The sequence below is a fragment of the Thermincola ferriacetica genome (assembly GCF_001263415.1).
In the GTDB taxonomy this organism is placed as follows: domain Bacteria; phylum Bacillota; class Thermincolia; order Thermincolales; family Thermincolaceae; genus Thermincola; species Thermincola ferriacetica.
This window is the reverse complement of sequence record NZ_LGTE01000022.1, coordinates 1-54,145: the sequence shown is the minus strand read 5'-3', so window position 1 is coordinate 54,145 and position 54,145 is coordinate 1. Positions and strand designations below refer to the sequence as shown.

Here is a 54,145-nt window from a genome sequence, read left to right as displayed (position 1 = left end):
ATTTCTTCTCCCGCACCGGCTCTCAACCAGCCGCGGAATTCCATACTACCATAACTGGCTGCTTTTCGTCAACCGGTAGTTTTTGCATCAACAGCAACCTTTGTATTTGCTGTGATTTCTGATTTGTTGGCCGCGGCTATTGCCGCGACCGACATTGTCTAATATAGCATACGGATTATCCTTTGTCAACGCTTCTTTAATAACTTTTTATTTTTTATTATATTATTTTTTTCCTGCAATTTTATTTATTCCTTTGGACAGAAATTGCACAATCAGGGCATACATTTTGACAGGTACCGCAAGCTATGCATATTTCCATATCAGGTTCAACGGAAGGAGTTCCATAAATACCTAAGTGATTAGACCATTTAAGGCATTCCTTTGGGCATTTTTGAATACAAAGCCCGCATCCTTTGCATAAACTTGTATAGACAGTAACTGTACCTTTTTCTCCCTGATAAGTATTTAATTTATATGCCACACTCACCGGAGACCCTCCTTATTGGGCTTGTTCCACTAACTCCATGCCACGTTCCATTGCTTTGTAGTTTAATTCCCTGAGCTTGGGGTTCTGTTCGAACTTATAGCCAAGTTTTTGTTCTATAGCCTTTTTAGCTTCTTCCAGGCTTACCACCCCGGTAGCCTTAATAACCGCACCCATGATAATAATGTTGAATACCCTTGGGTGCAATTCATTTTTGGAAATCTCAATTGCCGGGATAGCAAGAATTCGGCCGGCATTTTTCGGCAAATGTTCTTTCACTCCCTCAATGGAACTATCATATACAAAAATAGTATTAGGCCCGACATATCTCTGCGTTCTTAAAACAGCGCGGTCACTGAGAGCCACTACTATGTCTGCAATCTGAAATTTCGGTGAACCAATTGGCTCGGTCCCAATTTGTAAATAGGCAACAGAAACGCCCCCTCTTTGCTCAACCCCAAAATTGGGTATATATAACGCTTCTTTGCCTTCTTCGTTTGCAGCTTCGGCGATAATTTCCGCTACTGACTGGACGCCCTGGCCCCCTTCACCGGCAAGAGCTATTTTAACCGTTTTAGCCATCTTGACCTGCCTCCTTCTGACCGGGCACTTTTATTTCCCCCACCTTAAAGTATTTGGGCATTTCGTTTTCGAGAAAAGCCCATGTTTCCTTAGCATTAGTGCGCCAATTGGTTGGGCAGGTGGACAAAGCTTCCACAAAAGAAAAACCGTTTCCGGCCATCTGGTTTTCCAGAGCCTTTTTCAGGTATTTTTTAAGTTGCCTCAAATTTGCCACAGTTCCTCTTGCCACATAAGCTCCTTCTCTGGTGATAGCGGCGACCATTTCCGGTCCCTGAGTCGGATAACCCATTAACTGGACATCCCGACCATAAGGAGACGTTTCCGTCTTCTGTCCGGGAAGGGTCGTAGGAGCCATCTGACCGCCGGTCATAGCATAATTTGTATTGTTTACAAGAATTGCAGTGATACGTTCGTTTCTCGCGGCAGCATTGACTAAATGCTGAGAGCCGATAGCATATCCACCGCCGTCACCCATATATGCTATACAAATAACATCAGGGTTCGCTCTCTTAATCCCTGTAACAACGGGCGTAGTCCTTCCGTGGTGAGTCTGTACAGTGTCTACATTGAAAAAGTCCCATGCCAACAATGAGCAACCTATATCACAACCAAAAACCACTTTATCCTGAATGCCAAGTTCATCTATTGCTTCGCCAAGCGCTTTTAAAACCAATCCATGCCCGCAACCTGGGCAAAACTTATGCGGTTTGGTCTCTCTGTTCCAGGATTTTGGCATTTGCGGTTCAACTGACATCTACATGTACCCCCTTCCCTATTTCAACAGTTCTTTACATTTGGCCACTATTTCTTCTGCCGTTATCCCAACGCCCGGTTTAAATAAATACTCTAGATTAATAGTTGTTCCGTAAATAGCATCCTTCACTAACTTCGCCAATTGCCCATATGCAGATTCAACAATCAACATAGTTTTGGCATTAACCACAGCTTTCTTTAACTGCTCTCCGGGGAACGGACGTAAAGTAATTGGCCTAAAATAACCGACTTTCAAGCCCGCGTTTCTTAATTCCTGTACCGCCCCTCTCGCTGCCCTGGTAACTACCCCATGGCTGACAACTATAATGTCGGCATCATCTACGTTACCTTCTTCATACTCCATAATTTCAGGGGCGACTTTTAAATACTCATCCATGTATTTGGTTATAACTTCATACAATTCTTCTTCCGTATTGTATGTATTTCTTAAATGAGTAGGCTTCTTTTCTCCATTGACAGGCTCCTTGCCCAGCAGAGGTTCGGGATCAATCAATTTAATGCCTCTGTCTTCAGGATTGTATAGGGTCAGTGACTCACGCATCTTAGCCTGATAACCATCGGCTAGTATAAATGTTGGAAACCTGTACTTCCAGGCGGTATTGAAAGCTTTAATAGTATAATCAAAAAGTTCCTGATGAGTAGAAGTTGAATATACTATCCTTAACCCTTCGCCATTTCCGCCATAGGTGGTCATTGTTACTTCCTGCTGGGAATAGATTACCGTAGCAGTAGAAGGCCCTCCCCGTTGCTGAACAACAAGAACAGTGGGGATGCGCATCATTTCAGCCATTGACATTGGTTCCTGCATCAAGGTATTTCCCGGACCGGCAGTAGCAGTAAATGCTTTTCTCCCGGCTAAAACGCCTCCAACAGTCGTAAAGCCTGCGGAGAGTTCATCCTCAGTTTGCAGAAATCTCTTCCCATACTTGGGCGCCATGCGAGTCCAATAATGCATAATTTCATTCTGCGGTGTAATCGGGTATCCATACATTATGTCAGCCTTTGCGGCCAATGCTGCCCAGGCAACCACTTCATTCCCGGTCATAAATACCCTTTTTTCTCCCTGAATAGGAGTATCACCCATCGTATCAAGACACCTCCTGTAAATTACAGATGAAATTTTATAATATTAAAAAGGGTGTTTTTTGAACACCTCTTGTTACCAAAAAGAAGTCTTCATATGCCTTTTTATCCCTTTTACCGGCGTCCCGGTAATATCTTTTGTCCCCAGAGCATCCAGAATCCTCTCTTCGGCATAAGTGGCAACCAGGGGAATGTTCAGGATATCTGCTGCATTTTTAACAACAACCGCACCATTTTGTACAAAATCTGCTGTAGTTTCGTCTCCCAGGTGAGAATTATTAATCAAACCATCAACTTTCCCCATATCACTTACATATGCAACAATATCTTCAACGGAAGATGTCATAGGCCTTCCGACATTAACCACAACATAAACCTTCAAATCCTTACGGTTTTGTGTTTCCTCTAATAAATTAAGGGTGCGTAATCCATCAACCCCATAGCCCACATCCAGTATCACATCTCCGTTTCTTCTGAGAACCCACCGCATTTCCGGTTTTATTACGTTACCGGCTTCCCCAAGACCTATGGTTTGAGAAGTTTCCCATGCCACTACACGGAGACCTTTTTCTTCCAGGGCCCTTTTTAATGGTCTTAATGTGTAAAATGGTTCTACCAAATCCAGGTCTACTAAGGTAACTTCTCTGTCCAGGGCTAAGAGTTCCAAAGCCCTGTTAATGGCTACTTCACTTTTTCCGCTGGCATATTCCCCAACATAAGCTTCGGCTAAACCTTTGATAGAAATTTCACCCCCCGAACAGAGTCTCACCCAAAGTATGTCAAATACACAGCTATATTATTTGTAAAAAACAGTTAATTATTTACTGGGTTAAAAAAATAGCCGACAAAACATTCCTAAAAAATAGGGTGTCTTGTCGAAAGCTTTTATACCTAGTATACTAAAACGATTTTTGCTAGTCAAGGAAAAATCCAGTTAATTTTCTGACTATTTAGGCTAAAATTAATCTTAAACCTATAAGCATTATTACCCCGGGAATACCCAGAAACCCCGCTATCAGAGCCGTAACAATGTTTATCGGAACGTGCAGAGAAAATCCTGCTCCCACTAAATTAACTAACCATAAAAGTATGCCGCCCAAAACACCGTTAGCAACAAACTTTACTACATATTTCAGCGGCACCACCAAAACATTACCGACCACAATCAGTATAAGCAGGCCAATGGTAAATGCTAAAACAGCGCCATCCATTCCGACCCCTCCTAAAAAGTAAAAAATGTTAAAGTATGTGAGAAGTAAATCTGACGACACATTCATTCAATTAAATCTTTTAGGGAGGAAACGCATATGTTTTGCTCTTTGGCCTGCTTCAAAAGAAACATGTATTTCTTCACAGAAGTTTCTATATTATATACAAAATAATCAATAAGATCAGGTTCACTTATAAAATTAAAATTGTTCAGAGCGTTCTGCCATTCTTGATGAGCTTGCCAAACCTCTTGAAAGGTTTTATCTTCCGGTGACAATTCGGTTTCTTGTTTGGGAATGATCCCTATTTTAGCAAGCAAAGTTGAACAAAAATGAATAACTGCTTCTTTCTTTATTTGCCTGTTTCCCATTTGTACCCCTCCTTTTTTGTTTGTAAATTATATTTAGGAGGTGTACAAGGTATTACCAATTTAAAGTAATTTTATGGTAATTGTTTTGTAGAAACCTGGCGATAGGCCTTTCCTCTTTGTCGCCGGATTTTTTGCAGCCCGACAAAATGGGTAAACAACAAATTATAAAGTTCTTTTATTAATTTAGGGCTAACGCCTTTTTTCCTCGCTTCAGCAGTCAAACGCTCCAGTATTTGTTCCTCCCGTTTCCTGTCGCGTATTTTTTGATGCGCGCCCTTAAGATCAGCGATAATCTTCACCAATTGCGTTCTCATAGCAAGCAGCTCAACAATCTGCCTGTCTATTATATCAATGTCTTCCCTGACTTGCTCCAAATTTAAAACGGACTTTTCCACGCTATAAGAGTAGGCTGTTTCTGCCCCTTTATAAATACCAAGTATACGAAATTCGGCGGTCATTTCTCTTACCCGGTTTAAACATTTTTCTACTAAACCGTCTGCCGGATTGCCCATAAAATCAATAAAGAAAATGTAATTTCCCAGTTTGTTTTTGGCCGGTCTCGATTCAATTTTTGTTAAGTTAATATTGACTAAGGCAAACTCTTTCAAAACCTGGTATAGCCCGCCAGGTCTATCGGTAATTGAAATCAAAATAGAAGTTTTATTAGCATTGGTAATGGGTTGGCCGGACTGTCCCAAAATAACGAAACGGGTCCTGTTGGCGGTGCAGTTTTGAATGTCGTATTCTAAAATGTTTAGGCTATATATTTCTCCAATATCGGGATTTCCAATAACCGCCCAGGGTTGGTCGGAATTGACAATTTGTACTGCAGCTTCCGCAGTGCTTACCGCTTCAACCAGGGCAGCATCAGGCAGGAATGTTTCCAAAAACCGGCTGCACTGGGCCAGTGCCTGGCCATGGCTGATTACCTTTGTAATTTCATTCACCTTAACCCCCGGCTTGGCCATCAATGCGTGTTTAATTGTAAGAATTATTTCCCCTTGTATGGCGACTCCCTTTTCCTGGGCCAATAAATCCAGAGTCTGATTTACAGAGCCCTCAACAGAATTTTCAATGGGTGCTACTGCTTTATCAATTTCTCCGCTTTTCACGGCGCTAAACAACTCCGGCAGCGTCCTATAAGCCCTCATTTCTTTATCGATACCGGTAAAATACTTTTCGGCAGCCTTTTCAGTATATGTTCCCTTGGGACCTAAATACCCTATTTTTATCATACAGCTAAAGACCTCCCCGTAGCTTTTGCTATAGGCTCTAACTCCAGGACCAGGTTTTTAAAATTCTCCGGTGTCAGGGATTGTGGTCCATCACATAACGCTTTACTCGGATCCGGATGCACTTCAATCAATAATCCGTCTGCACCGACTGCCACAGCCCCTTTCGCCATAGGCGCCACCAATTTCCAGTCCCCTGTGGCGTGGCTGGGGTCAACAACTACCGGTAAATGGCTAAGCCGTTTTATAACAGGTACGGCTGTTAAATCAAGAGTGTTCCTAGTATAAGTTTCAAAAGTGCGGATACCTCTTTCACATAATATTACTTCGTAATTCCCTTCGGCCATGATATACTCTGCCGCCATCAGCCACTCTTCAATAGTTGCCGAAAGCCCCCTTTTTAATAAAACAGGTTTTTTGAGCTGCCCCACTTTTTTCAACAGCTGAAAATTTTGCATGTTCCGGGTGCCTATCTGCAGAATGTCAATATATTGGGCTGCTAATTCGGCGCTTTGCTGATCGATTACCTCTGTAATCGTAATCAAATTTTCCTGCTGGGCCGCTTCCGCCATTAGTTCCAGTCCTTTTTCCTCGAACCCCTGGAAAGAATAAGGGGATGTGCGGGGTTTATAGGCGCCGCCCCGAAAAATCCGGGCCCCTGCCTCTTTAACGGCCCTGGCAGCAGCCATCATTTGTTCCCTGCTCTCTACAGCGCACGGCCCGGCCATTATTACCACCTGGTTGCCACCTATTTCCACATTTTTAATTTTTATAATAGTATCGTCGCTTTTGGCTTCGCGGCTGACCAGCTTAAAGGGCTGCATTATATGGACAACCTTTTCTACCCCCGGCATCATTTCGAGAGTAGAAGTATCGATATTTTTTTTGTCACCGATGGCTCCGATAACTATACGCTCAACCCCCCTGATCAAATGAGTTTTAAACCCTAACCGGGTCAGCCTGTTTTTCACGTCCTGAATTTGTTTTTCTGATACGTTTAAATTCATTACAACTACCATTTTAATCTCCCCCTTTTATAATAAAAAATAAAGCCTACGACATCATCCCAATGGGACGAAAGTCGTAGACTTCCGCGGTACCACCCAAATTGGTTGCTAAATAAAAAAACTTTCGCCCTCCAGGGACGAAAGTTTTACTTCCGCGTTACCACCCTAAGTTGGTTGAAAAAAGCAACCCTCTCATTTCAAAGTACGGGTCAATTTAGCGTTCAGTTAATGCTGCTTACCGGTTACCGGTAACTGACCACTAAAAAAACCGATACTCGCTTTCTTTTAACGGGAAAGACCCGGCTCAGTCTACAAAAGCTGACGCTTCTTCAACCTGCAGCTCAAAAGGGAATTTCAGCCGAACTTTTGTTAAAGGGCTCTCAGTCGCCGACCCTTTTTCCCTGGAAACAAAATGATTCAGCTTACTTATCTTTGTCATCGCTTTTGCTACTATTAATTTTGTGAAATATTTTACCACACCAAATCAATAATGTAAATAATTTTTTCCTAATACCAAAATTTACATTTCCCGGCGCCCCTCAAAAGCCTTTGACAGGGTAACTTCATCGGCATATTCCAAATCACCGCCAACGGGTAAGCCGTGGGCTATGCGGGTAACCCTGACACCCATAGGCTTTAAGAGTCTGGCCAGGTACATAGCTGTGGCTTCACCTTCAATATTTGGGTTCGTGGCTAAGATAATTTCCTGTACAGAATTTTTTTGGAGCCGCTCCAACAGCTCTTTTATTTTAAGCTGTTCCGGACCAATACCGTCCATAGGAGAAATCGCCCCATGCAGGACGTGGTATAAGCCTTTATACTCCCTTGTCCGTTCTATCGCCACCACATCTCTGGCTTGTTCAACAACACAAATGGTATTTCTGTCCCTTGTGCTATCCTGACACAACTTACAAGGATCAGTATCGGTAAGGTTGGAACAAATGGAACAATACCTGATTTTTTGCTTTGCGTTTATCAAAGCTTTTGCCAAACCATGCGCACTTTCCGCATCACTGTTTAGTATATGGAAAGCCAGCCGTTGAGCCGTCTTGGGGCCAATGCCCGGCAATTTCGCAAATTCTTCAATTAAACGAGCCACCGGTTCGGCATAGTACAAGTTAAGTCACCACCTTAAAGGCGTCTGCTAAATTAAGAACACTTATTCTAAAATAACCCCGGTATTTTTATGCCGCCTGTTAATTTACCCATTTCGTTGGCTACCATCTCCTGGGACTGGCGTAAAGCCTCGTTAACAGCAGCTAATATCAAATCCTGCAACATTTCCACGTCTTCAGGGTCAACAGCTTCCGGTTTAATCTCTATAGATTTTATTTCTTGTTTTCCGTTAGCCACTACTTTAACAACCCCGCCGCCGGCAGTAGCTTCTACTGTTTTATTGGCCAGTTCCTCCTGCATCTTGGCCATATCCTGTTGCATTTTCTGTACCTGTTTTATCATCTTGTTCATATTCCCCATATTGCCAAACATTTTATTTCCCCCTTTTTATTAATCACTAGTCACTGAATTCAATGACGTTTTCGCCAAATAATTGAATAGCTGTTTCAACCAAAGAGTTTTCTTCCTCCTCATTTTCCTCACTCATTGTTTCGGATAAAAACTTACATTTTACTCTGATTTCCTCGCCTGTAATATCTTTAATAACCTTCTCTATAATTTCCCTGTTTTCCGGCTTTTCTATATTTTCTTTATGAAAAGCATAGTCTTCCGGAAAAGCGATAATTAGCCGCCGCCCTGATAGCCCTACTGGGTTGCCTTCAATCAAAAAGGCATGAGCCGTGCGTTTGGCTTTTTTTAATTTTTCCATAATTTCCGGCCAGCTATTCTTTAGAGCCTCCAGAGTTAAACTATTGCCAGGCACATCATTCTTTGGTGCAAGCTTAACGGAATTTTTTTGGTCAACCGGTTGTTTTTCCGGTTGTTTTTTGGAATTAACCGCAATGGCCGGTGTAACGTATCCCTGCCTGATTATAGCCTCCAGTTCTTCAACTTTGGCCGCCAGATCTTCAAAACTATATTTAGGTTCTGCCTTACAGGCCTCGATCACTGCCAGTTCCAGGTTTAACCTCGGTTGATTGCTCCACCTGATCTCCCGTTCGGTAAGAGAAAAAATATCGATTAACCTCAAAATCATATTGCGGGATACCTTTTGGGCCTGTTCTTCTAACATTTGCAAGGTGCTTTCCGTAACTGCAATCAATTCTCCGGCATGGTCCGATACCTGAATTAACAACAGGTTTCTTAAATGCTCTGTCATATCTTTGCTGAACTGTCGAAGGTCTTTTCCCTGGTTGACAATATCATCGATCAGGAACAAAGCCGATGTAGAATCCTTGTTAATAAAATAGTCTACCATTTTAAAAAGAAGTTCCTGGTCTACGGTTCCCAAAACTGTATTTACTTCCTCAACAGTAACTCGCTGACCCCCAAATGCTATACACTGGTCCAACACACTCAATGCGTCCCTCAGGCCGCCCTCTGCTGTTTTCGCCAAAAGAGTAAGTGTTTCTTCATCGGTTTGCACCTGCAAACTCTCGCAGACATCGCGTAATCTGTCCACTATCTCCCCGGTACCGATTCTCCTGAAATCAAACCGCTGGCACCGTGACAATATGGTAGTTGGGATTTTATGCGGTTCTGTGGTAGCTAATATAAAAATCACATGATGCGGCGGTTCTTCCAGGGTTTTCAACAGGGCGTTAAACGCTTCAGTAGTAAGCATGTGAACTTCATCTATTATATATATTCTATAGCGGCCCTCTGTGGGGGAAAACTTGACCTTTTCACGTAAATCCCTGATCTCATCGATCCCCCTGTTAGAAGCAGCATCTATTTCCAAGACGTCCATAGAAACTCCGTCTGTAATACGGATACAATTGTTGCATTGGTTGCAGGGTTCGGCATTCGGCCCTTCCTTACAATTGAGCGCCTTTGCAAAAACTTTAGCCGTAGTAGTTTTACCCGTACCCCGGGGTCCGCAAAAAAGGTAAGCATGGGCAATTCTATTGGCCTTAATAGCATTTTGCAGGGTTCTGGTGATATGTTGTTGCCCAACTATATCTTGAAAAATCTGGGGCCGCCATTCCCGGTACAAGGCCATGTAAGACATATAAGTTACTCCCTCTCCAATGCGGGTTATGATAATTAAACGAAACTGACATGTTAATATTATACCTTAATGTTAATCTAATTTCTATGCCGGACAACAATTCTCCTTCTGTTAATTCTATTGACAGATATAGATTTAACCTACTAAAAAAAGAGAGCCACCAATATAATTTGTAGCTCTCTTTTTATAAAAATTTGCCGTGCACCCGCCTTTGACTCTTTTCTCCCAAGCGTTACCAACGTAGTTAACTCGGAACAGGCTCCCCTGCGGCACACGAAAGGGCTTGCTTACCGCTGCTTCCTCCCGGACCTGACGGGGTTCACAAGTTTCCGTTGCGCAGGACCCGCTCTTCAACGCCACTTGCGCCGGTCAGACCTTATGAAAAAAGGCCGCAGGCAGGACTTCAACCCCGCTATAGCGGATTGCGGGTTACAGGGCACCGCTACCTCCCCGTCTAGCACGGCTAAACTTTATTAGCTTTTCTGAAGGTCAGTAACTATGGCCGGTAGTCATAACCGGTGGCCGATAGACCTTGACCAGTAACCAATGGCTGATAGCCGGAAAAATTCTAATGAATATTATTAAAGGCCAGAGACTAACCGCTCTGCCCAATTCCAGCCGCTAGCCGCTAGTCACTGACCATTGTATACATTATGGCGGAGAGAGAGGGATTCGAACCCTCGAGCCAGGTTTTCCCCGACTACACGATTTCCAGTCGTGCTCCTTCGACCAACTCGGACATCTCTCCGTGGTCTGATTAAGTTTGTTGCTTCCTCTTTGTCAGATAAAGGAGTCAACTGATTTCGCTTAATCATTATACAATTTATTTGTTTATGATGCAAGTACTTTTAATTGTTTTCCAGCGTTTTAAGGGACAAAATAATTGGTATGGATGCCATTAAAAGGTCTCCGACCCAAATCATCATCGGGTAAATTTATCCTTTTAAACTTTTGCTCTGGCATCCAGTTTATCGAATATATATCCCAATGCCAATCCCCATAGAGAAGCTCCTATAAAATTGGCGAAAGTAGTCCGTAGATTAAAAACGGATAACTCAGGCACCTTAAAAAGGATAATTATGGCATACACCGCGAACCATACAATTACACCGTAGAACCAGCCTTTAAATAAATAATTTTTACTTGTTATTCCCAAAATCAGATAAGCGAATATAGCGCCCAGCAAAGCCATGAACATATACATTCCAAACCAGGCAAACAGAGCTTCCAAAGCACTTGTTGGTTTCCTGCCATAAATCATCACGCCGGCAAAATCCAGGTAACGCAGTTTGGCAAAACCAACGTAGTAGGCTGTTAAATTAAAAACACTTGATACCAGGCCGGCCAGTATACCTGCTATACAACCTCGCGTAAACCTGTCGGTTATCGCTTCCATTGCACCCCATCCTTTTTCCGGTTTTTTAAATGGTTTCTTAAGGTTAGATTTTCATTTTCGGAAAATATTTATTGCCGGAAAATAATGGGGATAATAATATGGAATATTTAATCCATGCTCCTGATAACCAATAATTGACCGGAATCAATATTAATAGTCGCCCTGTCTTCTATTAATTCATTGCTTATTCCTATTGAAGTCCCCCTAGTTAGACTGGCCTTATGCAATGGATATTTGAAACCTTCAAGCGTAACCCCTTTTACCTCATAACTAAAAGGCAAAATGGAGATGTACCTGAAACGGTTTCCGCTTATTTCTATAAAAGAATCTATGAGGGTTATCTCGTTTTTTTCATCTATTAATCTCACCGGCACTTTTTCTTTTAACCCTTTGCTTAGCAGATGAATATTAGCAATATTATGGTCGAAGCGCGTCCCCGTTACCCCCAGCAAAAGGATCTCTTTCGGTCTTTTGGCCAGTGCCCAGTTAAAGGCCATTTCTGTATCGGTATAGTCCTTGTAAACAGGGTTACAGGAAAACAGGTTCTTACATTTATCCTTAATTTCTGCAAATTCTTTATCTGTAACGGAATCAAAATCACCTAAAGCATAGTCAGGCTGAATACCATGCTGCAGTAAAAATAATGCTCCCCTGTCCGCTCCGACAAGAAAATCACCCTGTTCAATCTCGTCTACCGCCCAATTGCCCAGATTGCCTCCGGAGAAGATCAAGATGCGCTTATCACTAAACATTTTTTATTGCTCACCTCACCAAAACTGCCTTCTTCAAGGGCTTTCAAAAGTCTAGCCTTGATCTCCGTGAATTCCTGGCTTAAGGCCATTTGGGCATGTCTGGGCCTCGGCAACGGAACCTCTACCTCGGCAATTACCCGGCCCGGCCTGGCCGATAGGACATAAATCCGATTAGATAACATAATAGCTTCGTCAACATCGTGGGTAACCAGTAAAACAGCGTGTTGAAAATTCTGCCATATATCTAAAAGCCATTGCTGCATCTGTCTTCTGGTTAGGGCATCAAGTTTTCCGAAGGGTTCGTCCAGAAGCAGTATTTCTCTACCACATAAATAAGTTCTCAAAAAAGCAGCTCTCTGCCGCATGCCGCCTGATAAGGCGGGAGGATACTTGTCAGAAAAATCCCCCAGCCCAAAAACCGGCAAAAGTGAAAGGGCTTTTTCCCTGGCTTCTTTCCGGTTAATTCCTTGTACTTCGAGGGGGACAATCACATTATCGAGCACAGTTCGCCAGGGAAAAAGCACATCCTTTTGGGGCATATAGCTTACTTTCCCTTTTAGCCCCACAATGGAAGCACCATCTAATAATACATCCCCTTCATCAGGCCGGGTTAACCCGGCCACTATATCGAGCAACGTGCTTTTCCCGCAGCCGCTCGGGCCAATCAGGCTGACAAATTCCCCTTCCCGCACAAAAAGCGAAACCTCCTGCAAGGCTACAATCGATAATTTTCCATGACCATCAAATGTTTTACTCAGCCCCTTAACTTCCAGCTTGTACCCCGGCACTTTTAGCCTCACCTACCGTAAAAATTTGCTTCTTTATCTCCCTGAAAAACTGTTACCTCCTTAAAACTTTAAGGGAGGAATTCATTCGTAAAGGCTTTTTGGGGTTCAATCATCCTGGGAATAAGTTGGCGGTCATACATCCAACGGGCATACCTGTTCCATACTTCTTCTTTTTGGATACCCCATTTTTCGGCGTCATCCTGATATTTCTTACTTAACCACTCCTGGCTGGCCTTAACCAATTCAGGGTTTAATTCCGGCGCGTTTTTCAAAAGTATTTTTGCAGCTTCTGCAGGGTTCATAATAGCAAATTCATACCCTTGGGCAGTAGCCTTCACAAATTTTTGCACCAGTTCTTTCTGTTCCGCAATATGTTTTTCGTTGGTAACTATAACCGGTGTGTAATAATCCAGCGCCGGGTCAAGGTCCTTAACCATAAGGAGGTTTAGCTCTATGCCGCGGCGTTTGGCCTCAATCCCGTCCCATCCATAGTAAATCCACTCGATATCCGCGTCTTTTCCAATAGAAGTAAAAAAGTCAGTTGCTCCGAGAGTTATATTTTTCAATTTAGCATAGTCTGCCCCCGCCTTTGTCATTATGGCTTTAAGCACTGCCTCTTCTACCGGCGAACCCCATCCGCCATAGCGTTTCCCCTCAAAATCTTTTACCGATGTAATATTATCTTTTTTTAGGGAGGCAAAAGCAGAAGTATTATGCTGAATAACTGCTGCAATGGAAACTAAAGGAATACCGGTGGCTCTGGCCTGGGTTACACTCTCCTGGTAACTGATGCCGAAATCTGCTTTGCCTGCAGCCACCAATTGGTCGGCGGTTGTTCCCTCCCCTGGTTGTATAATTTCTACATCCAGGCCCTGCGCTTTATAAAAGCCCTTGTCTTTGGCCACATAAAGGCCCGTATGATTTGTATTTGGCATCCAATCCAGCATTATGGTAACTTTTTTGAGGGCTGCTTTTTTGTCTTTTCCGGCCTTTTCGGACAGGTTGCTTTTTGTGCAGCCGGTAACCACCAGGGCCGGTAAAAGAGATATTATGAGAAACCTTTTCATTACATGGTAAATGCTTTTTGCCATTTCCTTATCTCCTCCTGTAGCTCTACATTTTTACTCTCCCCGCCTGTAATACCACGGCATAACCACCCGGGCCAAACCTTCAATCAGCGCTATAACCAACAGGCTGAGTAGAGAAATAACCATGATAGTAGCAAATACCCGGTCCGTTAAAAACGACTGGGAAGAACGGGTCATCAGTATCCCTAGGCCCTTGCTTGATCCAAGCCATTCCCCAATTACCGCTCCCATTACACTGTATGTCCCTGCGATGCGCAAACCCGAGAAAAAAAAGGGCATGGCAGCAGGTATTTTCACTATGCGAAAAACCTGGCTTCTGGTTGCCCCCCAAGCCGCCATAAGCCGCAGCATCTCGGGGTCAACCTGGCGGTAACCGTCTGCCAGGTTGACGGTTATCGGGAAGAAGCAGACCAGGGCAACCACAACAACTTTGGGGAGTAACCCGTAACCAAACCAGATAATAAAAAGAGGGGCAACGGCAATAATGGGTATGGTCTGCGAAATTACCAGCAACGGATAGACGGCTTTTCGTAAAAGGGTGGATAAATCAATGAGAGTAGCTGCAGTGATGCCGGCTGCTACAGCAACTATAAAACCCAACGCTGTTTCTGCAAGGGTTTGCAGGCTGTGCTGCAAAATTAGTTCTTTTGACTGCCAAAGGGATTGGACGATTTGTAAGGGGCTTGGCAATAGCCATTTTTCTATTGCCGCCTGCCGGACAAAGATTTCCCAAAACACAAGAAGCAAAAAGAGGGTCAGGCCCGGAAGCAAAACGGACAGCCATTGTTCTTTCCATCCTGCCCAAAAGCTAAATCTCCTATCTGTATTTGGCAAGTTTTTCATCCATGGAAACCCCTTCCGGACGATAATGAATTTTTATGTAGGTCATAACTTCGGAAGCCCCAGCTTCAACGCAGACCTCCTGGGCCTTTTTGACTATCTCAATCAAATGGTCCAGCTCCCCTTCCATAACTGTTTCCATAGCCCCGACTTCGTATTTGACGCCAGACTTTTGGACCACTTCGATAGCCTTATCAACGACAGCATAAACTTTATCATCTGCCACTTTAGGAAGCACCTGAAACCCTACATTGACCACTGGCATTACTTTCCCCCCTTTCAGGTATGATACAAGCCTCTCTTTCCATCGAAAAAATCTGTTTATATTAAATAAAAGTAAAAGCGCACTGCTGGGTTTATGCGTGCGCTTAATGCCATAATAGACGCCCCAAAAAACTCTCTGCCGGCGCAAAGCGCCGGCTTTAGCTTTCTTTATACGAATCACTGTACGAAATATAAACGCCGGTTTAATTTCAAGGCCAAAAAGGCTGCCGTAAGGCAGCCTTTTTATACTTAAAAAAACAAGCGTTGACCATGCAAAGCTATTCCCTACGCTGGCATTACCCAGATCAGGTTCAAGGGTCGGTACATTTTGGGTACCCTCTCAGCCGGGCTCTCCCGGCTCCCCTAATACAATATTATGTTTTGGATAAATAATTATTGAATTTATTATATCACCGGGAAAAACTTTTGTAAATTCTGCATCACATAGATATTAGATAAATTTTTGCCCGGCGTATTCTGGTTAATCGGGAAAATTCATCTGTTGCACATAATTATCCATAAATTCAGGCGCGTAAGAAAGCTCTACCGCATTTATTTTCTTCTGTACAGCCACTATTTCCTCCAAGGCCAGCTTGCTTGTCAGGCAAAGACGCGCCCCCTCTTTGGCCGTGTTCCCCACAAATGCAATGTGGCCCCCCAGGCCTGCCGGCAACAAGCCCAAAGTTTTCAATGACGCAGGTTTTAAATGATAACCAAAGGCGCCGGCAATATAAATCTTTTCCACTTCTCTAATATCGAATTCCAGGCGTTGAAAGAGGATTTCTATGGCCGCTGCGATGGCCGCTTTAGCCAGTTGAACCTGGCGGATATCTTTTTGTGTTAAAATTATTCCCGCTTCCGGGTCGACCAAAAATGCTTTCTGCCCCTGAAATTCGATTACCCGTTCCCCAAGAACCGGCGGTAAATCTGCTGTCCCGGCAAAACTTCCGCTGGATAAGATAACTTTCGACTTAACCAACTCAGCCACCAAATCCACCAGCCCGCTCCCACAAATGCCTTTTCTTGGCGCAGTACCGATTGACTTAACGATTACTTCTCCTTTTTCGTTAATCTTTACTTCAGATATGGCTCCATCCTCAGCTCTACAGCCGTGATGAATATTCATACCCTCCAAAGCCGGGCCGGCTGCCGAGGAAGTTGCTGCAAGTTTGCCTTTTACGTTCGCTACTATTTCACCGTTGGTACCGATATCGACAAACAACGAAGGGGCCGTTTCTTTATGGTAATCAATGGCTATCATGCCTGCCAAAATATCAGCGCCTACAAATGCTGACAAGGAAGGCAGCAGGCTGACTACCGCATCGGACGCTATTTTGATGCCGAGTTCGGCAGCTTTGTATTCCCTGTAGTCTATGAATACGGGATTATAAGGCGCCCGGGCCAAAGGTATGGGGTCAATGCCCACCAGTAAATGCAGCATAGTGGTATTTGCCGCTACAGTCATGTGTAGAATATCACTTGGATCCACCTTTGTCTTAGCAACCAGTTCCCCGATTAATCGGTTTATGCCATCAATAACGGCGCTCTGCAGCTTTTTTGTGTTTTCTTCTGACTGATGAGCAAAAGTGATACGTGTTATTACGTCTCCGCCATATTGAGTCTGCGGGTTCAGGCAGGAAGCAACACCTATTTCTTTTCCCCCGTTTTTTAGGTCGACCAGGGAAGCCACGATACTGGTTGTGCCAATATCTATTGCCACTCCATAGATAGTTTCTTTATAAGCCACTCGGGATAATATCGGCGGATCAAAGGGATAATTACTTGCCTGCCCAGCATCAACGGTATGAAACGCCTGTTTTTCTTCCAGCCAGATTTCTACATCGCCCATTACCCTGGCCTGGCAGGCAAGCCGCCATCCGGAACCAACTTTTGGCCCCAGAATCCTTGTTTCCGTTTCGGTGGGTGCGGAGAGCCTTCCTTTATACCGGACCCGGCACTTTCCACAGGTACCTTTACCGTTACATGGACCCTCCAAAGGTATGTTATTTTGTAGCGCCGCTTCCAGAACAGAAATACCGGCGGGGATTTTTACTGACAATTTTAAAGGATGAAAGGTTATCTCATAAAGGTTTTTATTCACAGCCATTTCTCCTGCCCCTTCTTCCGGTTAACCCGGTTGTATTTTTGTTATTCTTCCGATTGCTTGCTCTTCTCTGATAATAATTCCGCAAGTTCCTCCGGAGTCTCCACTAAATAATCAGGAAAAACTTCTTTGAGTTTTTGAGCTCCGTGCCATCCCCATGCAACTCCGACGGTACTGGCACCGCCCTCTCTACCTTCGATGATGTCTCCTCGGGTATCTCCCACGTAAAAAGCGGGTAATTCTGGATGTTTTTTAATAGTGGATTGTATCTTTTTTATTTTGCTTTTTTCCTTTTCGGCCCCGAGTACCTCCTTAAAACAACTGATACCGTGCTTACCCAGTACCTTTACGGGGACGCTGGATATGTTGGAGGTGATGATATAAATAGTATTTTGTTCGGCTATTCTCTCTAATGCCTGTCCCATGCCGGGGAAGAGCCGGATTTTGTCTAAATATCCTTTGGCCAGTTCTTCATAGCGAACCAGAATTTTATTTATAGTAACGGCATCTACACCAAAACGGGCTAACGTTTCATAAACATTGCCGTCAAAAAGAGCCAGCGCATCCTCCTGACTTTTCAACCCAAGAAAGCCGTTTTCCCGGCAAGCCCTAATAAAATTGTTGGTAAACTGTGCAAGGGAGTCTACAATGACCCCGTCATAATCAAACATCACCAAAGCCATCTCCAAAGCGCCTCCCGGTTTGTTTTATGAACATAAATAATTATACCATTTTTATGTCCTGGCTAAAAACTGAAAAAAGATCCCCTTACTCAGTAGAGGAAGGGGAATGACAAGAAGAAAAGGAGCTAAGTAGGGTTCTAGATAGCAAAAATTTGTTTTTTAGAATTCAAATTTACCTGCACGGAATGCGCCAAGGTAATTGCAACAGAAATCGTCTCTTCCGGCCAAAGCTTCAGCAGCAATAAGACCGGCCATCATTTGCTTGTCCAGCGGGTTGATAATCAGACCGTCAAGTCCCTTGGCAATAGCCATTATGGCAAAGGCCTGGTTCAGGAATTTACGGTTAGGCAAACCGTAGGAAATGTTTGACAACCCGCACATGGTATGAACTCCTTTAAACCTGGTCATAATAGCTTCTACGGCGTTGAGAAATTCAATGCCAAAATTGCTGTTGGTTCCTATCGGTTGAACCAATGGGTCTACATAAATGTTGTCTATAGGAATGTTGTTTTTAACCAGACCGTTAATCAGTTCGTCGGCAATTTTCAGCCTGTCTTCTGTAGTTTCAGGCATACCGCCATCACTCATACACAAAGCTACTACCTTGTAATCGGTACCGGCGATAATCGGCAATAATGCATCATAACGCTCTTTCTCCAGCGATATGGAATTTATCATCGGGGTTCCTTTGTGCACGGCAAGAGCCGCTTCAATAGCCTTCGGGTCAGGGCTGTCAATACAGCAAGGCCCGTCTACCACTTCCTGAACATTTTTAACCAGCCACTGCAGGTATTCAGGCTCTTTGCCCACAAAGATACCGGCATTAACATCTATATAGTTTGCGCCTGCTTCATGTTGTTCTTTGGCAATCTGCTTAATATAATCCGCATTTTGAGTCTCAATAGCTTCTTTAATAGGTTTGCGGCTGGCATTGATGAGTTCTCCCACTACTATCATTGACCGATTCCTCCTGTGTGTAAGTTTTTATAAATGTGCTGGTCGTGCCATTATTCCTTATGCCGATGCCAATTCACGGGCTTTTTCAACAGCTCCTGGCGCATCTTCAGCATAACCGTCGGCTCCAATTTTATTGGCAAACTCCTGGGTGACAGGCGCCCCTCCAACCATAGTCTTAATGTCCAGGCCCTGAGCCTTGACAGCCTTGATAACTTCTTCCATACCGGGCATCGTAGTAGTAAGAAGAGCCGACATACAAATAACGTTGGCGTTCTTTTCTTTGGCAGTCTTCACAAACTTCTCTGTGTCAACGTCAACACCCAAATCAATTACGTCAAATCCAGCACCTTCCATCATCATAGCCACCAGGTTCTTGCCGATATCGTGCAGGTCACCTTTAACTGTACCTATGACAATGGTCCCCGCGGATTTGGCCGCTGATTGAGCAAGGAGGGGTTTTAATTCGTCCAAACCGGCCTTCATAGCCTGCGCAGACCTCAGCATCTCCGGAACAAATAGCTCTCCTTCGCTGAAAAGGCGGCCCACTTCATCCATAGCTGCAATCAAGCCGTCATTTAAAATGGTTGACACATCAGTCCCGTTGGCCAGTTCATGCTTAACCAGCTCAACAACCTTTGCATTATTAAAATCAATTACTGCCTGATAAATATCCTTAATGCTCATGTTTATCGCTCCTTATTTTTAAAAATTTACGGTGAAATACCTGGCAAACAATAGGTTTTACTCATACCAACGGGCGTCGCCTGCTACTATGCCCGGGAAATGAGCCCGGATTTTTTCATCCAGTTCTGCCGGGAACCGGGCCGGGTTTTCCTTGGTCAATATTTTCTTAGCTTCCTTCAGTGCACGGGCATGAGCATCCGGACGGCCCATATCTTCCCAACGACCTCTGGGGTCACGGTTGGCAACTTTGGGCAGTACAGCAGTGGTACGCATATTGGCCATAGTGTGCTCAAGATCCATGTAAGAACCTCCCGGACCTACCTGCTTGATCAGGTCGAGAGCCATGTTTTCTTCGCTAAATTCCATGCCTCTCTTGATACGTTTGAGCATGAGAGCAATTTCGTTGTCAATTACAGCCTTGGCAAAATCAAAGGCCATCAGGCTGCCCAGCAGTCCGCCCATATTAAAGAGGTCTGCTCCGGCACAAAGGGCTGCGGTGGTATTAATACCGGTCTCATAACCGGACTGGGCATCATTTACATGGGAATTAGTTAAGCCAATATAACCACCGGATGGTACGTTATAAAACCTGGCCATTTCGGTGTGAGCCATCTGCAGAATGCCTGTTTCTACAGCGCCGGGAGCATAGTTTCCTGTACGCATGTCTGCAACAGTGGACAATACGGCATAAATCATTGGAGCTCCTGGACGGATAAGCTGAATCAGGGTAGCCAAAGCCAGGAATTCTGCATTACCCAGAACCAAGGTTCCCATCATTGTCATCGGTGAGGTCATCCCAGCGTTCGGAACTATCGTACCGTATACAGGAAGGCCCATTTCAGTTAGGTATATTACAGCCTCCGTTGATTCCACATCCATAGTCAACGGAGATACTACCGGACAATAGTGATGGTTAATAAAGGGGCGCTCCATATAAGCTTCCTTGCTGCCGGCTATCAGGTAACCCAGTTCTAAAACCTGCTCAAGGTCTGCAATACTCGGAGTGTTGCTACGAACAGGTTTCTTGCAGTTCTTCAATGCCGGGTAGAAACGGGATAAACTGAACTGGCCTTTAGGAGCATCTTCAGCCAGAGTGGAAATAGAAAATACGTCAAAGCCAGGCAGTTCGTTAATCAGATAAGCTATGTTGGCTATGTCGGCAGAAGTTGCGCGCCTTTCTTCCCCGGTAATGGGGTCTATGATGTTCGGAGCAGAGCTTCCTGTTACCACCACCGGCCTGTCCCCAGGCAAGGTAACATCATACTGCGGGTCTTGAGCTGTAAAGGTATAAGTAGGGACAAAAGACTTTCGACATTCTTCAACGATTTTGCGCGGAATTTTCACCAGGGTTGTCTGGTTGTCCACTTCGCACCCGTGTTTGGCAAAAATTTCGCGCGCCTTTTTGTTGCGGACCAAAAGACCAACATTTTCGAGGATCTCCAGAGAAGCCTCGTGAATCCGCACACGTTGTTCATCTGTAAAAAACCTGGTAAATTGTTGCATGATGTAACACTCCCTTTTAGTTATGATTTTGTGTTCCCGGCAATAGGCCCTTTCCAGGCGGATTGATTAAATGCTATTAGCAATTTCCAGGAGCACATCCCAGTTTTTCCGAATCCAGTTCATTAACTTAACCTGGTGCTGCAAATAGGTCAGGTATTCAAACACGTTCAGCTCGCCTAAATTACTGTAATAATCCCTAAGAGCCCAGAAAATTAAATACATATTACCGGCTGCCAACATAGTGGGTAAATGTTTCTTTTCCACTTCGTTGAGAGGCTCTAACCCGCCAAGCTCTTTGAGTTTGTTCTGATAGGCTTTCAAGAATATGGCACTCTGGTCAAGCATCATTGTCCCGTCTGTTTCATCTATCCACGAACTACAGCAATAAACCAGACCCAACCCGATATCAAACAGCCTCAGATCTATCTTGGACCAGTCGAAATCGAAAATACCTACGGCTTTATTGTTAGCATATTTCAGGTTTCCCGGATGGAAATCGCAGTGGATGGGATTCATGGGCATTTTGGCCAATTCTTCGGCCGGTATTTTTATCCGATCTATCTCTTCCAAAATAGAGTCAAGGTTTTTCAGGAAATATTCAGTAAACTTATCTTTCCAGTCAGTTTCCGCGTATTCCTTGAATTTGGCTTTCAAAGTGGGAATGAGTTCCAGAATTTTTGGCTCCACTCTTTCCAAACCTTTGGGATCAAATCCCCTGGCCGCATTATGGAACGTGGCCAGTATCTCTGCTATGCTGGCAAATTCCTCATCCGTAAGCACGTTTTCAACCCAGGTATACTTGTCTTCGCCCGGAAGGAATTCGTAAACAGCAAAATACCGCTCTTCAGCTTTTTCCCCGGTTCCAATAATCTTCTTCAGAAAACTTCTGCCGTCTTTTGTCCGGTAGATTCCGGCAGCCATATCCAAACCGTTTGCCTTAACAAAGTCAAGCAGGGAATGTTCAAACATAATTTCCTTTTCAGTTACACCCTTTTTGTAAAGCCTCACAAAAAACTCCTGCTTTTGCCCGTCCTTCTCGGTATAGATCCCAAAACTCCTGTTCACATACCCGCCGAAAATTTCATAAAGCTCTGTAACCTTGCCAATGTCATAATGAGCAACGACTTCTGAAATTATGGACCAGATAAAGGCCTGGTCCAGGGCTTTATATAGCTCTTCGGACCTTTTTTTGTTCTCTTCGCTCTCTATATACAAGCCAAAAATCCTGTCGGTTGTCAGTTCGGGAAATTGCTGCATTTTTGATGTGTCCATTCATATCCTCCTTTTCCCCTGTCATTAGTTCGCCCCAAAATAAGTTGACGATAATTTTCCCCATTTTTCCCCCTTTCAAAATTTTTTGACAATTTCTTGTTGCTTGTCCCGCTTGTTCCTTTCTTTATTAAAATTATCTGATAAAAAGTTTTCAAATCCCATAGATGATATTGTGCAGAATATGTAACATCTTGCGTTTTCGAGTAGAATATTGCTAACAACTCTAGCAAGCATAAAAAAATAAAGCTTTGTCCCTTTAAAAGGCAAAAACTTCAGGATAGGTATTGTTGTTTTGCCAGTGTAACATGAATCTGTTTAATTAAGGCATTTGATTATAGCATTGGCAATTTGCTTCTCCGTCTCTACAAAGGCAAATTCCCCTTTTCCCCGGTTGGAAAGTAGTTTGACTTTGTCCGGGTTAGCCGGCGGGAAACCAATAACATTTAGTTTGTCATACTTTGCTGCCATGTCCAGGGGATTACCTCCTGTATTCCAAGAGCCGTCTGTCAGTATTAAGCCCTTTTTCTCGGCAAAATCACTAACCTGCTTCAATCCTTCCTCCAATGCAAGACGTACATTAGTATCCCCCTGCAGTTTCAGGTCAAACAACTGTTCCACGACTTTTTCCGGTCCAGTCATATGGTTTATCGCTTTAAGAACTTTTACTTTATTGCTAAATGCCAAAACTGAAAAATCCGTTTTAAAATGATAAGCTATTGTTGCCGCTGTAATAGCAGCCAAAACAATTTTTAAGCCCCTCATCGAGTAACTGTGATCAATCATAATCACAAAAGCGCTTTTTTCTCTCAGCCGGTTATATGTAGCGAGGTTGTCCAGGATTCCCCGTTCCGGTTCATCCATGAAGTATTCCAGGCTGCGGTCCAAATCTATTTCACCGGTCTCCGGGAAGCCCTTAACAATCTTCAGTTTCCCGGACCTATATCCCGTATCGGCAATTTGCTTTGCCGTCTTGGTAATTATGCGGGAAGCAAATTTTACCGCTAAAGCCCGAACCCGAGGTTTCAGCATGTCAAAAACTTTGGCAAAATCATCCAGCGAATTGGCGGTTTCAACAAATTCCTGCAAATCTCCCGGATGCGTATTTAAATACTGGGCAATCCGGTAATGATACGGCCCTTCGCGGTACCCTGCCAAAGAAACTTTTTCTACTATACCAGGTTCCTTTTTTTTAACTCTTTTTCCCCATTTATAGCCGGAGGTCCGTTATGCGAACTTACCGCACCTACATTGCCTTCATTTAATTCCTTAAGGTTACTTACGTCTGCCCTTAAATCTTCCCAAATAGCTTCAATTATTTTATCCACCGTTTTCGTAGTAATCTCGTTGAGCCAAATTTTATTGCCCAGAGCCATACGGGCAGCAGTTAGTATATTTTCATCAATAAAAGTATCCAACTTCTGCAGGCTGTTAAATATATCAACTATATCAATGGCCGCTCTGACTGAAGCACCCATCTTTATATCAGGGTGTTCCCGCGTTTTCCTGACAAATTTAACAGCCAACTCAATAATCCTTTGATCTGTACAGCCGGTCTTTCGTTTAACAATAATTTCTTCCTCTTGTTGGGGCTGGTATTCCATTTTTATCAGGCAGATCCGGTCCATGAAGGCCCGACTTACCCGCACAGTACCTACATCATCGTAAGGGTTTTGGGAAGCAACAACCGTAAATCTGTCAGCGGCTTTAACAGTGCCGTACCTTGGAATAAAAAGCTCCCCTTCTTCCATGGGAGTAATGAGTACATTAGACACATCGGCCGGCATCCGGTTAAACTCCTCTATATACAGGATTCCTCCTTCCTCCATGGCTTTGGTAAGAGGTCCTTTTTCAAAGTATTCCGGCCGGTAATCATCGGCCATCACTTTGGCCGGGTTAAAATGGCCAACCAGCTTTCCCGGCGTTAAATCAATATTCCCTTCTATTATGTAAAAGGGCATTTTAGCTTCCCTGGCAATGTTGCGTAATATAGTAGATTTTGAGGTCCCCGGCGGCCCTTCCAACAAGATATGTTTACCTGCATCAATAGCAGAAAGAATGGCTTTCAGCTCACGGTTCCGCCCTACTACTGTCTTCACCAAATTAGTATAAATTTTAAGCACCCTTATTACACTCCTGTCTTCCAATCGCTTTATCGGCTATATTAACAGCAATCCAAGCAAATGCACATATTCTTTAGGCGGCCATTCAATAGGCACACCGGCTTCCCTGGCCAGCTTGGTTATATCAATCCCAAGTCCTTCCGGGCTAGGGCGGGCCTTTCTGGGGTGACGGCACGACTCTCCGGGGGGTGCGCATTTTTCACATAGTTTGCAACCGCCTACAACCAGCCCTATAGCCTGATATTCGCCGCGCTTAAAGGCGGCTGCTTCAAGGTTGTGTACTATTTCAGCCAGTTTAAGTTCTGCGGCATAGTCCTTCCTGTATTCTTCTATATCAGAAATTCTTTCCCGGTAAACAATAAGAAATGCCTTGCTGTAATCACTCAAGGCTTCTGTAAATTCTTGAACGCTCGGAATAAAGGGAGGGCAAACTTTACAGACACCGTAGTGTCTGCACAATGGCATCTGGCATTTTAACCGGATGCTCTGTTTGGGTTTTATGTGTTTAATGTTTAATTCCAGAAGGTTTCCTCCGCAATTATTGGCAATATCTTTAAGATAATTAAATAAGTCGTTCCCGCTTTCCAAAGACATCACCCCTAAAAAATTTCTTTATAAAACATCGCTTTTTGCCAAAGCAAAAAGCGCTTTCATATTCTTCTAAATTTTAACGTGTTCCGCCACCCAGTCAACAGCGGCTTTACCATCATACCCGTAACCGTCGGCGCCTATTTCTTCGGCAAATTGCTTCGTTACCGGCCCCCCACCGACAAGAACTTTTACTTTATCCCTTAACCCGACTCTCTTTAATTCGTTAATTGTATCGAGCATGGACGGCATTGTTGTTGTCAGCAGTGCCGACATGGCCAAAACATGCGGTTTATGTTTCCGTACAGCCCAAACAAAATCCTCAACGGGTACATCTATCCCCAGGTTAATAACCTCATACCCTTTAGCTGTCAAAAACATACTGACCAGGTTTTTCCCGATATCATGTAGATCGCCGGCTACTGTTCCGATGAGAATCTTAACCGTCTTTTCCTGTTTCGGTGAATAAACAAGTTTCTGCTGCAACAGGCGAATAGCTCCATGCATAGCCCGGGCAGATTTCATAACCTCAGGAATAAATATCTCACTTCCCCTGAACTGCTGGCCCACTTCTTCCATAGAGGGAATCAATGCTTCATTAAGAATTTGTTCGGGCGAGACGCCCTCCTCCAGAGCCATGGCGGTCAGGCGCCGAATTTCCGCCGTATCTCCTGTTTTAAGGGCATAAGCTATCTGCGCAAGATACAAATTCCTCTCTTCCTTTCTGTCTTACATCAACTGCTTCTTATAAGCGGACGGGGTGATTCCTTCTTTTTTCTTGAAGACCCGGCAAAAATACCCGGGGTCGTTGTAACCGATTTTTTCAGCAATATCTATTATAGTGAAACGGGGATTGGACAACATTTTCTTGGCCTCTTCCATGCGCACCCTGGTCAAATATTCCATAATGGTGCAATTCAACTGTTCCTTAAAGATGTGGCTGAGATGATACGAGCTGATAAAACAAGCCTGGGCAATATCGTTGAGACTTAGGTTGCGGTCATAATTTTTCCGGATAAATTCCGTTGCCCTTTCTATTACCTCAAGGTGTTTTAGGTTGACATTACCATAAATAATGTCCATTATACTATCCAGAGCTTTGAAAATCCAGTTGGACAGCTCGTCTACCCGCTCATTCCGGGAAAATTCATCGAGATAACGGTAGTTCAAATCGAGCAGCTTATCCGGGTCTGCGCCCGCTTCCGCCGCAGCCCGGGAAATAGTAACCATTAATTCCAGGATACGGACCTTAAAAACACGCGGTTTAGCCACAAATTTTTCGACCAGGTCGGAAACTAACCAGTTCAACAGGTTCATAGCATTTTCTTTGTCGCCAAGTCGCACCGCCGCCATTAATTCTTTTTCCTTCTGCAGCATAGAGTGGCCATAAATGCGGCCTTCCACTTCGACAAGTTTTTGTTCCAACTCTTTGCGCTGGCGAATTTCATCGTTTAACTGCGCCTGCCGGCGAGCGATTTCCTTACGCTGCTGTACCGCCACGTTACTACTTTGCATAACATGGTTAGCCACAACAAATAACAGGTCAGCTGCGGCTTGTACCTTGCGGCCGGATAGCACCTCCAACTCCCCGGCTGCCTTTATTAATTCGCCTTGTTTTACGTTTAATCCGGCGGTCATCTCTGAAATTTCTTCCCAAAAGAAGTCTTCCGGTTCCCACATTAGTACTTGCCCACAAATAATGGAACCTAAAAGTGTACCTTCAATCACAATGGGGGCCGCAAAAGCTACCAATCCGGCATGGCACCGAAAAATATAAGGTTCCCCGAACTGGGCCGCCTGCAAGCCGGCCCTTGCATAAGACCCCCTGCATTTATTACAACCGACAGGGTCACCCTTAATAATCCTACAAAATGTACAATCCTTTTCAGAGTTTGCTGGGAGCAGCGTCCGGCCGTCCCTGTCCACTATAATTGCATTAAGTCCGGTAGCCGCAGTAAAGGATGATAAAATTCTCAATAAAACGTCTTCCGATACATGATGCAATAAATCCATAAGTCCGCTCATAATTTTCCCTCCCGCGACCTATGTCGTTATTAGGTTTTTCCGCCCCAACGTTTCACGGAATCAGTCTCTATGCCTAACAGGTCCAACGCCCTTCCAACAGTCTGGTTTACTATATCGTCAATCGTTGCCGGCGCCGCGTAAAAAGCAGGTACAGGCGGCATAATTGTAACCCCAATCCTGGCTAGCTTTAACATATTTTCCAGATGAATCGGATTCAACGGAGTTTCCCTGGTTATCAGCACCAGGGGCCTCTTTTCTTTGAGAGCAACATCGGCTGCCCTAACAATCAGCCCGTCGGTATAACCATTGGCTATGCCGGACAGTGTCTTCATACTGCAAGGGGCAATAACCATACCGTCCCACTTAAAGGAACCGCTAGAAAGAGGCGCTGCCAGATCATCTTCGTTATAACAATAGGTGGCCAGTTTTTCAACCTCTTTCACTGTATACCTGGTTTCTGTTTCTATTGTGGTCCTTGCCCATTTACTAATGATAAGGTGGGTTTCAAAGGCCTTCTTTTTAATTTCTTCCATTATTTTTATTCCATAAATAGCGCCTGAAGCGCCGGTAATAGCAACAACCAATTTCAATTTTTCCTTCCCCTCTCTTTCTTTGCTCAAGCCCTGGCTTGTTATGCTCCTACCATGGCATAAATCGCCAGATATTGTTAACCTAGTATACAATATGCTTTGGAGCATTTGCAAGCCTTTTCATTGCAGGGGAAAGTCATTACCCGAATAACCGGGGGAACAATTAATTTATCAATTGCATTGTTTCCGACGCTATCATTAATTCTTCATTCGTAGGAATCACCAGTACTCTTACCCTCGAACCCGATGTTGATATATCCGCTTCCCGGCCCCGGACCATATTTTTCTCCGGATCGACCCATAGATACAGGTAATCCAGTCCCTGACAGATGGCTGCTCTTATCTCGGGCGAATTCTCTCCTAAACCGGCAGTGAAAATAAGTACATCAAGGCCGTTTAGTTCAGCTGCATAAGCGCCGATATATTTTTTTACCCTGTGTACAAACAAATCAATAGCCAGCTTGGCCCGTTTATTCCCTTCAGCAGCAGCCTTTTCCAGGTCACGGAAGTCGCTGCTTAAGCCGGAAACCCCCAGCACACCGCCCATGTGGTTAAGAATTTTGTTGATTTGTGCCGGAGACAAATTGTCTTTCTCCATTAAATACGTGATAATGGCCGGGTCAAGGTCTCCGCTTCTTGTGCCCATTGTAAGACCTTCCAGCGGGGTAAAACCCATACTGGTATCTATCGAACATCCGCCCAGAATGGCAGTTATACTGGAACCACTCCCTAAATGGCAGGATATAATTTTAAGTTCCTGTAGCGGTCTGCTTAACAATGCTTCGGCCCGTTGGGCCACATATTTATGGGATGTCCCGTGAAATCCATACCTGCGGATTCCGTATTCCTCGTAATATCTATAAGGCAAGCCATACATGTACGCATGGGGCGGTATTGTGTGATGAAAGCTGGTATCGAATACTGCCACCTGCCTGATGCCGGGGAGAAGTCTTTCACATGCCTCTATACCCAGCAGATTCGCCGGGTTATGAAGGGGCGCCAGTTCGGCAAGCCGCCTGATTCCCTCCTTGGCAGCATCATCCACCAGGACCGGTCCCTTGAATATCTCTCCTCCGTGTACTACACGGTGTCCAACTGCGTCAATTTCCTTAATGTTGTTTATCACTCCATGCCCGGCATGGGTCAATGCATCAAAAATAATCTCCAGGGCCATACCGTGATGTTTAATCTCCCGCTCCACCCTATAAGGTTCCCGGTCTGCAGGGTAATGGGTCAGGCGGGACCCCGGAATACCGATTCGCTCTACCAGCCCTTTTGCTATTGCCTGTCTTTCTTTCATGTCGAACAGTTGGTATTTTAATGATGAGCTACCGGAATTAATTACCAAAACCTTCATGCTTCATCTTCCTTCTGCTTATTTAAGGCGGCCACACAACCGAAGGGCTGTGTGGCCCCCGTTATACAATCTCCAGCAAATCACCGTTCCTTAGGGAAGCAGCGTTTGCCTCATCTACGTCAAGGTGCATTTCCAGCCTGTAGTTTTCATTAACCCTGGCCAGCACCTCTGTGAATATTATCCCTCTTGGGCCGGAACATTTTACATTGACCCGGTCGCCATCTTTTAAACCGAAAATTTCGGCATCGGCAGGATGCAAATGGATATGCCGGGCAGCAATGATACAGCCTTCCGGCAAGGTTACTGATCCCACCGGCCCTACCACCGTTATAGGCGCCGAGCCCTCCAGGTCCCCTGAATCCCTGATAGGCGCTTTTACGCCTAACTTGAAACAGTCAGAAATTGAAATTTCTACCTGCGTTTTCTTTCTTACGGGACCCAAAACGCGGACTTTTTCTATGACTCCCTTGGGACCCACCAGGGTAACCATCTGTTCACTTACAAACTGACCGGGTTGTGAAAGATCCCTCAACTTGGTCAACTGTGCGCCCTTACCAAATAGCGTTGCCAGGTCTTCTGCCGAAATATGCACATGGCGGTTGGAAATACCCAATGGGATTTTTTTATTCCTGTGATCGGCAGGCGCAACTTTAGCCATTTGCTGTAACTGGCTGATAACCTGTTCTGTTATGATTGAAACCAGTTCTTCCCTGTCCAACGGTTCCCACCTGCCCTATCAGCCGGTAGCCTTGCATTGAAGTTGGGTCAAAACCGCCTTGACCACATCGGCAATATCTTCTGAGGTGAACCGCCCCGCATTGGAAAGCTGAGCTGTTCCAGGCGCTGCCTGCCGCAAGCCGTAAGCTTGTCTTTTAATATTGATAAGGTGCAGCGGAGTGACGTTGTCTGACGTGCTGCTACCTCCCCAGGACCCACATCCCAAGGTCAGGGAAGGAGCCAACCCTGTTGTATAGCCAATGCCTCCCAGTGCCGACGGAGTATTGACCAGAATACGGAACACCGGTTTACGAATAAATTCCCGCGCTACTTGTTCATCCTGAGTATGAATCACAAAACTGTGCCCAATACCTCCCAGTTTCAGCAGTTCAATGCTCAGGAGGCAGGCATCATGCCAATCTTTAACAGTATAAAAAGCCAGCACAGTTGTAAGTTTTTCATAGGATAGCGGATAATCAGGTCCATACCCATCCAATGGGGCAATCAAAATACGAGTTCCAACAGGGATTTTAATACCTGCCTTTTCGGCAATAACCTGAGCGCTCTTGCCTACCATAGCCGCATTCATGCCGCCCCGGGGAGTCATAACCACCCTGCTGACAGCCTCTATTTCTTCTTTGTTCAGGAAATAAGCGCCTTGAGCCTTTAATTCGGCTATTACCTGGTCTTTGATGGGCTCATCCACAATTATGGCCTGTTCAGAAGCACAGATTACGCCGTTATCGAAAGTTTTACTCCTGATGATGTCAGCGACCGCTTGCTTAACATCTGCCGTACGCTCAATAAACGCAGGCACATTACCGGGCCCTACACCATAAGCAGGCTTGCCTGAACTATAAGCCGCTTTAACCATGGCGGACCCGCCGGTTGCCAGAATCATCGCTATATCATCATGGCGCATCAGCTCTTGTGTAGCAGCCATGGTGGTTTTGGTCAGGCAGCCGATAATCCCTTCGGGAGCGCCGGCCTTGACTGCCGCCTCATGCATGACCTGGGCAGCCGCATAAGTACACCGGGCAGCGTTCGGATGGGGAGAAAAGACAATAGCATTGCCGGCTTTAACAGATATCAGAGCCTTATATATGGTGGTGGAAGTCGGGTTTGTAGAGGGAATAATCCCCATGATTACACCAACAGGCGCAGCTATTTCCACTATCTTTTTATCGGGGTCTTCCTTAAGCACCCCTACTGTTTTCATGTCTTTTATATATTCATAGACATTAGTTGATGCAAAAATATTTTTAGTTACCTTATCCTCAAAAACCCCAAACTTGGTTTCATCCACTGCCATCTTGGCCAACCACTCGGCATTGGCTTTGCCTGCTTCCGCCATAGCAGCCACAATACGGTTAATTTTCTCTTCGGAAAATTCGGCCAGAATCTCCTGGGCAGCTTTGGCTTTGCGGGCAATGTCCCTTGCTTCCTGGATAGAAATAAGATCATAATCAAAGGCCATTTCCAAGTTTTGCCTCCTTTCCTGGGTTTTCTCTGGGTAAAATTATGCATTTTCTAATTTTTCTTGGCACGTACAATTTCAGCTATTAATTTTTCTTTGTTGGCTCTGGATATTTGCCTGCCTTTAATGGCAATACCTTCTGTTCGCCTGGCTAACCTGCGCAGTTCTTCTACTGACATAGACTTTAAGTGCTCTAAACCGGGAGGTAACTGCGCCTGTTCGTCTGAAACTGTCATGCCGCTATTTCCCAAATTTTCCGGTGCCCTTGACTGAATATTTCCCGGCCCTTCTTCTTCCAGAGCCTCATTATTAATGCCTTCATTAATGCCTTCTTTTTCTGTATATTCTTCCGGGGACACCGGACCCGGGCCATTACCGCCTGAATCCGGACTGCCATCACCTGGATTGAGAGGTCCTTCTTCCGAATCCCTGTGTTTAATCAGGAGCCGTGGGTCAGCAAGAGGCCTGGGAATTACATGCGCGCTAAAAACTGTGTTTATTTTGGCGGCAGCAGCAGCGCCAGCCGTCACAGAAGCTTGGACTGCTGCCACCTCTCCGTATATGGCAATCATAATCCGGCCGCTTTTTACAATTTCGTAGTTAATAAGTTCGACAGCAGCCGTCTTCAGCGCCACGTCAGCTGCCTCGATAGCGGCAACCAGTCCGTAAGTTTCAATCATTCCCAAAGCTTTTTGATTCATTTCCCAAATCTCCCGGCAAGATTATTTTTTTATGGAGGGAAGGATAAACTCTACATCTCCGTGAGGTCTTGGGATTACGTGTACTGAAATAAGTTCGCCAACCCGCTGCGCAGCAGCAGCGCCAGCATCGGTAGCAGCCTTTACGGCGCCTACGTCGCCTCTTACCATAACAGTAACCAATCCGCCGCCGACATGCTCCTTACCGATTAAAGTTACGTTAGCAGCCTTGACCATAGCGTCTGCAGCCTCTATTGCTGCAACCAGGCCTTTTGTTTCAATCATTCCTAATGCATTTGTCATAATTCATAACCCTCCTGATTAATTTAGTTTTTTGTTTCCTATATTTTAATCAATGATGTTCCATGGACTCCGGTCCTTCGCATTAAAGGAATGCGGGCCACGGGGTGGTAACATAAAAGAATTTGCATCTATCCGGAGTAGAGAAGGTGACGGAAGTCCCTTCCGGGATATAGAACACATCCCCGGCCTGGCCCCTGTACGTTTTACCGTTCACTGTAATATCCAGGGTGCCCTCAATCACATAATCCATTTCATTATAGGTTAGCGTCCAATCAAAAGCCGATTCTTCCATTTCCATAAACCCTGCAGCCAGGTGGGGACTCAATTCACGGGTCATGGTCTCCCGAATGCCTACTTTGAGGTTCGGATTACCCGCATCAAAAGGTTCCATTTTTACAGAATTGCCTTTTACCAGTACAACACCGGAACCATCAACCTCTCTGACCAGATTCGGTTCCTTTGGCACACCGGGCAAAGAATCCAGCACTTTTTTCACAATTTCAGCAATCAGATGCGGAGGAATGTCTTCTATTTTTGTAACAGAACTGACAGTATGCTTCTTGGTGTCCAAAGCTTCATTTGTTGTCGAAACCTGCCCGTTTATGCCAGAAGATGGTTGTTCAGGAGGCGTCTCATAACTGATTGTAATTTTCATTTCTTTGGCCAGGTCTTTGGCCGAAGGTGTAATAATGGTGCCCGGTTCAACATACAGCACCGCCTGCCCTGAAGCGGAAAGTTTTTTGACATCCGCAGCAGTAATGAGTTTTTTCACCTTTTCACCTCCCTTTCGATATTTTTAAACCTCAGTGCAAAATCTCCGCATATTTTATCAATAAAGGTGTGATTTAAGGTTGGGGTGCGGCGAAGGGATAACTATCTGATTAACCAACAACCCTTTCTCTGCAGCGGTAGCCGCACCGGTTGAAACGGACGTCTTAACGGCGCCCACATCCCCGGTAAGGGTGACAAAAGACTTACCGCCGATAGCCAGCCCCAAACGAATTTCCAGTAAATCAACTTCAGCAGCTTTCACTGCCGTATCGGCAGCCACTATCAGCGAAGCCAGCGAAAAGGTTTCGATTATGCCTAAAGCCCTGATTTCTTTTACCTGGGCCGTGCCGTTTATAGCAGGAATCACGGACGGGTGAACATTCGGCAGTACAAATTCATCAACAACGGAAGCTGAGCCCTGGTTTATACCTGCTTTAACGGAGCTTTGCACAGCAGCCACATCACCCCAGACCAGAACTACATATTTACCCGGACAAACAGTCCGGCAGACAAGGGGCTCTACCTGTGCTGCCTTAAACATAATGTCTGCTGCTTCTATTCCTTTGGCAATGCTGTTAAACTCAACTAAACCAATGGCCCGGATCATGATTCACCACCTCTCTCCCCATCCGATTCGATCTCTACATAGTCCTTTATCGCTGTTACAGTACCGTTAATGCTGGCGTGAACATTTGCGCCCAGGGCGCTTTCCGGTATTGCGGCTACTAAATCTCCTTTTTGCACTTTTTGACCTACATGCACCACCGGGATACCTGGCGCGCCAATGTGTTGCCGCAAAGGAATACGGACTAGTCTGGGAACATAAGTTTCCTCAGAGAGCGGGGCCGGTTGGTCGTATGCAGTTAACCCAAGCCTTGCTATCAGCCGTTTGGACGGTATTTTCCGGTATTCACGAACAATGGAGACATTGGTGGAGTTATCTGATGAGGCCCATTTTATACCCTGTTTGCCAAGTTCTCTTTTGATTGCCGCGTTTACCTGCCTGGGAGAAAGCTGCATAGGGCATCCATATAATTCACATGCTCCACATTCACAGCAGAGTAACGCCGTTTTCGTGTCTTCATTTGGCCTCATCCAGGCAAGTCCCCGCATAATTTTATGTGGGGATAACCGGTGTCCCAGCAAATGACGTGGGCAAACCTCGGTACACATGGAACATTGAATACATACTGACCTGGATCTCCTTACGACCGTTTCCCATGGCAGGCTTTTACTGACTATCAATTTATGGTCTGCCGGCAGAACTATCAAGCCTTTGGTAACCTTAGTTACGGGCTGAGAAACATCAGGCACAACCGGTCCCATCATGGGCCCCCCGTCAATGACAGCTTTATTCTGCATATCTTTTACTCCAGCCAGGGCCAACGCTTCGGAAATGCTTGTTCCGATGGGAAGTTTCAGAGTAACAGGCTGTTCCACTTCACCGGTTACGGTAAGGTAGGTTTCCGTGACAGGGATACCTTCGATGGCATTGGCAATATTGATAGCAGTCTCAACGTTAGTGACCACGCATCCGACCTTGAGGGGGATACCCCCTTCCGGGACCACCCTGCCCGTTACCTCATACACTAAAACCTGTTCATCACCGGCCGGAAAAAAGTCCCCCAGCGTAAAAACTTCTACAGGTTTTCCGGCTGTTGCCTCTGTCAGGACCTCTATGGCTTCCTTATACTTATACTTTAGAGCTATGAAGGCTCTGGAAGCCCCGGTAGCCTCCATTACCGCCTCTATACCTTTAATTAACTGTTCTGCCCGGGCAGCCATCAATTGCTGGTCCACCCTCAATAAAGGCTCGCATTCTGCGCCATTGATAATTATAAATTCTGCCTCGGCCGCTATTTTCACATGAGAAGGGAATCCTGCCCCTCCAGCGCCCACTACCCCTGCTTCTCGCACGAGTTTAATCGTTTCCGCTTTCATTCAACCACCCCGTTTAGTGGCTCTTCCTGGTTTTCATCTATAATTCCTACAATTATGGCATCAACAGGAGTATTATCCAGGCCGTGTGCTCGTCTGGCGGACCCGCCCTGGGTAACCAGCACTCTTTCGCCAATCCCTGCTCCCACAAAATCGGCGGCAACAATATAGCGACCGGGCGGCTTATCCAGGGTTTTGACCACCATTAACTTCAGTCCGTTTAGGCAGTCAAGCTTTCGTGTCGACCATATACTATTGACTACTTTTCCAATAATCATCTTTTCACCTCATCACACCCGTCATCGCTGCCCGGCGGAGGCCCACGGGATTTCAAATCTGTCCGCTATATCCTTAAGGGCGCACTCCACGGCAGCGGTATCGCCATATATGGCAATCATGGTGAAATGTTGGGGACAAACCCCTCTGATTTCCTCTACCTTTACCTGAGCCGCTTTCTCAGCAATATCTGCAGCCGCAACCATTTCAGCTAGGTTCCCCTGTACTAGCCCTATTGCCGCGGGTGGATTTTGTTCCAGATCCGGCTGACCGGGACTCCTCCTGGCCAACATTGACAAGGCGCCTCTGGAAGGGGATTTTATAAACTGGATATGCATCTAATCCCTCCTAACTCCTGGGAACACTGAGGGCAATTCCCAGCGGAGTTACCAGGAAAGGATTTTCGGGTTTAAAGGTAGGGACCCCCGTCTCGTCCCTGATTACCTTTTCAATTCCTGCGTAACAGCTTGTCCCACCGGCCAGGTAGATGGCATCCACATTTTGACCTTGAATATGCCTGTTGATTATAGAGGCCACTTTTTGCATTACGGGTTTCACTATAGGGAACAGTTCTAGCTGTTTATGCGGGTCCTGTTTTAAACTTTCGGCTTCCTCAAAGGACACTTTGCATGCCCCGGCAATGACCAGGTTAAAATGGGTTCCTCCCGTAGGCTCATCAGCAACGTATACAACTTTTCCACCTTTTAAAACGGCAACCCCGGTAGTACCGCCCCCTATATCAATGACGGCCCCATTCTGGATACCCAAAACCTTGTTTGCCGCTGTACATTCGTCCACCAGGGCCGTTACTTCGAAACCGGCAGCCTCGGCAACATTGCGAATTGCCCGCTGGTCACCTACCTCTGTCCCTGGAGGATATGCAGCTCCACCCAGTTCCAGTTCGGTATTCAAATCTTCTTCCAGCTTGTTTTTTAACTCTCTGACAATGCCGACGGCTCCCAGGTAATCAACCACCAGGCCGTCTTTTACCACCTGAGCAAAACGCGAAGCGCCTGCTATCGGCGTCCCTTCTTCATCGACAACCGCCAGGACAATGTAGGCCGTCCCCAAATCCACCCCGGTATAAAGCCTGGCACCCTTTTTTACAGGCTTGGGGTTAGATATTCTGTTGGCAAATTCCCCTATAACCCTGTTCACGTCGTCCAAGTTTTTCAACGTAGTTTCTCTCCCATCTGTCAACAACCAACTTTATAGCGACCTGCGGTTAACTGAATCATCATGATGTAAATCAGGCTGCTTAACCTATTTAAGGCCTGGATAATGTCCGGGCGCTCTACTTCAGCCGGTTGCCCGCAAAAAGCATCCATCGCCGCCAACTCCAGTTCACGGCACTGGGTCCGGAGAAGATTCAGCAGAGCCATCAATTTGCCGTGGGCAGGCTGAGGCGTAATGTGGCCTACCCCGTAATACTTGTCCGGTTTATGTGAATGTTCCCTGATTTCCTGTAACGACAATCCGCGATAACTTAGCGGAGGTAAAGGTTGTTCTCTGACCTCGGCGCTCATAATTTGCCGGCTGTACTCCAGCAGTTGGTGCAGGTCCTGGGCCAAATCCCCGTATCCAGCGTTTTTTGCTTCTACGATAGCTTCGATTAAAAACGCTTCGAAGGAATCTAACTTGCCTCTGAATTTAATGCGTGGATGGTTTTTTAACACCAGTGTGCTGCCCCGCAAGTGGGTCATATGCTCAGGTTTTTCTCCGCTGTTTTCGTGGGTTGCCGGACTTCCGCCTGGAGGGCTTCCACTGCTGTTCGCGTGGAACTGAGCCTTCGGCATCTGTGCCGCTGCCTTTTTGTTAGCCGATTCCTCAATAACTTTTATCCTTCGCTCACTGAGAAACTGTAGTGCCGAAGGTGTCAGTTTTACCCCGGCCGGTACTGTGAAAGAAGTAAATTCCTTTTGCTTATACAGCTCCCTGAGCTCTGATTCCGTAATTACTCTCATATTACCCGGCCTCCCCGTAGCCTTTTGGCTGACAGTAAATTAAATGGCATAATCCTTGGGACTACGGGCTACACCAAGAACAGCATCACGGAAAGCCTCAGTAGCTGCTTTGCAGGCGCTCTGTGAACCGGTAAGCAATCCGCCACCAAAGTTGGTTTCACCTGGAGGCCCGTACCATACGGCCATCCTTACATCTGCAGCTTTAAGAGCTGCGTCCACGCCAAATACAGACTCAAGAGGAGGAGCAATAAGGTAGGCTAGGGCATCCCCTTCTTTGATCCCCGCTACCTTGGAGAGATAAGAGCCGGTCCGGGAAATGGTGTGCGCATAAAAAGCTATTTTCCCCTCCGGATCAGCGGAATAGAAGAAGGCTTCCTCGTTGACAGTCTGAGCAGCCGCCGATAAACCCGCTTTTATTTCAGCCGGGTCAGGGCCGGCTAATATACCAATAAACTCACCGGACAAAGGTCCTGATGCATGGGCAGCGCCGGCGTAAAAAGATTTTGCGTAAACAACTTCCACCTCTGCCTTTTTTGTGGCTTCATCAATGGCGGTATAGCCAACATCGTCTATAGTACAGGTAAACATCCCTATACTTCTCTGGTCAGGCCTTAAATTTAGACTTTCGGCCAAATCCTTAGACACATTCGGTATCATTCTTACCGCCAGAATTTCCGCTTTAATAGGGTCTAAAATTGCCATCGGATTGTCTAAACCTCCTTTTGTTTATTGCTCATTTCAGATTTTCAGGTTTTCAAATACCAGCGTTTTGACCACAACCGGTACGACTCTGCCACCCATTATAGGTTTTCCGATATCAATAAAGTCGCCTTCACCGACTTCTACCTGGTCAACACATATTACATCAGCAGCATGCCCTAATTTTAGCTGCAAAGTCTGCCCAAGCACCTTGGCACAATCTTTGCGCAATACAACAATTAAAGGTCTTTCTTTGGAAATAAAACCTGCCATGCCTTGCACCAGGCCCTCTGCAAGGTCCTGAATGGCCTGGAATGAAATGGTTTTTGGGCCTTCCATGGCCAAGGCCACACTCTCAGCAGAACCGTCGGAAATCACCCGGTGCACAGTCCTTTTGATCTGGTCAGCAATTTCTGCCGGCGACTGCGGCATTTCCCGGCTGAAGGGAGAAACGACAGTCACATTACGTATTGGAAGAGCGGTATCTTCCACAGTGATGGTACTGCCACTGATATCTACAGAATGGGCACCTGCGCCTATTACCGTAGCCCTGATGGTTTCGCCGGGTCTTTCCAGACTGATGCCGGCACGGGCTGACTCTTCCCTGATAGCCCACCCCAACAGAGGTCCGATATCTCCGTATCGCGAAACCTGGGCAACGGAAATCGGTTGGAAATCACTGTATACATAATCCGCCACTCCACCCGAGAACATAACGATTTCCACTGGATAATCCAGTTTCAACTGAGGTGTCATCAATAATTCACGGGTCATATCTGAGATGTCAGTTGATGTGATAGCCTCTACAATACTTCCGGCCATATGCCGGGCCACAGTTTTCAGTTCCTCAATCCCCACACGGTCTCCCACCTGCCACTGAAACCCGCACTCCCGCAGCACAATCCTTGCAGGATCGGCAATGTAGATGATTTTATCAGTGCAGGGTTCCAGTTCTATCAGATGCCCTCCAATATTGATGCAAGCCGTGTCAATTACCCTGCCTTCTTTAAAAACGCCTATATTGGCTGTGCCGCCGCCAACATCGACGTTTACAGTAACGCGGTGCTTTTCTTTTGAATACTGCGCCGCCCCTGAGCCTTTGCCCGCAAGAATAGATTCCAGGTTAACGCCGGCGGTAGCTACAACAAAATCTCCCGCCAAACCAGCCATAGACTCAACAATCTTTCTGGCATTTTCCTTTTTGGCCGTTTCGCCTGTGATAATAACAGCTCCTGTATCAATATCTCCGGGTGTTAACCCCGCTGTCCGGTATTCCTCTTCCACTATACCGGAAACAGCAGCAGCATCTATAATATGGTGGTCCAGCAGGGGAGTAAAATAAATCTTGCTCCTGTGCAACACTTCCTTGTCGGTAATCTCCATGCGCGGCACCGACGACCCGGGAGCCGTATTTCTTATAGTCATGCGGCTAATAACCAGTTGAGTGGTTGTTGTACCGATGTCAATGCCCACGCTTATGATGCTCTGGCAGTTCACGTTTTCTGATTTGTTCACCTGAAACCACCTGTTTTATGCGTGCAGATTGAGTTTCATGCCGCTGGCCTTGGCTGCCAGTATTTGTTTAATTACATCAACCAGGTGGGCGCCTGCTTCAGCAGGGGGAGTGCCTCCTTTATGAATGTTAGAGAAAGCAGTCCTGTCAGCTTCGACAGTCTTTTCGTTTGGCCGGTATATAATATAGGCGCTCATGCTGTCAGCAGTCACAAGTCCTGGCCGCTCACCAATCAAGGAGATAATCACTTCGGCATTTAACAGCATTCCAACATGGTCCTGAACCCCGACCCGGCCGTTTCTGATAAAAAAGGGTGTTCCCACTTTGATCCCTGCAGCCGTCAAACCCTGGGTCAATACCGGTAAAACATCGGGCACATTGGCCTCAATAGCAGAAGAACTGAGTCCGTCAACAACAATAATTTGTACCTGTGGGTCCTTCTGGCACTTTTCCAAAACAGTCTTGACCGCCTCATCGGAAAGCTTTCTCCCCAGGTCAGGCCGTTTCAGAAATTCTTCTTTGTCCTTTGCTTTTGTCTGTACACAGAACAGGTTCATTCGCTCGAGAAATTCTTCCGACACATCCAAGAAAACAGCATCCATTGCCGCCGCATGATCAGCTAGAAATTTCAAAAACGCCTTTGTTTTCGGCCTTGTGCCCGCCCGATATAAACCGATTCTGGCAGGAGTCTCTTTCTTCATGGCCACAATGGCTTCATAGTTAGCCGGATTGGGAACCCATACACCACTGATATCCGGGACCTCAATAGGTTCCTGGCCCGGATTATCATTTACATCTGCACCGGTGTTCACCTCTAATCTTTTTTTCTGTATCGTCGGTTCTGTACTTTCTGCATTTCCCAGTAATCCTCTTTTGGCAAGCTCTTTTACCACATTTTCAATAATCAGTTGTTCCATTTCCATCGGTGTCACCCCCTAATTATTCATCAAATATTGATGGGTCGCCGGCCCGTTTGGTAAGTTTCCCGTTTTCCATAATACCCATCCTTTCCAACCACTTTTCGAACTCCGGCAGGGGTCTCAACCCAAGAATTTCCCTGACACTGGCATCATCATAATAACTGGTATCCTGATAACTGAGCATGACATCGTCACCCCCAGGAACCCCCATGAAATAGTTAGCCCCGGCCATGGCGCACAGCATGGTACCGATTTCCTGGTCATTCTGGTCGGCCTTCATATGGTTTGTGTAGCAGGGGGCAATACCCATCGGCAACCCATGCAGTTTGCCCATGAACAGGTCTTCCAGGTCCGCCCTGATAACTTCCCTACCGTCATAAATGGTTTCCGGACCGATAAAGCCGGAGACGTTGTTTAACATGAAGGGTCTGAACTTCCGGGCAAAACCGTAGGTCCTGGCTTCCAGAGTCATTTCGTCTACTCCATGATGACAGTCAAGGGAAATCTCTGAACCCTGCCCCGTTTCAAAATACAACAGGTTCGGCCCTGTACCGGTTCCCTTGACTAACGCCAGTTGATAAGCCTCTTCCAGCATGGCAGCAGTAACCCCAAAGGCATCATTGGCCGCTTGGGTACCGGCTATGCTCTGGAACAACAAGTCAGCCGGTGCACCTTTTTCTACCGCTTTCATCTGCGTGGTAATATGGGCCAGTACACAGACCTGTGTGGGAATCTCCCATTTTTCCATAAACTCTTTAATTGTGCTCAAAATCCTGCCTACGGTTTCCGCATTATCTTCCACAGGGTTAACCCCAATTACCGCATCACCGCTACCAAAAGTAAGCCCCTCTTTTACACTGGCCATGATTCCGGTAATGCTGTCCGTCGGGTGGTTGGGCTGGTTGCGGAAGGCAAGAGTGCCGGGTATTCCGATGGTGGTATTACAGTGGGCCTGAACCCTCATTTTTTTCGCGGCGTAAACCAGATCCAGATTGGACATCAGTTTGGCCACAGCGGCAATCATTTCACTGGTAAGACCCCGCCCCAGGTGCAAAAGGTCCTCACCCGTGGTATCACTGTCCAGAATATAATCACGCAGTTCTCCTACCGTAAAATTTTTAAATTTCTGGTAAATACGCTGGTTAAGCGTGTCATAGATTACTCTGGTAACCTCGTCTTCCTCGTAAGGAATAACCGGGTTATTATAGATATCTTCGAGAGTAAGCTCGCTTAACACCAGCTTGGCGGCAACCCGCTCAGAAGCAGAAGAAGCCCCGATACCTGCCAACATATCACCTGATTTTTCTTCGTTCGCCTTTGCCAGCACTTCTTTCACGCTTTTGAAACTAAATACTTTGTTGTTAACCTTGGCCTTTAAATTCAAAGAAATTACCTCCCTCCGTGAGAATTAAAATTGAGTTAGCAACTTTTTCAACTCATCCATCCCGTCCCCTGTGTAAGCCGAAACGGCAACCACAGGACCGCTTAATCCCAAACTTTTTAAAAAGCCCCGGGCCCTTTCGGGATCAGCTTCGGGATGGTCTGTTTTAGTCACAACACCTATGGTTCGCCTGGAAAAAGCCCCGGCAAAACCGGGCGGAAAAACAGATTGTGTTCTGGTGGCATCCTGAACAAATAGGAGTATTTCTGCTTCCAGAGAAGTTGCAAAAAGGGCCCTGTAAAAAAAGGGGTTTTCCATATACTCTCCGGGAGTGTCAATGGAACCGGCATTATAATTTAGGGCCTGGGTTTTTTTTACTTCGCCCCGGCCCCCGTAGAGAGCCGAAATCAGGGTGCTTTTTCCACTGCCCACCGCTCCCACGACCATAACCCGGTGCTTGCTCATGACCTGGTCATCCTTGCGGGCGAATAATTAAGTTCATTTTCCAGAACACTGTTTACTTCTCTAAGAGCCGCTTCTACCCCGGCCACATCTCCGGTTATTACTACCGCACCCGTAAACCGGTCCAGGAAACCAATGTCCACCGGGGCCGCCTTTGTAGCAATATCAGCTGCAATAATCGCTGTTTCACCAGGAGTCAGGGTTAATATCCCTATTGCCCCGGTTGCAGGAAGTCCCAGTTTCTCAAAGATGGAACGGGCCGGATGGGCAATCACATGGGCCAGAGTGACCTGCTTGCCCGGAACATATTCCTGAATTAGTCGCTGTTTCTTGGAATTGTCCTTATCCAAAAACTCCTCATCTCCCGTTGGAACCGTGATAGACTTGCCCCTTTTGTTCAGTTTGCCGAAATTTTAACCACTGTCATTATCACCTTACGTTAATTTAATTGAAGCAAAAATCGTGCCAATAGACATATCCCGTACAGCCAGCGGATAACCCGCAGATTCGCCTGAATTTTTCAAAATTAATAAGTCAATTCTGACTTCTTCTAAGTCAAAAGCTTTTGGCCTAAAAATTATCTGCCGGACAACAATCTGATTCCATAAAAAAGGATCATAATTGATTGTCCGGCAAGATAACAACTCAATCAACAACCACATTCACTTCTGTTTTCACAACCTTGAAAATCAGTACCCTTATGCGTTTTCCCGCAATGCCTTGAAAAACTCCTCGTTATCGTCAATCGGTTCATCGGCTACAGCAGCCAATTGCGCTTCGGTAGGAGGAGCAGTCAGGTAGGTACCGATGATTAATCCGGCCAGACCGCAAACCAGGCCCACTACGCAATAACCCAGGTATGAGGAAGCCATTGAGCCTTTACCGAATATCCAGTCCCAGATGGGCATGGTATAGGAGAAATTCCACACCTTGTATTCCAGAATAAAGAACACTATGGTACCGATAAGTCCGGAAATACCTCCTGCCATTACCCCAAAGAGGTTGGCGCGTTTCCAGAACAGCGCATAAAGCATTACCGCTACCCCGGCAGTCAATAGGCCTGACGATAGGAAGTATGCATCGTTAAGTGTTGCTCCGACAGTCGGCATATTATAAAGCATGGCGATTCCGATGTTAATAATAACCATTAAGAAGGTGATAATACGTGACCATTTAACAATTTTTTCGTCAGACCAGCCTTTCCTCTTATACCATAATGGCTGGAGAACGTCGTAGGAAACGTTCATGGCGGAAACATTACTGTAGTTAGCTACAGTGGACATACTGTGGGCGGAAAGCAGGAAGATCAGTAAAGCTTTGACCCACGGTGACATATACTGGTTGATATAAACAGATATTACGTTATAACCACCCTTGTCTCCCAGAACTTTTGCCGCATGTAAAACACCGTCTTTAACTTCAGGCTTGAAAATAATCAAGCCGAATATCCCGATAATGGAAGAACAGGCCACAATCAGAGTGGTATTGTAAATAAGGCTGTATATGGCTCCCTTGCGAGCTTCTTTGGTGCTTACAGCAGCCTGTGCCTTCAACCAGAAATCTTCAGCAGCTCCCCAGCCGGGTACAAGGCCAAACATGATTATCAACGGGAAGGATAAAGATACAAAAGCAAACAGGTTGGTCGCTTTGGCTCCCTCCTGATAAGGATAAGCCATTTCGTTGATAATTGCCTGTTGTTTCAGCATTTCCCAGATTGTTGTATGGTTTTCTGCCGCAATTCCGTGCGCAGTGAAATACATGGCACCCGCCGTTACAACCAATATGATGGCACCCATGAAAAACTGAATAATGTTGGCATTTATTACCGAACGGAATCCACCCATGTACATGTATAACGCGATAGGAATTGCATATATGATAATCATGGCATTAACAGAGATATCCAGGGCCGGCGCCATAATTAGAGCCGCAGCATACAACTCCGCCGCAGACCACAGTGTATAGGAGAATATATTTACCATGGCAGCTAATGTTCGTGCCGGTAAACCGAAACGGTTTTGCAGCATCTCACACTGTGAAATTGCTTTAATTCTCCTCAACGGACGCGCCAGAGCAAACTGAAGCAGGTTTGACAGAAACCACGGTATAGCCACAACCCAGAGCCCCGATAGACCCTGGTCGTAAGTGGCCCATGTCATCCAGGTAATCATGCCTATTAACATCCATCCGGATGCAACAGACATACCCACCATGTAAGCAGGCTGTGAACGGCCGGTAATCCAGAAATCGTGGTGTTCCTCTTCCGCACTGCCGGCACTTTTTTGTTTTTTGTAGGCATCCCATCCGAGATAAACCACAAACAAACAATAAACCAGTAAAACGGCCCAATACCATAACGGACTGACATCGTTGCCCATTAATAATCACCTTCCTTGCTAATATTAAGTTATTACATGTTGGAAATTATAAAGCAAATAAAGATTAAAAGCAAAACTTTCATCTTGCATTTAATTTAAGCATTAGTATTCGAGAGACTTACCCACTTGCAGAATTTCATCCCCGTGATTTTCAATCCATTTCATCACCCGGACGTTATGCTGCAAATATGCCAGGTATTCATAAACATTCAGGTCACTGCCTGTATAAAACGCCGTAACTGTCCAGTTGATCAAATACATGTTGGCCGCGGCTATCATGGTGGGCAGGTAGTGTATTTCCGTCTCATTCAGAGGAGCCAACCCATTCAGTGCAGTTAATGTTCGTTGATACGATTCCAGAAAAATACGGCATTTATCAAGCAATAGAACACCGTCGCTCTCGTCCAGCCACGAACAGCATGCATACACCATGGCCAAGGCCACATCAAAAATACGCAAATCTATTTTACACCAGTCAAAATCAAAAATACCCACCACCCGGTTGTCCTTGAACTTCAGGTTCCCCGGATGAAAATCCGAGTGTATAGGATTTAGCGGCATTTTATCCAGGTCCTCTTCGGGGATCCGGGTCCTATTAATTGTTTCCAGAAATTCCGGTAGATTCTTTACATAATAAACGTGAAATTTTGATTCGTTCTTCCGTTCGGCAAATTCCTTAAATAACACCGGAAGCATGGGCAAAAGCTCCATAATCCTGGGTTCTACCCTTTCCCTTCCCTGGGGGTCAAAGTTCCTGGCCGCATTGTGGAAGGTAGCCAATGCCTCTGCCATGCTGACATATTCTTTATCATTCAGGGTGGGATTGTCCCAGGTATACTTATCTTCGCCCGGCAGAAAATCATATACGGCAAAGAAACGGTCAACGGCCTTGCCATTATTGTCTTCGCTGATTTTCACGTAGGTTTTTTGGTTGTGAGTGCGGATTAAACCGGCAGCAATATCCAGACCGTTGGCAATACAAAAATCAATCAGGGAATGCTCCAGTTGTATCTCTGATTCTGTAATACCGGACTTATACATCCTCACAAAATACCAGTGTTTTATCCCGTTCTTTTCCGTACAGACTCCATAACTTTTGTTAACGTAACCCCCCAGCATTTGATAAACGTCGGTTACTGTACCCAGGTCATAATGGGTGAAAACGCTGACAATCTGGCTGTAAACCAACGCTCCCTCAAGAAGCTCACTGAGTTTGATGGCAATGTTTTTCAGTTGCCCACTCTGCGATACCAGGGACAATGTCTGGTCAGTATCTAACGGCGTAAGGCGATGCATATTGGATAAATTCATAACATCCCCCTTTTTCCCACTGGGTCTGAATTTTTTGAATCCACCCCCTTTTTCTGAATTTTCTTATCCCTCCAGGGTATTATTAAATTATTGCAAAAACCATGCCATCCTCGGAACCTGACAGGCCCCTTTTTCAAGTTTACCCGCCCCCATGGCTTGCTTGTCCGGTTTTTTGACGTATTTTGTGTTTTTTTATGCATATTTTGCGTTCTTTTTTGTGGTCCGCTAAAGTCCATATTGACTTTTTTTAAGTCATTTTTTATCCTCCTGGCAAAGTATGCATCAACTCATTATTACAGAAACTGTAATTCAAAAATGACTCATTTTTTGTCTGCAAACAGAGGAATATGGCGAATTGTGTCGAATGCTTAAAATTAAAAGAAAATTTGCATTATACAGAATATGTGATGCCAATCAGCATATTTCAATGGGGGAGGATGCTATGGCTGACGAAAAAATACCGCAGTTAGATTATGAAACCCTAAAAAAAATTTTGGATAATTCCCATGATGAAATTTACGTTACCAATGCAGACGGTATAGTAATTTATGTTAACAATGCCTGCGAAAGACATTACGGTGTGAAGGCTTCAGACATTATTGGAAAGAAGTCGGAAGAATTATCCAAAATGAACTACTGGGCACCTCGGGTAAGCCCAATAGTGTTAAAAAGAAAGCGAAGCTTTACCCTCGAGCAAAAAACCTGCACGGGTAAAACTCTACTGACCACAGCCACCCCTATCTTTGACAGCAACGGTAATATAGAATATATCGTAGAAAATTCACGGGATATTACAGAGTCTGAAGGAATTCGTCATGAACTGGAAAAAAGTCTCCGCCTGCTCAAACGCTATAAAACAGAGCTAGAAGTGCTCCGGAAAAAAGAAATGGCTATTCCTGATATAATGCATCAGAGCAAGCAAATGGAAGGCATCCTTCGTTTGGCAAGACGCGTGGCTGCCGTTGATTCTATTGTCTTGTTGCTTGGAGAATCCGGGACCGGCAAAAGCCTCCTGGCAAAATATATTCACAAAAACAGCCCCCGGAAAAACGGGCCTTTCATCACCGTCAACTGTGCTTCCATCCCGCAGGAATTGATGGAATCGGAACTATTCGGTTATTCCCGGGGCGCCTTTACAGGGGCCAACGAAAAAGGCAATATTGGTCTGATCGAGTTGGCAGCGGAGGGGACTCTTTTTCTTGATGAAATCGGCGAACTTTCTCTGAAAATGCAGGCCAAACTTCTCCAGGTGTTACAGGATAACCAGTATTTCAAAGTGGGCGGCCGGGAAATCAAAAAAGTAAACTGCCGGATTATAACTGCCACCAACCGGAACCTGCAGCAAATGGTGGAAAAGGGAGAATTCCGGGAAGACCTGTATTATCGACTCAATGTTTTTGAAATCGAAATACCGCCCCTGCGTTTCCGCAAAGATGAAATAGAGCCTCTGGTAAATTATTTTTTGGAGAAATATAACAAAAAATATAAACAGAACCACAGAATTTCAGAAAAATGCATGCAAGCCTTTTTAAATTACGACTGGCCGGGCAACGTCCGCGAACTGCAAAACTTGATCGAACGCCTGGTGGTTGTGAGCCCCGGGCCAGTTATAGAAGACATTGACCTGCCGAAAAGTTTTCATAGCGTCCAGAAGTCTCTGCCTCCAGACTTACCCAAAAATTCGTCATCCCTGGGTGAGGCAATAAGCCAGCTTGAGAAGGAAATAATTCAAAAAGCATACCAGGAACTGGGAAGTTCCTATGAAGTGGCAAAGGCCCTTCACATAAGCCAAAGCAAAGCCAACAGACTGATAAGAAAATATTGCTCAGGCCAAAAACAACTTAAAACCAAATCAAAAGTGACTTAAAAAAGTATGCCCCGGTATCACCGGGGCTTCAGGCTGTTAGCAAAGGTTAACTTTGTCTTCAATCTGAAGCCCCGGTATAACCGGGGCTTACTTTTATGGCATAAAAATTGCATTCTAGAGATAAATGAGACACTTCATTAAATACCGGTCTGTCAGGGGTAATTATCTTTGGAAGGGGGTGAATTCAGTCCTCTCGACTCTTTCATAGGCAGTATATTTTAAAATTTCGAACTATTTCGGAGGTGAATCTCTTGTACAGAGCTTTACATGCCGGTTCCACTCGAATGGAAGGAATCGGGCTAAAAATGTTTACAGATGATGAACTTTACGACATCCACCTGGCTACACTGGATGTACTGTGGAACATTGGCGTAAAAGTTGAAAGCGAAAAGGCCCGGGAAATTTTCTACAGTAACGGTTGTGTTATCGACCCGGAGACGCAAATTGTTAAAATCCCTGCACACCTTGTAGAAGATGCTCTGCGCACTATTCCGAAAACTTTCCGGGCTTGCGGAAGAAATCCGGAAAATGATTGGGTATGCGAAGGGAACAGAACCGGATTTGTTAACTTTGGTGAGGCAGTCCAATTGATCGATCCCTACACCAAACAAATTCGGAAACCAACCAAAAAAGATGTTGACGATGTAACCAGATTCTGCGAAGCTATGGACCAAATTGTGGTTTTCGAAAGAGCCATTGGCCCATCAGAAGTAGATCCTGACGTTTCTCAGGTGCATATTGCAGAATCCTTCTACAACTATAGCACAAAACACGCATATATTGGCATGAACCGCCCGGAGAACATGCGGGCTGTTGCCAAAATGGGTTACGTTGTAGCCGGGGGCGAGGACAAGTTCAGGCAAAGACCCCTTTTTTCCCAGAGTACTGACCCGGTAAGCCCATTGGTACATTCCAAAGGCGCTACCGACACCCTCCTGCAGGCCATTGAGTGCGGTGTACCCGCCAAAATCAACTCCATGGGTTTGGCCGGCGGTACAACCTGTGTGCACCTGGCAAGTACTTTGGTAACCCACAATGCCGAAATTCTCAGTATGTTTGTATTGAGCCAGTTGGTCAAGAAGGGCCATCCCATGGTGTACGGTACTTCCACCACTATGATGGATCTCAGGACCACCGTTGCCTGCGTTGGCAGTCCTGAATTAGCCCTTTTCAGCGCCGCTGTCGCCAAACTTGCTCAATTCTATAACATTCCAAGCTGGGTTGCCGGTGGATAGACTGACAGTAAAGTTCCTGATCCCCAGCAAGCTTTCGAGTTTGCCCTTACCGGAATTATACCAGCGTTAGCAGGAGCTAACATGATATATGGTCTGGGCCTGCTCGAAGGAGGCTTGACCTGGGACTACGCAACTCTGGTAATGCAAAATGAATTTGTCAGGATGATTATGCATACCATTAAAGGAATTCCGGTAAATGACACCAAGATGGCATTGGAAGTAGTCCGTTCGGTAGGACCCGGCGGGGAATTCATTAGCCATCAGCATACTTACCAGAATTTCAAGGAATTATCCAGAAGCGAACTGATCGACCGCAAGAATCGCGATGGTTGGATGGCTGACGGCGGTAAGGATATCGTCCAGAAGTCCTACGAAAAAGCCATTGACATTCTTGAAAACTTTAAAAATCCAAGTCCGCTTCCGGAAAATATCCAGCGTCAACTGAAAGAAATTGTTAAGGAAGCCGAAGCAGAAACTGCTGAAATTAAAGCAAAGGAGAAAGAAAAGACCTTTAAGAAACCTAAATTCTAAAACGAAGAAGGGACTGGTAGGCGCCAGTCCCTTCTCTTATGGCCAGTTACTATAAAGCAGGGACTGCCCTTTTTGGGCAGTCCCTACGCAATTTATGCACCAATCAGTTCTTTGCAAAGATCGGTGGCAGACGCAGCGTCAGGAGCAAAACCGTCAGCGCCGATAGAATCAGCAAAATCCTTGGTAATAGGAGCGCCCCCAACGATAACTTTTACTTTGTCCCTTAAGCCTGCTTGTTCAAGGTACTCGATAGTTTCCTTCATGGCCGGCATGGTAGTGGTAAGCAGCGCAGACATGGCTACAATCTGAGGTTCGTGCTCTCTCACGGCATCGGCAAATTTTTCGGGAGAAACATCTATCCCCAGGTTAATAACTTCCAATCCGCCACTTTCCATCATCATGGCAACCAGGTTTTTCCCAATATCGTGCAGGTCGCCTTTTACCGTTCCAAGAACTACTTTACCTTTACTCTGTACATCGTTGTCAGCGATTAAAGGTTTTACAATCTCAACACCTGCTGCCATGGCCTTTGCACACATAAGTACTTCCGGAACAAACATATCTCCAGCTTTGAACCGGGCGCCTACTACGTTCATACCCGCAATTAAACCTTCATTAATAATTTGTAACGGGTTGGTACCCGCATCAATTAAAGCTTTCACCTGCTCCTTCACCTGAGCTTCCTGACCGGCAATAACACTTTGTGCAACACTCTCAAAACTTGCCATAATTTTCTTCCCCCTTATGTTTTTGATAATCTGGTAAACTAAATTCAGTGAAATTGTTGGTTAATAATATGCTTCCCCTGTCCCTCCTTTTTGAAGTTTTGATTTATTTTGTTATTAAAGGTTAAACTGGTGCTTTAACCTAAAGATTAGACCCATAGAATTGATTTAAACCTGTAGCCGAATACTTTTCCAGCTTCCATTCGGGAACCCGGCAAGCCCTACAGATGCCAAGGTGCCACTTGTTTCTCAGCCATCTGGCCGCCCGGCTATTTCTGGAATTACGTACAATGAAGCGTTCGTTGCAATGGGTGACAATTTCCGCAGTATTACCACGGATGGTAATAGTTTTAATCCCGTGCAACGTGCCAGAACGTGAAGGCCAAAGCTTTATCTTTTCAAGAAGTTTGAAGAACTCCACGTTCTTACGGTAATACCTCTTTTTATCTTTTGCATCAAGCGCCTGTACTTTTTTGGTATAACCCTGCTCCTTTTTGCACATACTCCAATTGTTCATCTCCAATCTTCTTTATCTGATACTTAAGCCTGTTTACATACGTCATAAATCATAGTAGCTACCCCTATTTCTAGGGGATCGTGGAGCAGTCGGTCGGCTACCTCCGGAAGCGCTTCACCGTCAACCCCCAACGGTATACCGGGTGCGGCAATAAAAGTGTCCGGGGTTATGTGCTTTTTATGAATGAAACTTGGTGTGGGAGTAGCATCGTAAATAATTTTATTGACCAGCAAAGCCCTATCAAGTTTCTCTTCTGTTCTTACCGTGATACCTGTCTTTTCGCGTACTTCTTCTGCAAGTCTGTTACTGCACCCTGGTTCAATATCATATACCGATATTTTGGCCCCCAGCCTGGCCAGAGCTAAAGCGGCTCCCTTTCCAACGGGACCGGCGCCCAAAATGAGGACATTTCTGTTTCTCAGGCCGCCGGTCATCAAATCAAGGGCAGCGGCATATCCCCTGCCGGTGGCTTCTCCGTTATCAGATACTCGCCCTGTAACGCGGTTAATTGCCACGAACTTGTCGTCATCGGCCATCATTAAGATTTCGGCGCCTTTTTCCACCGCTTCAGCCACTCCCCCGGCATCGGTATTTTTAGTAACAAAAGAGTTAAAGCCCAAAAAACCGGTTATACTGGCAATAGTTTGCGTGAAACCTTCTATTATTCCCCGCCCACAGGTAAGGGGTATGACGGCCACCTTAAAATTACGGCAAACCTTTTCTTCTCTGGTTTCTGCCGCATAGGCGGCTATCTGTCCCAAAGTGGCACCCGTTTTGGCAATTAAGTCCCTGTTATATTTCTCCAATGATGCCTCAATGTGACAAATGTCTTCTGTTTTCAGCCTTGTCATAACAGTTACATACTCCTTAATTCAGATAAACTTTTCTCATAAGGCGACGTATCTAGGTAGCTGCTGATACCCATTTCTTCCCTAATGCGCTGGATTACCTGGCACCGTTTGTTCCAGGCTTCCTGTCTGTTTTTTCCGGTAACGATTAGAGTTGCCACCCAGTGTTTTTTACCGGGAATATAATCAGTAATCACTTCATCGGCGCCAAATAATCCATTATATAATTGAAGGTTTTCGGCGCCGGCCATGATATGTTCGCCTGAAATTTCCATACGGTATGGAAAAACGTTAATATGCTCGTAAACCACTCCCCGATTGTCCTCAATCTCAAAAGCTTTCCATGGCTGTCCTTTGGCAAAAGCCTCCCCGATAATCTGCAGCATGTTTAGACCGGTTGATTTATATACAACCGTGGGCGTTTGGCTAGGTAACCGGGCATCAATTTCGATTACCTTCAGTTGACCTTTGTGTAAAATGGCTTCCACATCCATAATGCCGTTTAACTGCAAGTTCCGGGCAATTTTTAGCGCCGTTTCTACAAATTGTTTTTTTAGACCCCTTTCAAGTCGGGCAGGCGCCAGAACTCTTTTACAATCGTAATTGCCATCCATTTGTAGTTCTGTAACCTGCATTGCCTTATATTGACCTGCAAATCCTATTACCTCAATGGAATAAGAAGGTCCTTCCAGATACTCTTCAATTACCCATGGGTGGTTTTGCTTTAACAACGTTTTCTGCAGATTAAGTTCAGACTGGTTGCGTATTTTCAGTACTCCCTCACTGCCGCTGGCATCGGAAGGTTTAACTATTACGGGAAATCCGCATTTCGGCCATGGTACAGGCGCCGGCACGCCCAAATCGGCAAAAAGACTATTCGACCGGATCTTAGACGAAGAAATACTATAAGCGCCGTCATCGTAAAGCATAGGGATACCTGTTAATTGACTGGACAAAAGAAGACTGGCCAGAGCTTCTTTGTTTTCGAAGGCGGGAATTATAAGTTCACATTTATTTAAAACCTTGACCAGTTCGTCCTGTCTCGTGACATCAAGACATCGAAACGAATCACACAGCCGCGCAGCAGGAACTGTTTTGTCCTTATCAATCAAAATAACTTCCCATCCGGCCTTTTGGGCCAGGTACGCGGCTTCGACTCCCTGTAATTTACCTCCTATAATTGCTACCCGCATTTTTTTATCCCCTTTACCAAGCGAAAATGCCGTTCTGCTTATCAGTAACCCAAGCGCTATAATCATCCCTTGATGCCGTGGTCAAGTTACACTCTTCCAATACAGGAATGATACTACTGACGGTCCGCTTGCCTTCCTCGATATCCAGCGAACTTTGTGACACACCGGCCAATCCCGCACCCGGAGGTATTATTGAAGTAACTATGTTAGCGCCGGCATTCAGCCTCTGTTGGAGGCCGCTAAGCCCGTCCACATCCAGAGATGCCGGAATCAATCGGTTGGGGAAACATAAACGCATTACAGCAATAATCAATAATTCCCGAAGTCTGGGAACAACCGGCCAGGGATACATGGGTGTCCACTCCTGTGAAACAAAACTCATCACCCTTACCTGTTCAGCGCCTATTTCATTCATTATTTCGAGAGAATGAGCTATGTCTTCAGCCGTATCCCCCACGCCGGTCATAATACCTTCTTCGATCAAAAGACCCACCTTATGAGCAAAAATCTTTTTTTCCATACGCGTATCGTAACTCTGTTCCAATCTGAGATTATTGAATAGATCTAAGTTATGGGTCTCCTGATAACAAGCATACCAGTCAACACCGATTTTCTTAAATTCCCTGAGGATTTCTTCGGAAACCACGCCGGGAGAAATCATAAGGGGCATTTGCGTAGCCTTTTTGATGTTCTCCACAGTCCTAATCAATTTTTCGAATCCTTCGCAATTGTTAGAAAAATACGCCGGGTCTTCCCCCATAGTCAAATCAAGTAAATGAACTCCCGATTCTACCAATCTGTTAGCTGTATCTAATATCTCCGCTTCAGTCTTACGATAACGTTTAAAATTACGGTTGGACCTGCGATACATACAAAAAGCACAATTATTGCGACAATAAGTTGAAAAATATACAAAGCCGTAAAGAAACACTTTGTTGCCAAAATATCGCTCCCGTAAAGTCCTGGCCGTCTGAAAAACTAGATTTATCCCTGCCGGATCGGTTAATGAGAGCAGATATATCAAGTCCTCTTTTGTTAAAGGTGTTTCTTTAAGAGCCTTGTTCAATATATCATCCAACCTTTGGTCTGTAGCTCCCCTTACCATGTAAACACCTTCTTTTACTTTTAAACAACTACACAAACCCTTCGGGAAAAACAACTGCGAAGACAGACCAATATAAAAATATTGCAATTTTTATGCCAGAGTAGGGTTCCCCGGCCAAATTAACGATAGAAGGTCAAATTATGCTTGAAACAAATATTTATTTTGAGAGATTCCGGTACAAATTCCATAAACCCAAATCAGATTAAGTCACAAGTTACTTTTTTAAGTCAAACTTAACTCAAAAATGAAAGGTCCGATATTAAATCGGACCTCAGGCTGTCGACAAAGGTCTCACGGATAAATTTGGGGAGCTTAAATATGTTCCGGAGCGGGGCTCTGGCTTAATCCGCCGGTTTTTCATAGAGGGGTGGGTGGGGTTCTCAGGCTACCGTTAAGGAGCGACTGCGCCCGCAAAACCACAGACAAGAAGGCAGGGG

Annotated in this window: 57 protein-coding genes, 1 tRNA gene, 1 other RNA gene, 1 pseudogene, 1 riboswitch and 1 other annotated feature; of the genes and pseudogenes, 2 read left to right on the top strand and 58 right to left on the bottom strand. The window is 45.4% G+C overall.

The window, feature by feature from the left end:
• Positions 1 to 241: 241 nt before the first annotated feature.
• The 53 genes from Tfer_RS12620 to Tfer_RS12365 form a co-directional block, all read right to left on the bottom strand.
• Entirely contained in the window at positions 242 to 481 is a 240-nt protein-coding gene (locus tag Tfer_RS12620) for a 4Fe-4S binding protein (protein WP_345786543.1), read from the bottom strand.
• Between the two features lie 18 nt (positions 482 to 499).
• On the bottom strand, positions 500 to 1,066 hold the full coding sequence (locus tag Tfer_RS12615; protein ID WP_052218697.1) for a 2-oxoacid:ferredoxin oxidoreductase subunit gamma family protein: 567 nt from the start codon (positions 1,064 to 1,066) through the stop codon (positions 500 to 502).
• The gene (locus tag Tfer_RS12610; protein WP_052218696.1) at positions 1,059 to 1,820 is read right to left on the bottom strand and encodes a thiamine pyrophosphate-dependent enzyme; all 762 of its coding nucleotides are present in this window, start codon (positions 1,818 to 1,820) and stop codon (positions 1,059 to 1,061) included. The genes Tfer_RS12615 and Tfer_RS12610 overlap by 8 nt, the downstream gene beginning before the upstream one ends.
• Before the next feature lie 18 nt (positions 1,821 to 1,838).
• Positions 1,839 to 2,924: a ferredoxin oxidoreductase gene (locus Tfer_RS12605; RefSeq protein WP_052218695.1), complete on the bottom strand. Its 1,086-nt coding sequence runs from the start codon at positions 2,922 to 2,924 to the stop codon at positions 1,839 to 1,841.
• 75 nt (positions 2,925 to 2,999) lie between these two features.
• Positions 3,000 to 3,692: a hypothetical protein gene (locus tag Tfer_RS12600; RefSeq protein ID WP_083436944.1), complete on the bottom strand. Its 693-nt coding sequence runs from the start codon at positions 3,690 to 3,692 to the stop codon at positions 3,000 to 3,002.
• 181 nt (positions 3,693 to 3,873) lie between these two features.
• A complete protein-coding gene (locus tag Tfer_RS12595) occupies positions 3,874 to 4,134 on the bottom strand; it encodes a pro-sigmaK processing inhibitor BofA family protein (RefSeq protein WP_013118999.1) in 261 nt (86 codons plus the stop codon).
• Positions 4,135 to 4,196: 62 nt separating this feature from the next.
• Positions 4,197 to 4,502: a DUF2508 family protein gene (locus Tfer_RS12590; RefSeq protein ID WP_052218694.1), complete on the bottom strand. Its 306-nt coding sequence runs from the start codon at positions 4,500 to 4,502 to the stop codon at positions 4,197 to 4,199.
• A gap of 71 nt (positions 4,503 to 4,573) precedes the next feature.
• Complete coding sequence (gene pheA, locus Tfer_RS12585; RefSeq protein ID WP_052218693.1) at positions 4,574 to 5,737, bottom strand: prephenate dehydratase; 1,164 nt, start codon at positions 5,735 to 5,737, stop codon at positions 4,574 to 4,576.
• Complete coding sequence (gene aroF / locus Tfer_RS12580; protein WP_052218692.1) at positions 5,734 to 6,753, bottom strand: 3-deoxy-7-phosphoheptulonate synthase; 1,020 nt, start codon at positions 6,751 to 6,753, stop codon at positions 5,734 to 5,736. The genes pheA and aroF overlap by 4 nt, the downstream gene beginning before the upstream one ends.
• 118 nt (positions 6,754 to 6,871) lie before the next feature.
• Positions 6,872 to 7,189: a binding site (T-box leader), on the bottom strand.
• 72 nt (positions 7,190 to 7,261) lie between these two features.
• On the bottom strand, positions 7,262 to 7,858 hold the full coding sequence (gene recR / locus Tfer_RS12575; RefSeq protein ID WP_013118995.1) for a recombination mediator RecR: 597 nt from the start codon (positions 7,856 to 7,858) through the stop codon (positions 7,262 to 7,264).
• A 47-nt stretch (positions 7,859 to 7,905) separates the two neighbouring features.
• Positions 7,906 to 8,229: a YbaB/EbfC family nucleoid-associated protein gene (locus Tfer_RS12570; RefSeq protein ID WP_013118994.1), complete on the bottom strand. Its 324-nt coding sequence runs from the start codon at positions 8,227 to 8,229 to the stop codon at positions 7,906 to 7,908.
• Positions 8,230 to 8,254: 25 nt separating this feature from the next.
• A complete protein-coding gene (gene dnaX, locus Tfer_RS12565) occupies positions 8,255 to 9,868 on the bottom strand; it encodes a DNA polymerase III subunit gamma/tau (protein ID WP_052218691.1) in 1,614 nt (537 codons plus the stop codon).
• Positions 9,869 to 10,065: 197 nt separating this feature from the next.
• Positions 10,066 to 10,331: signal recognition particle sRNA large type (gene ffs, locus Tfer_RS16115), an RNA gene on the bottom strand.
• Between the two features lie 191 nt (positions 10,332 to 10,522).
• Positions 10,523 to 10,616 (bottom strand) — tRNA-Ser (locus tag Tfer_RS12560).
• Positions 10,617 to 10,811: 195 nt separating this feature from the next.
• Positions 10,812 to 11,264 carry a hypothetical protein gene (locus tag Tfer_RS12555; protein ID WP_052218690.1) on the bottom strand — a complete coding sequence of 151 codons (453 nt, stop codon included), beginning with the start codon at positions 11,262 to 11,264 and terminating at the stop codon, positions 10,812 to 10,814.
• 107 nt (positions 11,265 to 11,371) lie between these two features.
• Positions 11,372 to 12,016 carry a thiamine diphosphokinase gene (locus Tfer_RS12550; RefSeq protein WP_013118991.1) on the bottom strand — a complete coding sequence of 215 codons (645 nt, stop codon included), beginning with the start codon at positions 12,014 to 12,016 and terminating at the stop codon, positions 11,372 to 11,374.
• Positions 11,992 to 12,804: an ABC transporter ATP-binding protein gene (locus Tfer_RS12545; RefSeq protein WP_013118990.1), complete on the bottom strand. Its 813-nt coding sequence runs from the start codon at positions 12,802 to 12,804 to the stop codon at positions 11,992 to 11,994. Before Tfer_RS12545 ends, Tfer_RS12550 begins: the two co-directional genes overlap by 25 nt.
• Before the next feature lie 68 nt (positions 12,805 to 12,872).
• Positions 12,873 to 13,895, bottom strand: coding sequence for an ABC transporter substrate-binding protein (locus Tfer_RS12540; protein ID WP_013118989.1), 1,023 nt, complete (start codon positions 13,893 to 13,895; stop codon positions 12,873 to 12,875).
• 30 nt (positions 13,896 to 13,925) lie between these two features.
• Entirely contained in the window at positions 13,926 to 14,735 is an 810-nt protein-coding gene (locus tag Tfer_RS12535; RefSeq protein WP_052218689.1) for an ABC transporter permease, read from the bottom strand.
• Positions 14,710 to 14,997, bottom strand: a complete 288-nt coding sequence (locus Tfer_RS12530; protein ID WP_013118987.1) for a thiamine-binding protein — start codon at positions 14,995 to 14,997, stop codon at positions 14,710 to 14,712. The genes Tfer_RS12535 and Tfer_RS12530 overlap by 26 nt, the downstream gene beginning before the upstream one ends.
• A gap of 264 nt (positions 14,998 to 15,261) precedes the next feature.
• Positions 15,262 to 15,371: riboswitch (TPP riboswitch) on the bottom strand.
• 106 nt (positions 15,372 to 15,477) lie between these two features.
• On the bottom strand, positions 15,478 to 17,103 hold the full coding sequence (locus tag Tfer_RS12525) for an ASKHA domain-containing protein (protein ID WP_052218688.1): 1,626 nt from the start codon (positions 17,101 to 17,103) through the stop codon (positions 15,478 to 15,480).
• A gap of 41 nt (positions 17,104 to 17,144) precedes the next feature.
• Positions 17,145 to 17,783 carry an HAD family hydrolase gene (locus tag Tfer_RS12520; RefSeq protein ID WP_052218687.1) on the bottom strand — a complete coding sequence of 213 codons (639 nt, stop codon included), beginning with the start codon at positions 17,781 to 17,783 and terminating at the stop codon, positions 17,145 to 17,147.
• A 159-nt stretch (positions 17,784 to 17,942) separates the two neighbouring features.
• Entirely contained in the window at positions 17,943 to 18,740 is a 798-nt protein-coding gene (locus Tfer_RS12515) for a methyltetrahydrofolate cobalamin methyltransferase (RefSeq protein WP_013118984.1), read from the bottom strand.
• Between the two features lie 57 nt (positions 18,741 to 18,797).
• Positions 18,798 to 19,424, bottom strand: coding sequence for a corrinoid protein (locus Tfer_RS12510; protein ID WP_013118983.1), 627 nt, complete (start codon positions 19,422 to 19,424; stop codon positions 18,798 to 18,800).
• A gap of 57 nt (positions 19,425 to 19,481) precedes the next feature.
• A complete protein-coding gene (locus Tfer_RS12505) occupies positions 19,482 to 20,927 on the bottom strand; it encodes a trimethylamine methyltransferase family protein (protein WP_052218686.1) in 1,446 nt (481 codons plus the stop codon).
• A 66-nt stretch (positions 20,928 to 20,993) separates the two neighbouring features.
• Positions 20,994 to 22,199, bottom strand: a complete 1,206-nt coding sequence (locus tag Tfer_RS12500; protein WP_013118981.1) for a homoserine kinase — start codon at positions 22,197 to 22,199, stop codon at positions 20,994 to 20,996.
• 315 nt (positions 22,200 to 22,514) lie between these two features.
• Entirely contained in the window at positions 22,515 to 23,354 is an 840-nt protein-coding gene (locus Tfer_RS12495; RefSeq protein ID WP_052218685.1) for a VWA domain-containing protein, read from the bottom strand.
• A gap of 14 nt (positions 23,355 to 23,368) precedes the next feature.
• A complete protein-coding gene (locus tag Tfer_RS12490) occupies positions 23,369 to 24,319 on the bottom strand; it encodes an AAA family ATPase (RefSeq protein WP_052218684.1) in 951 nt (316 codons plus the stop codon).
• A 36-nt stretch (positions 24,320 to 24,355) separates the two neighbouring features.
• Positions 24,356 to 24,907: a DUF2284 domain-containing protein gene (locus Tfer_RS12485; protein WP_052218683.1), complete on the bottom strand. Its 552-nt coding sequence runs from the start codon at positions 24,905 to 24,907 to the stop codon at positions 24,356 to 24,358.
• A gap of 72 nt (positions 24,908 to 24,979) precedes the next feature.
• Positions 24,980 to 25,615, bottom strand: coding sequence for a cobalamin B12-binding domain-containing protein (locus Tfer_RS12480; RefSeq protein ID WP_013118977.1), 636 nt, complete (start codon positions 25,613 to 25,615; stop codon positions 24,980 to 24,982).
• Positions 25,616 to 25,636: 21 nt separating this feature from the next.
• The gene (locus Tfer_RS12475; RefSeq protein WP_052218682.1) at positions 25,637 to 26,932 is read right to left on the bottom strand and encodes a PocR ligand-binding domain-containing protein; all 1,296 of its coding nucleotides are present in this window, start codon (positions 26,930 to 26,932) and stop codon (positions 25,637 to 25,639) included.
• Between the two features lie 29 nt (positions 26,933 to 26,961).
• Positions 26,962 to 27,522 (bottom strand): UbiX family flavin prenyltransferase, encoded by a 561-nt coding sequence (locus Tfer_RS12470; RefSeq protein ID WP_052218699.1) that lies wholly within the window; start codon positions 27,520 to 27,522, stop codon positions 26,962 to 26,964.
• 163 nt (positions 27,523 to 27,685) lie between these two features.
• The gene (locus tag Tfer_RS12465) at positions 27,686 to 28,879 is read right to left on the bottom strand and encodes an acetate/propionate family kinase (protein ID WP_052218681.1); all 1,194 of its coding nucleotides are present in this window, start codon (positions 28,877 to 28,879) and stop codon (positions 27,686 to 27,688) included.
• A 61-nt stretch (positions 28,880 to 28,940) separates the two neighbouring features.
• Positions 28,941 to 29,597: a phosphate propanoyltransferase gene (gene pduL, locus Tfer_RS12460; protein ID WP_013118973.1), complete on the bottom strand. Its 657-nt coding sequence runs from the start codon at positions 29,595 to 29,597 to the stop codon at positions 28,941 to 28,943.
• 18 nt (positions 29,598 to 29,615) lie between these two features.
• Positions 29,616 to 31,073: an acetaldehyde dehydrogenase (acetylating) gene (locus Tfer_RS12455; protein WP_013118972.1), complete on the bottom strand. Its 1,458-nt coding sequence runs from the start codon at positions 31,071 to 31,073 to the stop codon at positions 29,616 to 29,618.
• 53 nt (positions 31,074 to 31,126) lie between these two features.
• Positions 31,127 to 31,774: a BMC domain-containing protein gene (locus Tfer_RS17160; protein WP_052218680.1), complete on the bottom strand. Its 648-nt coding sequence runs from the start codon at positions 31,772 to 31,774 to the stop codon at positions 31,127 to 31,129.
• A gap of 21 nt (positions 31,775 to 31,795) precedes the next feature.
• A complete protein-coding gene (gene eutM, locus Tfer_RS12445) occupies positions 31,796 to 32,077 on the bottom strand; it encodes an ethanolamine utilization microcompartment protein EutM (RefSeq protein WP_242653755.1) in 282 nt (93 codons plus the stop codon).
• A 79-nt stretch (positions 32,078 to 32,156) separates the two neighbouring features.
• Positions 32,157 to 32,846, bottom strand: coding sequence for a cupin domain-containing protein (locus tag Tfer_RS12440; protein WP_052218679.1), 690 nt, complete (start codon positions 32,844 to 32,846; stop codon positions 32,157 to 32,159).
• 57 nt (positions 32,847 to 32,903) lie between these two features.
• Positions 32,904 to 33,452, bottom strand: a complete 549-nt coding sequence (locus Tfer_RS12435; RefSeq protein WP_052218678.1) for a BMC domain-containing protein — start codon at positions 33,450 to 33,452, stop codon at positions 32,904 to 32,906.
• A complete protein-coding gene (locus Tfer_RS12430) occupies positions 33,449 to 34,786 on the bottom strand; it encodes a 4Fe-4S dicluster domain-containing protein (RefSeq protein WP_013118967.1) in 1,338 nt (445 codons plus the stop codon). The genes Tfer_RS12435 and Tfer_RS12430 overlap by 4 nt, the downstream gene beginning before the upstream one ends.
• Positions 34,783 to 35,061 carry a EutN/CcmL family microcompartment protein gene (locus Tfer_RS12425; RefSeq protein WP_013118966.1) on the bottom strand — a complete coding sequence of 93 codons (279 nt, stop codon included), beginning with the start codon at positions 35,059 to 35,061 and terminating at the stop codon, positions 34,783 to 34,785. Before Tfer_RS12425 ends, Tfer_RS12430 begins: the two co-directional genes overlap by 4 nt.
• A gap of 21 nt (positions 35,062 to 35,082) precedes the next feature.
• On the bottom strand, positions 35,083 to 35,397 hold the full coding sequence (locus Tfer_RS12420; RefSeq protein ID WP_052218677.1) for a BMC domain-containing protein: 315 nt from the start codon (positions 35,395 to 35,397) through the stop codon (positions 35,083 to 35,085).
• Positions 35,398 to 35,407: 10 nt separating this feature from the next.
• Positions 35,408 to 36,235: an ethanolamine utilization protein EutJ gene (eutJ, locus tag Tfer_RS12415; RefSeq protein WP_052218676.1), complete on the bottom strand. Its 828-nt coding sequence runs from the start codon at positions 36,233 to 36,235 to the stop codon at positions 35,408 to 35,410.
• A gap of 20 nt (positions 36,236 to 36,255) precedes the next feature.
• Positions 36,256 to 37,023, bottom strand: a complete 768-nt coding sequence (locus tag Tfer_RS12410; RefSeq protein ID WP_052218675.1) for a hypothetical protein — start codon at positions 37,021 to 37,023, stop codon at positions 36,256 to 36,258.
• A gap of 39 nt (positions 37,024 to 37,062) precedes the next feature.
• Positions 37,063 to 37,725: an ethanolamine utilization microcompartment protein EutL gene (gene eutL / locus Tfer_RS12405; RefSeq protein WP_052218674.1), complete on the bottom strand. Its 663-nt coding sequence runs from the start codon at positions 37,723 to 37,725 to the stop codon at positions 37,063 to 37,065.
• A 36-nt stretch (positions 37,726 to 37,761) separates the two neighbouring features.
• Positions 37,762 to 39,237, bottom strand: coding sequence for an ethanolamine ammonia-lyase reactivating factor EutA (locus Tfer_RS12400; protein WP_052218673.1), 1,476 nt, complete (start codon positions 39,235 to 39,237; stop codon positions 37,762 to 37,764).
• Positions 39,238 to 39,252: 15 nt separating this feature from the next.
• On the bottom strand, positions 39,253 to 40,158 hold the full coding sequence (eutC, locus tag Tfer_RS12395) for an ethanolamine ammonia-lyase subunit EutC (RefSeq protein ID WP_013118960.1): 906 nt from the start codon (positions 40,156 to 40,158) through the stop codon (positions 39,253 to 39,255).
• 16 nt (positions 40,159 to 40,174) lie between these two features.
• Positions 40,175 to 41,539, bottom strand: a complete 1,365-nt coding sequence (locus tag Tfer_RS12390) for an ethanolamine ammonia-lyase subunit EutB (RefSeq protein WP_052218672.1) — start codon at positions 41,537 to 41,539, stop codon at positions 40,175 to 40,177.
• 24 nt (positions 41,540 to 41,563) lie between these two features.
• Positions 41,564 to 42,001: a EutP/PduV family microcompartment system protein gene (locus Tfer_RS12385; RefSeq protein WP_013118958.1), complete on the bottom strand. Its 438-nt coding sequence runs from the start codon at positions 41,999 to 42,001 to the stop codon at positions 41,564 to 41,566.
• Positions 41,998 to 42,348, bottom strand: a complete 351-nt coding sequence (gene eutS, locus Tfer_RS12380; protein WP_052218671.1) for an ethanolamine utilization microcompartment protein EutS — start codon at positions 42,346 to 42,348, stop codon at positions 41,998 to 42,000. The genes Tfer_RS12385 and eutS overlap by 4 nt, the downstream gene beginning before the upstream one ends.
• A gap of 84 nt (positions 42,349 to 42,432) precedes the next feature.
• Positions 42,433 to 42,654, bottom strand: a complete 222-nt coding sequence (locus Tfer_RS12375) for a hypothetical protein (protein ID WP_052218670.1) — start codon at positions 42,652 to 42,654, stop codon at positions 42,433 to 42,435.
• A 42-nt stretch (positions 42,655 to 42,696) separates the two neighbouring features.
• On the bottom strand, positions 42,697 to 44,376 hold the full coding sequence (locus Tfer_RS12370) for a sodium:solute symporter family protein (protein ID WP_052218669.1): 1,680 nt from the start codon (positions 44,374 to 44,376) through the stop codon (positions 42,697 to 42,699).
• A 102-nt stretch (positions 44,377 to 44,478) separates the two neighbouring features.
• Positions 44,479 to 45,687, bottom strand: a complete 1,209-nt coding sequence (locus Tfer_RS12365) for a phosphotransferase (RefSeq protein WP_052218668.1) — start codon at positions 45,685 to 45,687, stop codon at positions 44,479 to 44,481.
• Positions 45,688 to 46,129: 442 nt separating this feature from the next.
• Here Tfer_RS12365 and Tfer_RS12355 point away from each other — a divergent pair, with 442 nt between their 5' ends.
• A complete protein-coding gene (locus Tfer_RS12355; RefSeq protein ID WP_052218698.1) occupies positions 46,130 to 47,554 on the top strand; it encodes a sigma-54 interaction domain-containing protein in 1,425 nt (474 codons plus the stop codon).
• Positions 47,555 to 47,838: 284 nt separating this feature from the next.
• Positions 47,839 to 49,320, top strand: a pseudogene (gene mttB, locus Tfer_RS16965) ([trimethylamine--corrinoid protein] Co-methyltransferase).
• Between the two features lie 92 nt (positions 49,321 to 49,412).
• Here mttB and Tfer_RS12340 read toward each other — a convergent pair.
• The 5 genes from Tfer_RS12340 to pylB all read right to left on the bottom strand — a co-directional run bounded on the left by Tfer_RS12340 (position 49,413) and on the right by pylB (position 53,708).
• Complete coding sequence (locus Tfer_RS12340) at positions 49,413 to 50,048, bottom strand: cobalamin B12-binding domain-containing protein (protein WP_013118952.1); 636 nt, start codon at positions 50,046 to 50,048, stop codon at positions 49,413 to 49,415.
• Positions 50,049 to 50,187: 139 nt separating this feature from the next.
• Positions 50,188 to 50,547: a pyrrolysine--tRNA(Pyl) ligase small subunit gene (gene pylSn / locus Tfer_RS12335; protein WP_052218665.1), complete on the bottom strand. Its 360-nt coding sequence runs from the start codon at positions 50,545 to 50,547 to the stop codon at positions 50,188 to 50,190.
• 38 nt (positions 50,548 to 50,585) lie between these two features.
• The gene (gene pylD / locus Tfer_RS12330; RefSeq protein WP_052218664.1) at positions 50,586 to 51,413 is read right to left on the bottom strand and encodes a 3-methylornithyl-N6-L-lysine dehydrogenase PylD; all 828 of its coding nucleotides are present in this window, start codon (positions 51,411 to 51,413) and stop codon (positions 50,586 to 50,588) included.
• Positions 51,414 to 51,418: 5 nt separating this feature from the next.
• Positions 51,419 to 52,603 (bottom strand): 3-methylornithine--L-lysine ligase PylC, encoded by a 1,185-nt coding sequence (pylC, locus tag Tfer_RS12325; RefSeq protein WP_052218663.1) that lies wholly within the window; start codon positions 52,601 to 52,603, stop codon positions 51,419 to 51,421.
• A 13-nt stretch (positions 52,604 to 52,616) separates the two neighbouring features.
• Positions 52,617 to 53,708, bottom strand: coding sequence for a methylornithine synthase PylB (pylB, locus tag Tfer_RS12320; protein WP_052218662.1), 1,092 nt, complete (start codon positions 53,706 to 53,708; stop codon positions 52,617 to 52,619).
• Between the last annotated feature and the right edge of the window lie 437 nt (positions 53,709 to 54,145).

Coding starts and splice junctions, on each gene's coding strand:
- Tfer_RS12420 (WP_052218677.1), bottom strand. CDS start 35,397: ATGCATATCCAGTTTATAAAATCCCCTTCCAGAGGCGCCTTGTCAATG.
- Tfer_RS17160 (WP_052218680.1), bottom strand. CDS start 31,774: ATGAATCAAAAAGCTTTGGGAATGATTGAAACTTACGGACTGGTTGCC.
- Tfer_RS12455 (WP_013118972.1), bottom strand. CDS start 31,073: ATGGCCTTTGATTATGATCTTATTTCTATCCAGGAAGCAAGGGACATT.
- Tfer_RS12355 (WP_052218698.1), top strand. CDS start 46,130: ATGGCTGACGAAAAAATACCGCAGTTAGATTATGAAACCCTAAAAAAA.
- pheA (WP_052218693.1), bottom strand. CDS start 5,737: ATGATAAAAATAGGGTATTTAGGTCCCAAGGGAACATATACTGAAAAG.
- Tfer_RS12555 (WP_052218690.1), bottom strand. CDS start 11,264: ATGGAAGCGATAACCGACAGGTTTACGCGAGGTTGTATAGCAGGTATA.
- Tfer_RS12425 (WP_013118966.1), bottom strand. CDS start 35,061: ATGATTATTGGAAAAGTAGTCAATAGTATATGGTCGACACGAAAGCTT.
- Tfer_RS12515 (WP_013118984.1), bottom strand. CDS start 18,740: ATGATAGTAGTGGGAGAACTCATCAATGCCAGCCGCAAACCTATTAAA.
- Tfer_RS12435 (WP_052218678.1), bottom strand. CDS start 33,452: ATGATCCGGGCCATTGGTTTAGTTGAGTTTAACAGCATTGCCAAAGGA.
- Tfer_RS12615 (WP_052218697.1), bottom strand. CDS start 1,066: ATGGCTAAAACGGTTAAAATAGCTCTTGCCGGTGAAGGGGGCCAGGGC.
- Tfer_RS12540 (WP_013118989.1), bottom strand. CDS start 13,895: ATGGCAAAAAGCATTTACCATGTAATGAAAAGGTTTCTCATAATATCT.
- Tfer_RS12465 (WP_052218681.1), bottom strand. CDS start 28,879: ATGAAGGTTTTGGTAATTAATTCCGGTAGCTCATCATTAAAATACCAA.
- Tfer_RS12430 (WP_013118967.1), bottom strand. CDS start 34,786: ATGAAAGCGGAAACGATTAAACTCGTGCGAGAAGCAGGGGTAGTGGGC.
- Tfer_RS12475 (WP_052218682.1), bottom strand. CDS start 26,932: ATGAGCGGACTTATGGATTTATTGCATCATGTATCGGAAGACGTTTTA.
- Tfer_RS12410 (WP_052218675.1), bottom strand. CDS start 37,023: ATGAGAGTAATTACGGAATCAGAGCTCAGGGAGCTGTATAAGCAAAAG.
- Tfer_RS12590 (WP_052218694.1), bottom strand. CDS start 4,502: ATGGGAAACAGGCAAATAAAGAAAGAAGCAGTTATTCATTTTTGTTCA.
- Tfer_RS12610 (WP_052218696.1), bottom strand. CDS start 1,820: ATGTCAGTTGAACCGCAAATGCCAAAATCCTGGAACAGAGAGACCAAA.
- dnaX (WP_052218691.1), bottom strand. CDS start 9,868: ATGTCTTACATGGCCTTGTACCGGGAATGGCGGCCCCAGATTTTTCAA.
- Tfer_RS12605 (WP_052218695.1), bottom strand. CDS start 2,924: ATGGGTGATACTCCTATTCAGGGAGAAAAAAGGGTATTTATGACCGGG.
- Tfer_RS12510 (WP_013118983.1), bottom strand. CDS start 19,424: ATGAGCATTAAGGATATTTATCAGGCAGTAATTGATTTTAATAATGCA.
- Tfer_RS12570 (WP_013118994.1), bottom strand. CDS start 8,229: ATGTTTGGCAATATGGGGAATATGAACAAGATGATAAAACAGGTACAG.
- aroF (WP_052218692.1), bottom strand. CDS start 6,753: ATGGTAGTTGTAATGAATTTAAACGTATCAGAAAAACAAATTCAGGAC.
- pylB (WP_052218662.1), bottom strand. CDS start 53,708: ATGGTAAGGGGAGCTACAGACCAAAGGTTGGATGATATATTGAACAAG.
- Tfer_RS12520 (WP_052218687.1), bottom strand. CDS start 17,783: ATGGCTTTGGTGATGTTTGATTATGACGGGGTCATTGTAGACTCCCTT.
- Tfer_RS12550 (WP_013118991.1), bottom strand. CDS start 12,016: ATGTTTAGTGATAAGCGCATCTTGATCTTCTCCGGAGGCAATCTGGGC.
- pylC (WP_052218663.1), bottom strand. CDS start 52,603: ATGCGGGTAGCAATTATAGGAGGTAAATTACAGGGAGTCGAAGCCGCG.
- Tfer_RS12535 (WP_052218689.1), bottom strand. CDS start 14,735: ATGAAAAACTTGCCAAATACAGATAGGAGATTTAGCTTTTGGGCAGGA.
- Tfer_RS12505 (WP_052218686.1), bottom strand. CDS start 20,927: ATGCAACAATTTACCAGGTTTTTTACAGATGAACAACGTGTGCGGATT.
- Tfer_RS12530 (WP_013118987.1), bottom strand. CDS start 14,997: ATGCCAGTGGTCAATGTAGGGTTTCAGGTGCTTCCTAAAGTGGCAGAT.
- eutC (WP_013118960.1), bottom strand. CDS start 40,158: ATGGAAATGGAACAACTGATTATTGAAAATGTGGTAAAAGAGCTTGCC.
- Tfer_RS12385 (WP_013118958.1), bottom strand. CDS start 42,001: ATGAGCAAGCACCGGGTTATGGTCGTGGGAGCGGTGGGCAGTGGAAAA.
- Tfer_RS12370 (WP_052218669.1), bottom strand. CDS start 44,376: ATGGGCAACGATGTCAGTCCGTTATGGTATTGGGCCGTTTTACTGGTT.
- Tfer_RS12595 (WP_013118999.1), bottom strand. CDS start 4,134: ATGGATGGCGCTGTTTTAGCATTTACCATTGGCCTGCTTATACTGATT.
- pylD (WP_052218664.1), bottom strand. CDS start 51,413: ATGACAAGGCTGAAAACAGAAGACATTTGTCACATTGAGGCATCATTG.
- Tfer_RS12500 (WP_013118981.1), bottom strand. CDS start 22,199: ATGGACACATCAAAAATGCAGCAATTTCCCGAACTGACAACCGACAGG.
- Tfer_RS12340 (WP_013118952.1), bottom strand. CDS start 50,048: ATGGCAAGTTTTGAGAGTGTTGCACAAAGTGTTATTGCCGGTCAGGAA.
- pylSn (WP_052218665.1), bottom strand. CDS start 50,547: ATGTGCAAAAAGGAGCAGGGTTATACCAAAAAAGTACAGGCGCTTGAT.
- eutL (WP_052218674.1), bottom strand. CDS start 37,725: ATGGCAATTTTAGACCCTATTAAAGCGGAAATTCTGGCGGTAAGAATG.
- Tfer_RS12525 (WP_052218688.1), bottom strand. CDS start 17,103: ATGGCTGTGAATAAAAACCTTTATGAGATAACCTTTCATCCTTTAAAA.
- Tfer_RS12365 (WP_052218668.1), bottom strand. CDS start 45,687: ATGAATTTATCCAATATGCATCGCCTTACGCCGTTAGATACTGACCAG.